Raw genomic sequence first — 50,519 nt, 5'->3', positions numbered from 1 at the left:
ATCGTATTAAAGGATATAAACTACTTCCAATCCTTATTAATAATATTTCAAAGGTGGAAGATTATAGCAAACAATCTGTAGGATGAGAAAAACCACGTAAAACTAAGCTACCGAAATTCTACGGAAGCTAGGACAAGCTCAAAAATTAAAATCTAGAGTGATTTCTTCATTATTGATAAGCAGTATCCTTATAGGTCTTATTCCAGCCAATGTTTTTGCTAATGATAATGTAAATCTAGACAACATAAAGCACCCCCTGCAAAAAGCCATAAAATTATAGGTGAAGATGTAGGTAAGAGAGGTACTAATGTAAAGCATTTCTTAGAAGACGATATGACGTTTACAGCTGCGGTATATCCGTATCCAGTCCACTATAAGAATGGAAACAAGTACGAAGATATTGATAATTCTCTTATATCTGAAAAAGATGTATCTGGTAACCAATACCTTTCAAATAAAGCAAATGACTTCAAAATAAAGATAGCAAAATCATCAAATTCAAATAAACTTGTTAATATCAAAAAAGATAAATATGAGTTGGCTTGGGGAGTGGAAAATATTCAAAAAGCAATTGCCCAAGTAGAATATGATAAAACCGATTCTGATATACTATCAGAAAATGATAAAAAAATGGTTCTGCCAAATTTGTCATATACTGTTTGTTTCGAAAATGTTTTTGATAACACTGATTTGAAATATCAAATAGAGTCAAGTTCAGTAAAAGAGAATATAATACTTAAGGATAAATCAGAAGGTCAATTAGAGTTTAGATTTGATCTAGATGTTAAAAATCTAAAAGCAACTCTTTTACAGGATAATACAATCGAGTTTTATGATGAAAAAGATTCAAGCATAAAGATATTTTCTATAGCAGCTCCATTTATGTACGACAAAAATGGTGAAGAAAGCAAGAATATAAGCGTTTTGCTTGATGAAACCAAAAAAGGATACACATTGACAATAAAACCTGATATTGACTGGCTTAACAGTTCAGAACGTGCTTATCCTGTCACAATTGACCCAGACGTAACTACACAGCTTAGCACTGCATATATAGATGACAGCTATGTAAGTGAAGCTTCGCCAAGCACAAACTACTCAAATAGCAATTTGTATGTAGAAAATTCAGCATCCGGAACAAGGAAATACTCATATTTAAAGTTTGTTTTGCCAAGCTTATCATCAGCCGATATAGTAACAAATGCTACGCTTTCATTGAAGAACATTTCAACAACTGGTGGCCAAATTGATCTGTTAAAAGTTACGAGTGCATGGACAGAAACAGGTCTGGCATGGAGCAATAGGCCGACAGATGATTATATTACTACCGACTATAAATATGTTCAATCTGCGACATCAAATCAGTGGGATATAACAAAACTTGTAAACGGTTGGTATAGTGGTGATATTGAAAATAATGGGGTAGTTTTGAAGTATGCAAAGGATGGGACTAAAAGCGATGCTTCAAGTTTTTATCCCAGCGAAGATCTAAGTATGATTAATAAACCATATATAACATTGAATTATATTAACCATGCAGGACTTGAGGGCTACTGGACATATCATTCAAATGATGTAGGACGAGCTGGTACTGCTTATTTAAATGATGCAAATGGAAATCTGGTTATTGTGCATGATGATTTAAGTTTAAATGGTAACAGAATGCCATTATCCATCAAACATATCTACAATTCAGCCTATAAGAATACCAATAATGGCTTTGGTTATGGATGGAACCTAAACCTGAAACAAACACTTGTAGGTAGTAATATTGGAGGAATTCAGTATTATATTTATACTGATGAAGATGGTACAAAACATTATTTTTCTGATTATGGATCAGGATTTGTTGATGAATCAGGATTAAATCTTTCGCTTACAATTAATGCTAATGGAACTAAAAGAATCAAAGATAAGGTAGATAATTATTTGGATTTTGATTCTGGAGGAAAGCTTACAAAAATTACAGATAGTAATGGTAATTCAATAATAATAGAGTATTCAGGCCCAAATATTACTTATGTAACTGATGCTGCCGATAGAAAGGCAAAATTGAATTATGATGTAAATGGAAACCTTTCAAGTATTGAATATCCTATCGGAACAGTGAAAGAATCATTTGATTATGTATCCAATGAATTAAAGACAATTACTTATCAAGATAGTAAGCAAAGTAATTATACCTATAAAACAGAGATTGCTGGAAATGACCATAGAATTGAGACGATTACAGATCACACTGGCTATAAATATACATATTCATACTATTTTACTACAGATAAGGTTGGAATAATAAAGGAATCCAATTCATCTACAAATGGTCAAGAAGTAGGCATTAGTTATACTGCAGGGCAGACATCTTTTAAACCAGCGTATCCACATCCTAACAAGCAAAGCTCTATTTATCAATTTAATAGTTATGGTAATACAGTTAGCACTATTAATAATTTGATGGATGCTACATATTACCAGTATGAGGATCCAACAGACTTGGTAAAAAGAAATAAGGTAAAAGTTCAATCCAAGCTGCAGGTTCCTGTAATGAATAAGGTGAGTGATTCGGGAAGCTTTGGAACAACTGATGATACATACTGGGGAGTATATAACGAAAATAATGCAACCGGTATAACAAGCAGCGGTTCATCAGTTGAATCAATATATTTTGGAGCCGGTGCATTTAAAGTAACAAAAACATCGGCAGGTACAGGCCGTTTTGGTTTAAAACAAAACTATAATCCATCAAATTGGGCTTATGCTACATCATTGAAAAGAGGTAAAAGATATACTTTATCAGGATTCATTAAGAGTGATGGAGTTTCAAAGCAGAGTTCAACAGGCGGAGCTTGCATATCTGTCCAGTATACAGATAATAGCAATAACCTGGTTACTTTGGATTCACAATACATAAACGGAACAAATGACTGGCAAAGAGTGGATAAGGTATTTGATACTCCTATACAGACAGGATCTAGCGACAGTATTACTGTATATGTAATCATGTCAATACTTAATGAAACAGGAACAGCGTACTTTGATAACTTGCAGATAGAAGATGGTGCTGCCTTAAATAGTTATAACTGTATTGAGAATCCAGATATGACTTATACCGATACTGTCAATAATGTTCCATGGTATATGGAAAGGATCAATTGTGAAACCAGGGATGGCGTTGATAACTATACTACAGGGTCAAATTATCCGCAGAAACTTGACAACAAATGTTTCAAAATTTATGGTGCGACCAATATAGCAAAAGCACTGAGGTCAAAAATAAATACTGGGGCTAACGGTAAATCAGGGGATGTGTTTTCCGTGGGATGCTGGGCTAAAGGTACGTCGGCACCTGGAACAAAGATGGATTGGCCTATTTCAACGACAGACAGAGCATTTGGTCTTGAAGTTAAGTTTATGAATGGTACTGAAGTTGTGAACAGTGATTATTTTCCATGCAACCCTTATACCAGTGATTGGCAGTATGTTTGCGGCAGAGTTCAGGCATTTGGTGATTATACTAGTATTGTTATGACAGCATGTTATTACAATAATTTAAATATTGTATATTTTGACGGATTCCAGCTCTATAAAGAAGAATTTGGATATTCATATACATATGACAATAAAGGTAATGTTTCTACTGTTACTGGTCTAAATCAAGATAAAACCTCTAATACGTATAATGCGACAAATGACTTGACTAATAGTTTAAGTCCAATGGGAAATGAGACTAGGACAGATTATAATAATCATAACCCATCAAATTCAAGCTCAACCGAAAATATGACAAGCGAAACACTTTATGATAACTATTTTAACGTAAGAAGAACAATAACTGGTGATGGAACAAATGTAATAAAAACATTATCAGAATATGATACAACAAATAATTATCTTAAAACTCAGGTTGATCCATTGGGAAGATATACAAATTACAATTATGATACAGTAAATGGAAAACTTGACTCTATAAGTCAGCTTGAAAGTGTTACAGGGGCTGTTTATAGTACGACATCGTATGGGTATGATACTTTAAACAGAATAACTTCAGTTACTAAAGCTGTTAATGATAATGGCACTATGAGAAACGTAGTTAATGAATACTCAACGAAGGATGCAAATCTTAATGAAACAGATAATTTGACTAAAATAACTCATAATGGCTTTAATTATAACTTTAACTATGATTTGTTAAGAAATCTTACTACTGTAAGCGTAGGGGCACAGCCGCTAATTACAAATAGCTATGATCCTAATACAAGCAGGTTAAATAGTTCAACATACGGCAATGGAGATGTTGTGGGATTTGATTATGATGAGTATGACAGAGTGATTGCAAAGAAATATAATGGTGATGCTAGATATAAATATTCATATGACGGAAACGGTAAACTGTCTTACTATGAAAACCGTACAGATTTGGCAGCAAACAGCCCAAGTAGAAAGGATTTCAGATATCAATACGATGTATCAGGTAGACAGACCAAAGTTATAGAATATGCCGGCTCTAATACAAACACAACTAGCTATGAATATGATATTGAAAACAGACTGGGAAGAACAGAGGAAGTGGTCAATAATAGCAGCTACCACACAGGGTACATATATGACAAGTCAGGAACAGAAAAGCAGACATACTTTAACACATACAGCAAAAACGATGGAACTGTTGAATACTTCCCGTTAAATAATAACTTAAACGGTGCATTGGGGACTAAACCTACAAGTCAAAATGCTTCCTTCGCAAATGACGAATACAGCATTCCAATGCTGGCTGCTTTTCAAGGAACAACAAACCTATTAGGGGCAGACACTTCCTTTGAAAATGGCCTGCAGGGATGGAATATTGGAGCAGGAGCAGCTAGAACAGTATATGACGGTGTTGATGGCAGTAAGTGCCTTGAAATGTATAACCAAACACAAAGCACAGCTCCAGTGCAAGCTTCTGTAAATAAAAGTTATACATCATCAAGTGCATTAGCTACAACAAACAATTATGTGGTAAGTATCCAACTGAAAACCTTTAAGACAGTAGGGCATAATGCATGGATTAAGGTAATTGGTCTTAATCAGAGTGGTGTAGAAACAACAACTATTGTAAACGCACCTCTAAACATAAATTATGATGGTCAGTGGATGAGAATAAGCACAGATAGCTTCCAGGCACCAAGCGGCACATATGGATTGAAAGTACTTGTGGGATGTGATGTTAGCGGTAAGCAGCTAGTTAGGGTTGACAACGTCCAATTGGAGCAAAAATCATTTCCTACTACTTATACTTCTTATACAAGTCCGGGCACAAAGGTTACTTACAAGATTCCAACCTTATCAAAGACTTCCGGTACTTTTAGTGCATGGTTTAATCTATTATCCAATACATCTCCTGCTGTTGGTGAAAAGTGGTATGTATTGACTAATGAAGTCAAAAGCGGAAGTACTGTAACTGCAAACTTATCAGTATATATTAATAATAATAAACATTTGATTGTTGAGGCAAAAGATACAGGTGGAACAACTAGAACATTTGATCCAGGTATAACAATAGATTCTTCAAACATTAGATCTCCTTTACCTCCTGCTTTCCAGTGGTATTTTATGGCATTAACCTGGCAAATTCAAGGAACAACTTTAACTGGTAGTCTGAATATTAGGAGTAAATTTGGTACACCAACATACAATCTTCCAATAAGCATACCTAACATTGCAAATTTTGATGGTGCGACTACTGCAATAGGAAGTGACACATCAGGAAATAATCAGTTGAATGGACTTATCGGCTCTGTTGCTTATTCTAAAAATATGCTAAGCACAACAGATATAAATAATATGTATAATGCCGGTAGAACAGCTTCAATAAATAAGGTATATGATGAATTGGGAAGGCCAAAAGAAACAACAATATTTACTGGAACTGCTGGAACAAGCAATGATAATTATTATAGAACCACATACAACAGTTACCAGAATAATATGAACGAGGCAAACACAAACGGTACAACTACTCTGCTCACAGGTATGACATATGGAATTACAAACGGTGGTATGCCTAAGAGTATAGCTTATACATATGATATTAAAGGAAATATTAAATCTATAATAGCAGATAAGACCATCACTTATAAATATAATGAGTTGAATGAACTTATCAGAGAGGATAACCCTTACTTGGGTACAAATGGCTTAACGATTGTTTATGACTATGACCTGGGTGGAAATATTAAAACCAAAAAGGAATATGGTCTATTAAGCCCAAGTGTTGAGCCCTCCGGGACACCTCTAGCAACTCGTACTTATACATATGACAGTGTCTGGAAAGATAAAATGATTGGTTATGATGGAAAGACTTTTGATTATGACAGCATTGGAAACCTGAGACACATATACCAAGGTGCAAATACACTATACACTTATGATTGGGAAGAAGGCAGAAATCTCAAGGCGATAACGGGTTCAGGACTGTCTACGGCATATAAATATAATGATAATGGAATTAGAACTGAAAAAACAGTTGGTAGCACAACAACAGTCTACCACCTTGATGGAGACAGAGTAACATATGAGGACAATGGAACTGATAAAATCTATTACAGATATGATGCAAGCGGAATGCTTGTAAGCATGAACTTAAATGGTGCTGAGTACTTCTATGTTAGGAATGGTCAAGGAGATATAATTGCACTAGTTGACAAATCAGCTATAGAGAATCCTTATAGGTATAGAGGTTATAGGTATGACACTGAGACAGGACTGTATTACTTGCAAAGTAGATACTATAACCCAGAATGGGGGAGGTTTATCAATGCGGATTCATTTATGGGTAATAAAGGTGAAATATTAAGCCATAATCTGTTCGCGTATTGTTTGAATAATCCAGTAAATTATTTAGACCCTGATGGAGAATTTGCATTCGTACTTGCCCCATTAGCAATTATCGCTATTAAAGCAGCTGCTGCAACTGTCCTAACAGCAGGTGCAATAATTCTTACTTACGAAGCGTGGGAAAAGGCAAAAGATATTATTGCCAAACATAAGAAAGGTTCAATTAACCAGAAGTTTCCTAAAGAATATTATGATAAAACGATAGGTGAAATAGAAAAAGACGCTAAAGCAGGAAATAAAAACGCAAAGGCGGCAAAAAAATTACTTAATGACAAAGATTTTGATAAGGGTTCTAATTCTAATAGGTCAAAGAAGGGAAAATAGATTATAGTTGCTAGTGCTTTTGAACATAATTTATTTCTAAGAAATGAATTATGCAAAATGCACTTCATATTTATTAGCTGCTTAACAAAATGAATTTCTAGAAATTTATTTTGTTAAGCGGCACTAGGAGGAGAAAAGTGAAAGAAGTTAATAATTTGATAGAACTAATTTACACGTTCTATCCACAAAATTGCAGATATTCAAGTAATTATTACAAAAAATCAATTGAACATAATAAATATATTGATGTTTTAAAAAATTCAAAACGTCGAAGACTATTAAGTGAAAAATGCTATGAAATCATCAAATCTGTGTTTTTCGAAAACTATATTACTAAATGGACAAACACTGAATACCCTAGTATACATTTTTCTGCATTGTTACATAAAAATCAACCAATACTAGATGATGATTTAGAACTTTTGAACGTGTTAAATGGTAGACGTATTGACTTGGAAATTTACATTAGTTTATTAGGAGATTATTTTTATACGTATATTGTTGAAACAAGGAAAAGTTTATTAAATGATGACTTGCAATTTAATTATTATGATGAAAAAGAATTTTTGGAAAGTTCACAAATAAATAATTTAAATAATAAATTATTCTCTATTGGGTTTACAAAATTAGATAAAAGTATTGTTAGTATAAATGTCCCGAATATTGAAACAGAACTTTTGTATGAGGGAGAAGTAAAAATTTTTAATGCTTTATTTTCAGATGTTAATAGGAATTTTTAAGAAATGGAGGTTTGCGACAAGGGACGGTTCTAACTTGTCGCATTTTTTTTGTATAACAAGTGGACGGGGACGATTCCCTCGTGACTCTTTGTTACGTTAGAGCTGCTGAAAAAGGGTGTATTCCTGCTTTTCAATTTCCTGTGCAACTTCCGACACAACCTCTGCAACGGTATTAACAACTGTCTTCGGCTGTACTTATAGTGTTCCCGGCTTTGTTCTTACGTTTATACATGTTTAAAATTTATTGATAATTCGAACAAATTTCCAGTCTGACGAAAATGCCTGAAATACTTACGTTTTAGTTCTTTAGTTCTAAAAAGATTTCCAAAAACAGGAGATTACCAGATTACCAATCGCAAAAAAATATATTCAAGACAAGTGCTCTTTTTAGCAAAAAGTTCGGCACGCAGAAGTTTTGCCGGAATGAATTTTTCCTCTCTGCATTTGCGGGTTAAAACTGTCAACAGATTTCCCGAAAAGGAATCCCTGATTTTTTAACCTGTGATAATAAAGAAACAAGAAATAATTGATTTAAATTAATGGATGAGTTGGCAAGAAATCGGCTTTTAAGATGGATTGTATGAGAATTGCATGATTGCCGAAGAAAAATTTATATTTTCCGTATTATTTACAAAATAAAGGGGCAATTGGTTCCTTTTTTTGAAATCATTAATTGATTAATACAATTAAACAATTAAGAAACAAAACAAACAGCCGATTGCAAATACAGCACAATTATTAGCCATTACAACTGGTTGTTTTGCCCAACATGAGCAAAAACATGGTGGCTAAAGGTAAATGATGAATGGATGAATGAAAAAGCATAGAGCAAAAAATATAAATATTTTCGTTGAACAACTATAATTGAGTAATATAAATCAAAGAAAGTTATGTGTATAGGTCCTTGATTTTTACATATCGAAACAGGCACTCCTTGAAAAGGAATGCCTGTGAAGTTACTAAACCTAATGGTATGCTTATACACAGAAATCACAAATTTATCACTACATCCTATAAATTATTCAAAAGAGGGAAGAAGTCAGGGAAAGCAAGGTCAACAACCTGTGCTTTTCTTATCATTGTTTCACCCTCTGCGTAAAGGCCTGCAATAGACATTGACATAGCTATTGAAGCGTCATTGTAGCTTTCTATTATGGTTCCGCGTAAAGGCTTGCCGCCTTCAATAACGAGACCGTCATCAGTTTCACGAATGTTGGCACCAACCTTTGAAAGTTCTGTCACTATAGCTTTAACCCTGCCGGATTCTTTGATCTTAAAGCCTTTGAGGTTTTTGATTGTGGTTGTACCCTTAGCTTTAGTTGCAGCAACTGCTATTATGGGGATTTCATCTATAAGGCGGGGAATAATATCACCCTCAATATCACAAGCCTTCAAGTCGGACGAAACAACCCTTATGTCGGCAACCTTTTCATTGCCGGCCATTCTTTCGTTAAATATTTCTATTTTTGCACCCATTTTTTTATATACATCTATAAATCCGGTTCTTGTCGGATTGAAACCAACGTTTTTGATTGTTATATCGGAGTTTTGAGTAAGAAGACCGGCTGTAATAAAATACGCAGCTATTGAAATATCACCAGGAATTTCAACTTTCTGTGCGTAGAGATTTTCTATTCTGCGGCTGGTTGCGGTTAGTCCGTCTACCTTAATATCTGCACCAAAGTAATTTAGCATGAGCTCAGTATGATCCCTGGTCTTTACGGCCTGGACTATAGTGGTTTCACCTTCTGCATAAAGCCCGGCTATTAAAAGAGGGGACTTGATTTCGTTATTGACAAAGGAGAGCTCGTATTTAATTCCCTTTAACTTTGAGGGAGATACCAATAATGGACATAGATTTCCATCCTCCCTGCCGGTTATGTTAGCCCCCATTTGACGAAGCGGCTTAACTACCCTTCCAACTGGCTTTCTCTGGGCGGAGTCATCCCTCACAACAGTTGAATTGTATGGCTGACCGGCCAGTATACCAAGTAAAAGCCTGATTGAAGTACCCGATTTTCCGGTGTTTAATGGAGAATTTGCAGGATGGGGCTTTAAGCCGTAAAGGCCGTTGCCGTGCACTCTTACCTTGTTGCCAGGAAGAATTTCAATTCCAACCTGCATTTTTCTAAAGCAGTCAATGGTACTTAGACAATCCTCTCCCATCAAGAAGCCTTCAATTTCAGTGGTACCCTTTGCAAGTGCACCAAACATGATTGCTCTGTGGGAAATGGATTTATCACCTGGTACAGTAATTTCTCCCCTTAGAGAATCTCTTTGCTCGATCAACATTTTGCATTCCCCCGTTCTTATAGTGAGTTGGCTGTTTGCTACGACGTATGCGGCTTTTAAATACAAGTAGCCTTATAGCCGTTATTAATTAAGACCTCATATGCAGCATCAAGGCTACCTGAATCAGGTAGTGTAACTTTTAAGCAGCCTTGCTGGAATTCTCTGTTATTTAATACATTTATATTTTTTATATTTATTTTATTGCTACCAAGTAGTGTTGCAATTTCACCAATATGTCCAGGTTCGTCTACAACATCAATCAGTATGTCATACTGAGGGGTAATCAAGCCCCTTTTGTGATTTGAAAATGTGTCTCTGTAATCTTTTGCGGATCTGAAAAAATCCATAATAGCATGGGAATCATCTTCTTCCATTGATACTTTAAACTTTTTAAGTAATTCGACGTAAAAGTCTAAAATTCCTCCAATTTGGTCCTTGTTACTTAAAACTATATTTTCCCACATTTCCGGACTTGAGGAGGCAATCCTTGTAATATCTTTAAATCCCCCTGCTGCAAGGAGCTTCATTTTGCCGTCCTCTGAATCCATACATCTTACCATATTTACCAAAGTTGAAGCTATTATATGTGGAACATGGCTTATGCAGCCAGTGGCTTTATCGTGTTCTTCGGCACCTATTCTTACCGGTATTGCTCCGATTTTATTAACAATATCGGTCATAAGTTCCATTGAATAATCTGTAGTTGTTTTGCTTGGCGTTAAAATATAAAACGCATTTTCAAATAAATGGGTAAAGCCTGCATCATAACCGGTACTTTCAGAGCCTGCCATAGGATGCCCGCCAATGAACAAGGGGGGATTATCCATCTTGTTAATATATGATATTATTTCTGACTTTGTGCTACCTACATCGGTTAATATGCATTCTGGCCGGACCTTATCCTTCAATAATTCTATATACTCTATGGCACGCCTGACAGGAGTACAGATAAATATAATATCGGAATCATAAACATGCCGGTTTAATTCGTTAAAACCCCGTGAGATTGTTTTGTCCCTTAAGGCTGAATCTATTGATTCTGAGGTTCTGTTAACAGCGGTTATATCAGTAATACCAACACGTTCCTTAAGTGCTCTTGCAAGTGATCCCCCTATAAGGCCAAGGCCTATAATTGTGACCTTCTTATCCACCATATTTAAATTCTCTCCCTAGTATTTCGGCAATTTTTGAAATATCTTTACACAAATCGTCAAAGGCGGCAGGAGTAAGCTGCTGTGCAGCATCTGACAAGGCACATTTGGGATTTGGGTGGACTTCAACTATAAGACCATCGGCACCTGCAGCTATAGCAGCCTTTGATAGCGGTGCAACGTATTGGGCTTTTCCTCCCGCATGGCTCGGGTCAATAAATACGGGCAAGTGGCTTAAGCTTTTTAAAACCGGGACAGCACTAATATCAAGAGTATTTCTTGTGGCAGTTTCAAATGTGCGTATGCCCCTTTCGCAAAGGATAACATTGTAGTTTCCTTCACTCATGATATACTCGGCGGCATTGAGCCATTCATCAATTGTAGTAGACGGACCGCGTTTGAAAAGAACTGGTTTCATTGAACGCCCGACCTCTTTTAACAGATAAAAGTTCTGTACGTTCCTGGCACCGATTTGGAACATATCTACAAACGATGCTGCCGATTCTACAGCTCTCTCACTGGTAACCTCTGTTATAAGCAGAAGTCCTGTTTCATCCTTTGCTTCCTTAAGATATTTGAGGCCTTCTTCTTCAAGCCCCTGGAAAGCGTAGGGAGATGTTCTGGGCTTGTATGCCCCTCCCCTTAGGATTTGGGCACCTGATTTCTTTACAGCACGGGCTGCTTCTAAAATCTGCTCGCGGCTCTCAACAGCACAGGGACCAGCCATCATTACAATTTTCTTGCCTCCGATTTTGACTCCGCCTACATCTATAATACTGGATTCAGGTCTGAAAGTTTTGCCTGCCAGTTTATATGATTCAGCAATGGGAACAAGTTTTTCCACTCCGGTCATCAATTCCAGCGGAACATCGTTTAATAGCCTTTTATCACCTATTACTCCAATAATGGTTCTTTCCGTTCCCTTGGAGATATGTACCCCCAGGCCTAAGGATTCAAGAACCTTTGATACTTCGTTTATTTCAGATTCCTTAGAACCAGGCTGCATTACTATTACCATAGACATCTATCCTTTCAAAATTATTAAATACTGTGAAAATAAAAATTTCAATGTACATGAATATGAAATGACAATTACTTATATATAACACCAATTATGCTTTTTAAGCACAAATACTTAAAGGAATAGCAATTTATTTGGAAAGTTACTTTTTGATCATGACTAACATGAAAAGTGTATCACCTTTAATACAGCTTGTTCCACTTAAATTGTTAGTTTTAATTTACAATATAAAAAGCGGGGTTGTCAAGCAATTATTTAGGTACGCAATAATATAAAAATTGGAAACTCAATTGACTTTGTTAAATAATATTATATAATTATTTATATAGGATCTTTTATTATAATATATGATTTTCTATAAAATTTTACATACTATCAAAACATACAATAAGAAGCTTGAAAGATGCTAGTATTTTTTGTATGAATCTTACATATTTATTGTCAAGTGATATTATTTTTTATTTGTTTTATATATAACTTAGGTTTAAATAATAACACGGCAGTATCCATATTTTCCACAGGGTAAAATTACTAAATTTAAAAGTGTTAATAATCTTACATTTGACAGAGCAAATAACGAACGGTTTAACGTGATTTGCGATAGACAAATGTAATAGATTAATCATTTTTAAATATTTTAAAAGTAAAAACGGATTCCTTAAAGCCCGGTACTTATATATAAATATATAGGTTGGTTTTGGCTACATTTTAGTCTCCGTATGGGATACAAAAGACGCACTGCGTTTTTGGATTATAAAATCTAAGGGGGTATTTAAAATGAAAGAGTATACAAGTGATAAGATAAGGAACGTTTGTCTCATGGGTCATGGCGGCTCAGGAAAAACTACTCTTGCCGAAGCTATTATGTACAATACCGGAGTATTGGACCGGTTTGGAAAAATTGCAGACGGTACTACTGTTTGCGACTATGACCCCGAAGAAATAAAGAGAAAAATATCAATAAGCACTGCAATAGCACCCTGTGAATGGAAGGACATCAAGATCAATCTTATAGACACTCCAGGGTATTTTGATTTTGTGGGGGAGGTTAAACAGGGAATAAGGGTAGCCGATTGTGGACTGATTCTTGCTCCGGCAAAAGGCGGTGTTGCTGTCGGTACGGAAAAGGCCTGGGATTATGCCAGAGAGCAGGGAATACCCATAATGCTTGTAGTCAGTAAAATAGATGAAGAAAATGCAGATTTCTTTGGTGTTGTGGATCAAATGAAGGATATTTTCGGAAAGAGCATTATTCCTATACAGATTCCCATAATGGAAAACGGAAAATTTACAGGTTACTTGGATATGATAGATATAAAGGCTAAGAAGTTTGAAAAAGATAAGCTTGTTGATATTCCTGTACCTGAGAGCCTTTCAGACAGGATCAGGGAGATAAGAGACATGATGGCAGAGGCAGTAGCAGAGACAGATGAGGACCTTATGAATAAGTTTTTTGCCGGTGAGGAATTTACCCATGATGAGATGTTAAAAGGCCTAAAGAAAGGGATTTTAGACTTGTCGGTTACTCCGGTTCTGTGCAATTCAGCTATAAGCAATTCAGGTGTACAGTATCTTATGGATACGATTGTTGAATACATGCCTTCTCCTGTGGATAAAGAAATAGTAAACGCAAGGAAGGGCGATGACAACACTGTAGAAATAAAGGTTGATCCTGCATCTCCCTTGTCGGTCCTTGTGTTCAAAACCATTGCAGACCCGTTTGTTGGCAAGATGTCCATGTTGAGGGTGTATTCCGGAACTTTAAAATCAGATTCAACAGTGTTTAATGCAGGAACAGAAAAAGCTGAGAAGATTGGTCAGCTTTTTGTTATTAGAGGCAAAAAGCATGTTCCCGTTGACAGGCTTATTGCAGGCGAAATTGGTGGCGTTGCAAAGCTTCAGCATACAAATACAAATAATACATTGTGTGATGCCGGAAACAGTATAATGCTAGATATGATAGAATTCCCTGAGCCTGCCATTTCACTGGCAGTTGAGCCTAAAACCAAGGGGGATGAAGAAAAAATAAGTGCAGGACTGCAAAAGCTTCAGGATGAGGACCCGACCTTTAAGGTATCCCTTAATACCGAAACCCACCAGACTATTATTTCAGGTGTTGGGGAACAGCATCTCGATGTAATAGTAAGCAAGTTGAAAGCTAAATTCAATGTATCTGTAAACCTTGCCAATCCAAGGATACCATTTAGAGAAACAATAAAGAAAAAGGTCAAGGTTGAGGGAAAACATAAGAAACAATCGGGAGGGCACGGGCAGTATGGCCATGTCTGGATAGAGTTTGAACATGGTGATAAGGAAGACCTGGTGTTTGAAGAAAAAATATTTGGCGGTGCTGTACCCAGGCAATATTTCCCGGCCGTGGAAAAAGGGTTGAGGGAGAGTATATTAAAAGGTGTTCTCGCAGGATATCCTGTGGTTAACCTGAAAGCCACATTAGTTGATGGATCATACCATACAGTAGACTCATCGGAAATGGCGTTTAAAATTGCGGCACACATTGCATATAAAAAAGGCCTTGAGCAGGCAAGTCCCACTCTTTTAGAACCTATTTGCCGCATTGAGGTATATGTGCCCGATAGCTACATGGGAGATATAATAGGTGATTTGAACAAGCGAAGAGGCAGAATACTAGGTATGAATCCTCAGGATAAAGGCATGCAGCAGGTTGTGGCAGAAGTGCCTCAGGCTGAAATGTTCAAATATGCAACAGATCTCAGATCCATGACCCATGGCAGGGGATACTTCAAGATGTGGTTTGAACGTTATGAAGAAGCACCGCCTCCTGTGAGTGCAAAGGTTATTGAAGAAGCCAAAAAGCATATATCCGAAACTGAAGGATTGGAATAATAGAGTAATGTTAAAAAAGAAAAGCTGCATTTTTGCAGTTTTTCTTTTTTAATAAAAATGATAGATAAGCACAAACATTTATGATTAAAATGTTAGTATTTGGGGATATAATTTATATTAGGAAGAGAACTATAGTTTTTAATGTCAAGGTTGCAAAATCACATCGTGATTTTGTTTATAAAAGCCTTGAATATATTAAGTAAATTAGTTATAATATTAATAGTCAAAGAAAGTCAAAATCAATGAGGTGGTTTAGATGGCAAGAATGAGTGATTTGATTGAGGAATTTTTAAAGCAGCTGATGACCGAGATGAATGGTGTAATTGAGATACAGAGAAATGAACTGGCAAATCATTTTAATTGCGTGCCGTCCCAGATAAACTATGTTATTGATACCAGATTTACAACTGAAAGAGGTTACTATGTTGAAAGCCGAAGGGGCGGCGGAGGTCACATCCGGATTAAGCGTATCAATATGACTAATCAGGGAGCGTATCTCATGCATATAATATCATCGATGGGAAATAGTATATCACAGCAAAATGCGGAGATATTCATAAACAATTTTGTAGGCTACGACATGGTTACCCAGAAAGAAGGGCTCATTATTAAAGCTGCAATAAGCGATAAGACGCTTTGCAGTGTAAATCCTAAGGACAGAGATTATTTGCGTGCTGTAATTTTGAAAAACATGTTAATGAGTCTTATAACAGGATCACCAGGAAATGACTAGTATCTTTTTATTTGACTTTAAACTATATAAGAGGTGGTGTTAACAATGATGTGTGAAAACTGTCAGGAGAGAATTGCTAGTGTACACTTTACCCAAGTTGTCAATAATAAAAAAGTGGAAATGCACTTATGCAAGCAGTGTGCAAAGGAAAAAGGGCATCTTAGTTTTGGTTCGACTATAGATATAGATGATTTTTTGAAGGGGATTTTCGGAATAGGTAACAATTCATCTTATTACAATCCGGGTCCTGCAAGGCTTACATGCGATAAATGCGGGATGACCTATGAAGAGTTTCAAAAAGTCGGTAAATTCGGATGTGCAAAGTGCTATGAAATGTATGGAGATGGGATTAAGCCTTTACTAAGAAGGCTTCACGGAAGTATTGAGCATCATGGTAAGGCACCTAAACTGACAGGTGAGAGCCACAGCATATCCAAAGAAATTGATAAGCTTAAGGCACTTTTACAGCAGGCAATAGAAAAAGAAGAATATGAGAAGGCAGCTGAGATACGGGATAAAATTAAAGGTCTGGAATAGTTGTACTTTAGTTTATGATATATAATGCCGATAATATTGAGGTGATTGGATAATTAAGGCAATACTCGGCTGATCAATTGGAGGTACATAATACTACCGGATAATCTTATTCACTGCCTTGTATTTTAATATATTATACTTGAATAATAGATATGGAAATGGGAGGGGAGTTTATGTTCGGAAGTGAAGCTAAAAATATACCTGAGTCTGATATTGTAATGACCAGTAGAGTGAGGATGGCCAGAAATATTAATGAATACCCTTTTCCGGTCAGAATGGACTTTGATCAAAGCATCTTTATTATAAATAAGATTAAAGAAATAGTGTTTAATAATAAAAGCGATTTGGCAAAAGATTTTCTGTATTTTGAGCTCCAGAAATTAAACAATATAGAAAAACTTGTTTTGGTGGAGAAACATCTAATCAGCAAGGAATTGATGGACAATAGAAAATTAAGTGCTGCGATTATAAGCAAGGATGAGAAAATCAGCATTATGATAAATGAAGAGGATCATTTAAGGATACAAACGATGTTACCGGGTATGCAGCTTGATGAGGCTCTGAATTTATGCAACAAAACCGATGATATAATAAGTGAAAAGGTTGAGTATGCATATGATGAAAAGATTGGGTACCTTACAAGCTGTCCGACCAATATAGGTACAGGGATAAGAGCGTCTGTGATGCTGCATCTTCCGGCAATAACAATGTCAGGCTACTTGAAAGGCATATTGGAAGCCTGCGGCAAGATTGGCGTTACAGTCAGGGGATTGTACGGAGAGAACACAGAGGCTTTGGGAAATATGTTCCAGGTTTCAAACCAGGTTACATTAGGCCAGTCGGAAGAAGAAATAGTTTATAACATTAAAAATATAACAAAGCAGATAATTAATCAGGAAAGAGCATTGAGGGATGACCTTTATAAGCAGAATACATTTATGTTTGAGGACAAAATTTTTAGGTCCCTTGGTATCCTAAAGAATGCTAGGGTGTTGACATCCGAAGAAAGCCATAAGCTTTTATCCGATGTTAGACTTGGAATAGATATGGGAATTATTAAGGACGTAGACACTAAGACAATAAATGAGCTCATGGGAGTTATACAGCCAGGGAGTTTGCAGGTATTATTGCCCAATTCATCGGGCCAGATGGAAAGAGATGTTGGAAGAGCTGAAATTATCCGCAAAAAATTAAACAAGACAAAGGAGTGATTTGAATGTACGGTAGATTTACAGAGAAAGCAGAAAAAGCTATAACCCATTCACAGGAAAGTGCTATGCAGCTTGGACATAATTACGTAGGAACAGAACACCTTTTACTCGGTTTGGTCAGGGAAGGTACCGGAATTGCTTCAAGGGTACTGCAAAGCCAGGGCGTAACCGAAGAAAAAGTTTTAAAGGAAATTGAAGAGCTCATAGGAAAAGGTGAACAGACAGGGGAGCAGCCTTTAGGATTTACACCAAGGACGAAAAGAGTTCTGGAGCTAAGCTTTAAGGAAGCAAGAAGAATGGGTCAAAACTATATAGGTACTGAGCATTTGATACTTGGAATTATGAAAGAAGGGGAGAGTGTAGCGGTAAGGATACTTATCGATTTGGGGGTTGATCCGCAGAAGCTGATAAACGAGATCAGTAAAATGCTTACTGAAGAGGCACCAGGTTCTGCAGGAGAGCCTAAGAATCATAGTGCAAATTCAAACACTCCTACACTTAACCAGTTTGGCAGGGATTTGACAGAAATGGCAAGAGAAGATAAATTTGACCCTGTTATTGGCCGTGATAATGAAATTGAAAGGGTTATCCAGATCCTTAGCAGAAGAACAAAAAACAATCCTTGCCTAATAGGTGAACCAGGAGTTGGAAAAACTGCTATTGCCGAGGGTCTGGCACAAAAGATAGTTGAAGGAAATATTCCTGAAATCCTTAAGGACAAAAGAGTGGTGACCTTGGATTTATCTTCAATGGTAGCAGGTGCAAAGTACAGGGGCGAATTTGAGGAACGTCTTAAAAAGGCCCTTGATGAAATAAGAAAAGCCGGGAACGTTATTTTATTCATAGATGAAATGCACACAATTATAGGTGCAGGTGCGGCTGAAGGAGCTATCGATGCCTCCAATATTTTAAAGCCATCCCTTGCAAGGGGAGAGATTCAGGTTATAGGTGCTACTACTCTTGATGAATACAGGAAACATGTTGAAAAGGATGCTGCACTTGAAAGAAGATTCCAGCCTATTACTGTTGGAGAGCCTTCGGTAGAAGAGGCAATAGGAATATTAAAAGGTGTAAGGGATAAGTATGAGGCTCATCACAGGGTAAAAATAACAGATGAAGCCATTGAGGCGGCAGTTAAGTTTTCCGACAGATATATTACGGACAGATTCCTTCCCGATAAGGCTATTGACTTGATTGATGAAGCAGGCTCAAAGGTAAGGCTTAAATCCTTTACGGCACCGCCTGACCTTAAAAAGCTGGAAGAGCAGTTTGAAAAACTCAGAAAAGAAAAGGAAGATTCTATAAGGTCCCAGGAGTTTGAAAAGGCGGCAAGGATCAGGGACGAAGAGCAAAGGTTAAAGAGCGAGCTGGAGAAAGCTAAAAATGATTGGTACCAAAAGAGCCAGGTAAAGACCGACACAGTTACTGAGGACCATATAGCGGAAGTGGTTGCAAGCTGGACCGGTATACCGGTTAAGAAGCTGGCAGAGGAAGAGACTGAAAGACTTATGAAGATGGAGGATGTCCTTCACCTTAGGGTTATCGGTCAGGAAGAGGCAGTTAAGGCAGTATCAAAGGCAATAAGAAGAGGTAGAGTAGGTCTTAAGGATCCTAAGAGACCTGTGGGATCATTTATTTTCCTCGGCCCTACGGGGGTTGGTAAGACAGAGTTGTGCAAGGCTTTAGCGGAAGCTCTATTTGGAGAAGAAAATGCAATGATCAGGATAGATATGTCTGAATACATGGAAAAGCACAGCGTATCCAGACTTGTAGGATCACCGCCGGGGTATGTGGGTTATGATGAAGGCGGTCAGCTCACAGAGAAGGTAAGAAGAAAGCCATACTCAGTAGTGTTGTTTGATGAAGTTGAAAAGGCACATCCCGATGTGTTCAACATTTTGCTCCAGATACTTGAGGATGGACGTTTGACAGATTCACAAGGCAGAACTGTAGATTTCAGGAATACAGTTATTATAATGACATCAAACGTCGGAGCAAGAATGATTACAGAGCCTAAAAGACTTGGATTTGCATCACCCAATGAAGAAAAGTCCAAAAACTATCAAACAATGAAGAATAACGTTATGGGTGAACTGAAGAATACATTTAAACCGGAATTCCTTAACAGGGTTGATGAGATAATTGTATTCCATCCATTGGAAGAGTTGCATATAAAAGAAATAGTTAAGCTTATGATAGACGGACTGGCTAAGAGACTCAAGGCAAACGACATTAAGCTTGATGTATCGGATAAGGCACTCGATATTCTAGCAAACAAAGGTTATGACATGGTATATGGTGCGAGGCCTTTAAGAAGGGCAATTCAAAGTCAGGTTGAAGACAGGTTGGCTGAGGAAATCCTAGAAGGAAGGATTAAATCAGGAGATAATGTGCTTGTTGATTCCGATGGAGAAAATCTCACATTCACCAATAAAGTAACAGAAAAAAGTCCTGTAATTTAATAAAAGCAGCATAGATTGAGGAAGCTCCAATGATTTGAAGGGGCTTCCTTTTTGTGTTGTGAGAAATTATGGTGTACTTGACACTTATATTGAAGGAACCTTCAAAAGATGATAAACTGTATAATACAGCACTTTAAATTTGCATTACATTTCTTTAATTAAGGAGAGAGTTACATGTCTAGGAACTCTAAAAGCATCAAGATTGGATTGTCGCTGATTTCAATAATTGTTTCAATGGTTTGCTCGTTTTTTATAATCAATACATATGCTTTAGCGGATAACGCTACAAAAATCATAAAGGTTTTTGTGGACGGCAGAGAGCTTGACCTTGATGTGCCGCCTGCTATTATTTCAGGAAGGACTCTTGTGCCTCTAAGAGCCATATTCGAGTCTTTAGGGGCCGATGTGAAATGGGATGCCGGAACTAAAACTGTTACAGGCATAAAAAATGACACAACAATAGAATTGACAATTAATAAAAAAAATGCCTTCATAAACGGCAGAGTCACGCCTATTGATGTGCCGGCTTTGATAGTCAAAGGTAGAACTCTTGTACCGGCAAGGTTTGTAGCGGAGAGCCTCGGTACTGATGTGGAGTGGAAAAGTCAAGACCGGGTTGTAGAAATTGTTATGCCTAAGGCAATCCGTTTTACTGATACAAACTTGGAAGCGGTTGTAAGAACCCAAATAAAAAAGCCGGTTGGAGACATTCTGACCAGCGATGTAAAAAATATAGTTGAATTGGATGCTGCAGAGAAGGGCATAGTTAGCCTGGAAGGAATAGAGTATTTTACCTCCATAAGGGAACTTGATCTCGAAAGCAATAAGATTAGGGATATAAATAAGCTTTCAGCACTCAAAAACCTTAATTATCTCTATCTCTCAGATAACTGTATATCGGATATCAGCGGCTTAAAGGGATTATCAAATTTAAAAATGCTGGCACTACAAGTAAATCAGGTTTCTGATATCTCATCATTAAGCGATCTGGCTGATTTACACGGACTTGACCTGGCCCAAAATCAAATCAGTGATATCTCGCCCATTAAAAGTCTTACAAATCTTGAAATGCTAAATCTTTGGAGCAACCCTATTTTGGATATAAGCGTACTTAAGGAGCATAAATCCATAAGAAAGCTATATCTCCTTGCATCAAAAGGAGATATAGTGGATGATGCACTCTTCCAGAAGTATGAGCAAATGGGGGCAAAGGTTCGGGAAATAATAGGATCGCTAATAAAACCCGAAATGACTGAATATGAAAAGGAATTGATACTCCATGACTACCTGGTTACCCGAGTTAAATATGACAAGCAAAATTTAATTAACGACACGCTGCCGGATGAGACTCATACTGCTTATGGAGCATTGATTAACGGAATTGCTGTTTGCGACGGTTATGCCAGGAGTTTTCAAATTTTAATGAATGCAGTAGGGATTGAATGCAGTATGATTGTCGGAGATTTTGACTCTCTTAACGGCACATTATCACCGTCTAGGATAACAAGATCTAATGGCGAAAAGTGGAAACATGCATGGAATATAGTCAAGATAAACAATAATTACTATCAGGTGGATGTTACAGCTGATGATCCGGTATCGAATGATGATACGGAGATATTGAGCCACCAGTATTTTAATATATCCGATAAACAAATGGGAACAGATCACAGGTGGGATAGAAGTGCATATACCCCATGCGTTGAGGATAGTGAACTTTTTAATTTGATAGCTAAAGAAAGAAAAAACCTTATAATAACAAATGACAAGTATTACTACATCAGTCCTGAGAGTGGCATAACAAGCATAAACTTTGATGGCAGCAGTGAGATGAAAATTGTACAGGATAAAGTTTATGAGATTGTGTTGATGGGAGATTATATATACTATATTAACAACAGTGACAAAAACACACTGTACAGGGTAAAAACCGATGGAACATCCAAAACCAAGCTTGGAAATACAAAGGTTGTAGAAATAGATAAAGGCAGTGACAACAGCATTTATTTTATTGCTGACTATAAAATCAACAAGGTAGGTCCTGAGGGGGAAAATCAGTCACAGCTAAACCATGATGATGTAGTTTCGTGGGTACTTGTCGAGGGCAATGAGATTTTCTATAAGGTCTTCAATTTTGATTACGGAGCGAGGCTTAAAAAGGCAGACCTAAATGGCGGTAACAGTATAGAAATTGTTAGGGATGAGCCAACAGGATATATTCTGTCCAGCAACGGAAGAAATGTGGACTTTTGGTATACCCATTATGAGCATGTATTAAACGGATGGATATACTATGTTAATAAAAGTGACTCTAAAAGCATTTACAGAGTAAAACTTGATGGATCTGAAAGGTCCAAAGTTTGCAGTGACTCAGTTGATGATGGAAATGATATAGAGATTTTAGGAAACTATATTTATTACAGAAATTCTAATGACGGCAATAAATACTATAGAGTAAATCTGGATGGCAGTAACAGGCAGGCAGTCTAATGCTTTACTGAACCATCGGCTTTCAACATCTGGAGGAGGGAGAAGCTTAGGCTTCCTCCAGATCGCTGATGGTTATTTCACGGGTGTGGGTAGTGTGGTCCCACTCCTTATTATTTTTGCTTAAAAATCCTTCTATGGTAATTGGTACCCATGTGAGGCAATAAAAAGGATAGAGGAGAAAGCCAAGTATTGTTTTGTTGTTAAACTTCTTTTCTGAAATGACCACAAGGGGTCCGTAAAAAAATTGGAGTACTACAAAAACATTCCACACTTCTACGGGAAAGACGTATTTAAGGCTAAAAAACGGCGATGTCGGGTAAATAAGTTGAATCCACATCATAATGGTAATGAGCCCGATAAATATGAATCTGATGGGCTGGAAAAGGTACAAGGCACAATCAAAAGCCACTAAGTTTTGCTCCTTGAAGGCTTTTTTAAACAAGGCACCTAAAAATCTTGATGCACAGTCTGCGTGTCCCTGCATCCATCTCTTTCGTTGATTCCAGGATTGCCTTAGTGTAAGAGGTTTTTCGTCATAAACAATTGCATTATGTGCCCATGCTACCTTCATTCCGTTTAATGCAAGCTTCATGGTAAACTCCAGATCTTCTGTGAGGCATGTTGCTCCCCAGCCTATCTGTTTTAAAACCTTTGTTTCAACACAAAAGCCGGTGCCGCAAAGTCCGCAGCTTAAGCCCAAATAATACCTGGGCAGCTGGAATATTCTGTTGGAAAGCCAAAATGCTATTGAATAGGAGCAAGTAATCCATGAATCAAAAGGGTTTTTGCTGTCTATGTAACCCTGAACTACCTTATGACCCTTGCACAGCTGCTTGTTCATTTCCATTAAATAATTTGATGAAACAAGATTGTCAGCATCAAAAATGCTTATGGCATCATAATTTTTTTCCATATCAAATATCTTCTCAAACATCCACTCAAGGGCAAAGCCCTTTCCCTTTAATTCGTTATTTGAGCGGTTATAGACAATTGCACCATGCTCTGATGCTATTTTTGCCGTATTGTCGGTGCAATTATCTGCGACTACAAATATATCATAAAGCTCCTTTGGATAATTCTGTTTCTTAAGGCTGTCTATGATATGTGCAATAACCAGTTCTTCGTTGTGAGCGGCTATAACCAATGCAAACTTTTTTGATGGTCCATAGTCTTTATAAGAATCTTCTTTTCTTTTTATCCAGCCGAAAACTGATATACCGAAGTAGTAGCAGCCTGCCATAAAAATCAGAATTTGGATAATCTGGGTTGATAGATATACAAAGCTGTTAAATATGGACAACATTCATTTCCTCCAGTATAAATATTTAATTTCATTTCATATAACCCTATTATTTTGTACTTAATAATAGAAAATATTTAATAAAATTATATAAAAATTTGTGGTATAATAAATTAACCTATATATTCTTTTGCCTGATTGCCGATAATTATACAGAGGAATGACTAAAATTTTACTTTTATATTAGTCATTACAAAGGAATTTTTAAGTGAAGGAGTTTTAGATGGCAAAAAACAAATCATTATACATTTGTCAAGAATGCGGCTATGAGTCTTCCGGCTGGCTGGGTAAATGCCCTGCCTGCAGTCAATGGAACACATTTGTTGAAGAAGTTTCAAAGAGTGGATCAAAAAATAACAATATAGATATTAAGAACATTAAACCCGTAAGTATAAATGATGTCAGTTCCCATGCAGAAGAACGATACTGTACAGGATTTAAGGAAATTGACAGGGTTTTAGGAGGCGGGCTTGTTAAGGGATCCCTTATATTGGTCGGAGGAGACCCGGGGATTGGTAAGTCTACATTAATTCTTCAGATATGCAACAGCATGGTTTTAAATTCCAATATATTATATTTTTCCGGTGAGGAGTCCATAGGGCAAATTAAAATAAGAGCAGACAGGCTTTCGGTAAAGAACAGCAAGCTCCTAATGGTATCGGAGACAAGCTTTAATACAATTGAGGCTGTCATATTAAAAGAAAAGCCTGGGCTTGTTATAATAGACTCCATACAAACAATGTTCAGCGAGGACATAACCTCAGCACCTGGAAGCGTAAGTCAAGTTCGTGAAGTAACCGGAAAACTTATGAGGATTGCTAAGGACAATGGTATATCCATTATAATTGTCGGGCATGTTACTAAAGAGGGTGCAATAGCAGGCCCCAGGGTCTTAGAGCACATGGTTGATACTGTCCTGTATTTTGAGGGGGACAGGCATATGAGTTACAGGGTGCTTAGGTCGGTTAAGAACAGGTTTGGATCTACAAATGAGATAGGAATATTTGAAATGAGGGATACAGGACTTGCTGAAATAGATAATCCATCAGCCATTATGTTGTCAGGGAGACCTGTAAATGTACCGGGATCAGTTGTTGTAGCAAGCGTGGAGGGGACTCGTCCCATGCTTATTGAGGTACAAGCTCTGGTAAGTCCGACAAACTTTGGTATGCCAAGGAGAATGGCTACCGGCATTGACTACAACAGAATAACTTTGTTAATGGCGGTTTTAGAGAAAAGGGTAGGGATGCAACTAGGCAATTTTGATGCTTATGTAAACGTAGTTGGTGGTATAAAGATTGATGAACCTGCCTGTGATTTAGGGTTGATTATTGCAATAGCATCAAGCTTCAGAAATCAGATAGTTGATCCTGATTGTGTGCTGATCGGAGAAGTAGGCCTTACAGGAGAGGTAAGGGCTGTAAGCCATATTGATAAGAGGGTAATGGAAGCTAAAAGGATAGGTTTTAAAACATGCATTATACCTTCCGGAAATAAAAAAATAATTAAGCAGATTAAAGATATAAGCGGTATAGAAATAAAAGCAGTTGAAAATGTAAAAGAGGCTTTGGATTTGTTGGTTTGATGCAATGAGAACCGGATAATAAAATTATAAATTATTTAAATTTCGATATTTCGGTATCTATTAGGTGCTGGAGGATAGGATTATGAGAGAAGACAGATTAAAGGATTATGAGCTTTTGGAAATTTTAAAGATAATGGCACCTGGGACTCCGCTGAGGGAAGGCCTGGAAAATATTTTGAAGGCTCGGACGGGGGCACTTATTGTTATTGGCGACTCCAGCGAGGTTATGAGCCTTGTAGATGGGGGATTCTTTATAAATAAGGAGTATTCGCCTGCCCAGCTTTATGAGCTGGCTAAAATGGATGGTGCTATAATTATCAGCAAGGATTTGAGGAAAATCCTGTATGCCAATGCTCTTCTTATACCTAACCCTTCAATACAGACGGAAGAGACGGGCACAAGGCATAAGAGTGCCGAAAGAGCGGCAAAACAGTCGGGAGAAATTGTTCTGTGCATATCCCAAAGAAGAAATATAATCACTCTATACAAGGGAGATTGCAAGTATATACTTAAGGATACGTCCATGCTTCTTGTAAGGGCCAATCAGGCCCTTCAGACGCTGGAGAAATATAACTCAGTACTTATAACTGCATTAGGGAACCTGAGTGTACTGGAGTTTGAAGACAATGTTACCCTTGATGATGTAGCCTATGTTATTCAGAGAACCGAAATGGTAATGAGGATAGTGGCTGAGGTGGACAGGTATATTTGCGAGCTGGGAAATGAAGGCCGTCTTATAAGGATGCAGTTGGAAGAGCTCCTTGTAAATGTAGAGGAAGACGTTCGGATGGTTATTGAAGATTACATGGTCCGGAATGATTTAAAGACATCCGAGGATATCCTCACAATGATAAAGAATTTTGACGATGATCAGCTTTTAGATCTCACAAACATATGCAGTGCACTTGGGTATAGTCAAAGAGAGAGCACAATTGTTATGAACGTAACGCCTAAAGGATTCAGGATTATGAGCATGATTCCAAGGGTACCCATGACTGTCGTGAAGAATCTTTTGGAAAAGTTTGTGAATCTCCATGGAATATTAAAGGCTACTCCCGATGAGCTTGATACTGTTGAAGGAATAGGGGAGATAAGAGCCAGAGCTATTAAGGAAGGGCTTAAAAGGGTTCGCGACCAGTTGATGCTGGACACCAGAAGGTTTTAATTTGAGGATATTTTATTCATTCACTAGGAAAAATACTGGAATTTGCATGGTTTAAGTGATAAAATATAGAGAAATATAAAGAAATAAAAATCTATCTTTGATTTTAATAAATACATATGATTTCGGGAGGACTTAATAAACTATGGATGTTAACGAGCAGTTAAGGATTATAAAAAAAGGTGTTTTCGAATTAATCAGTGAAAACGAGCTTTTGGAAAAACTAAAAAAATCACAAAAGGAAAATAAACCTCTTAAAATAAAGCTTGGTCTTGACCCCACAGCACCGGATATACATTTAGGTCACACCGTTGTATTAAGGAAACTGAAAGCATTTCAGGATCTTGGACATCAGGTAATAATAATAATCGGTGACTATACCGGAATGATCGGGGACCCTACAGGCAAGTCTGAAACCAGAAAGCAGCTTACAAGGGAAGAAGTTCTTAAAAATGCAGAGACATATAAAACTCAGATATTCAAGATATTGGATAGGGAGAAAACTATTGTAAGATTTAACAGCGAATGGCTTGCACCATTAAACTTTGCGGATGTCATAAAGCTTGCTGCCAAATATACTGTTGCGAGGATGTTGGAGAGGGAAGACTTCAAAAAAAGGTTTACCACCAATCTTCCGATATCAATTCATGAGTTTTTCTATCCTTTGATGCAGGGCTATGATTCTGTTGAGCTTGGAGCAGATGTTGAGCTTGGGGGAACAGACCAGAAGTTTAACATTCTTATGGGCAGAACGCTTCAGAAGGAATATGGCAAGACTGACGTTCAAATAGGCTTGTTTATGCCAATACTTGAAGGTACAGATGGCATCAAGAAAATGAGTAAAAGCCTTGGAAACTATATAGGTATTAATGAAGAGCCTAATGACATATACGGCAAAACAATGTCAATACCCGACGAGCTTATTATAAGATACTATGAACTTGTTACAGATGTTCACCCGGATGAGATAGAGTCTATGAAGCAGCAGATGAAGGACAATGCTGTTAATCCAAGAGATCTTAAGATGAAGCTTGCCAGAGAAGTAGTAGAGCTGTACCATGGAAAGGAAGCTTCTCTAAAAGCTGAAGAGCATTTCAAATCTGTATTCCAAAAAGGTGCAGTGCCTGAGGATATCGAAGAAGTTACGGTAAATTCTTCAGAGCTTACAGACGGGAAGATATGGGCACCAAAGCTTCTTACCATAACAGGACTTGCTCCTTCAAACAGTGAAGCGAGAAGGCTCATTACACAGGGCTCCCTTAAGATAAATGAAGTAAAATTCGATCAGGCAAACGCAGATATAGAAATAAAAGATGGTGATGTAATCCAGGTTGGAAAGAGGAAATTTGCAAAACTTAAAATCGATAAATAGAATCAAGCTTTATTAACATATAGATACCGAACTGTAAAACTAGTTATATACAGTGAGCGGAATCGCCGAATAAGGGCTATTCCAAGCGAACTGATATATAACTTTACAGTTCGGTATCTATAGAAGCAGCTGTATACTTCGACATTATTATGGGTGTGGGAGGGCTTAAGTTTATGGAAATAAAAGTTGGAGAGATAATCAGGTTAAAAAGGGAAGAAAAAAGTTACGGGCTCACTGATTTTGCAAAACTGGTGGGAATATCGCCAGGTTATCTGTCCCAGCTGGAAAATGGCCATAAAGTTAATCCAAAACTGGAAACCATACTTAGAATAATCAAAGAGTTGGACATTGATATTGATATGCTCCTTGGCCTTGAAAGGGAAGGAGAAAATGTAAATATCAGGATTCCATCCCTTCTGAAGCTGGTATTAGCAAAGGACAGGAACTATAAGGTGATGGAGGACAAGGATATCTTAAAGAAATTATGCAGTATTATAGATAAGGCATTAGAAAGTAAATATCTGGTTGAAGATCAAGATCTATATTCCTTATTTCTTGAGGATATTTACATACAGATCGAGACTATACTCAAAAGGTATATGGCCCTACAGATAATTAAATACAATGTGGAGTAGCATTGTAAGTATAACTCAATAGAACATAAAAGACATTTCCTAAGGGAGTGTCTTTTTTAATGTCTAAGAAATTATGATGTATGCTACACCATAATTTCTCACCACAACCATCAAAGTTGACAAAATCATTTCATGATTTTGTTTATGTTTAAGAAATTACTGTGTATTTTTGAAGGTTATTCTTGCCAAATCTAAGTATGTTTTATATAATTAAAGTATGCGGTGTAAATCATTGTTGACGCCGCAATAAATAACTCAAGGGAGAAAAAATGGAGGGATTCGTATGATTAAGAAGATATCATTGATAGGGGTGGCTTTATCCGTTTTAGTAGGAGCAAGTGTGCCCGGTAATGCTCGTGAACTGCTTGAAACCACAAACTTTAATAGTGGGATAAGCCTTCCCTGGAATCTGATTGAAAGTGATGACAGCTACGCGAACTCATCTGTTGAAGACGGTAAATATGTAATACATATGAATGAGAAGGGAGTAAATCAATGGGACGTTCGAATCTCTCATAAAGGATTTTCAATTAAAGAGGGATACAGGTATAGAGTTAAATTTTCAATAAATTCAACGAAAGATACTAAAATTTATGCTAAGGTTGGTGATCGTGGTGAGCCTTATGGTGAGGTATGGAATAATAATTGGAATCCATTTACCATTAGGGCAAATCAAGCACTTACTGTGGAACAACAGTTTACTGCCTATAGAACTTGTAACGATGCCGAGTTTGCCTTTCATCTAGGAGGTGTTCTGGCAGGATCTGTTCCGCTTGATATACAACTTATTTCTGTGTCGCTGGATGATGGTACTCATATTGAGCCAACCCCAACACTCCCTATACCAACGCCAACACAGCCTATACCATCACCAACCCTTTTACCGGGAATTTGTGTGGCAACTATAAACCCCAGCTTTTCGTTTACTAATAAAGATGTGCTAAAAGGCTTCCGTATTTCAGGGCGTGATGGATTATATAACAATGGAATTGATGATAATGGTGTTATACGTGTTCCTAATACATCAAACGGTCTATCACGTTTTACCATATCAAAGCCCGGTTATTTAAGCCGTACAGTAGATCTGCTTATAGGTACTGCCCAAAATCCTATTGATATGTGGGCGGGAGATATAAATGGAGATAATCGGATAAATATGGCAGATGTAATAAGTATGGTTGAAGGTTTTAATAGTATAAAAGGCAATGCTGAATATAGCAGCATTTGTGATTTTAACCAGGACCAGTGTATTAACATGGCAGATGTCATGATTCTGGTCGCTAATTTCGGTAAAACAGTAAATGACTATCCGGTATATAAGGCCTATTAACTCTTTTGTATTTTCTTCTCAAGGAGTTTTCTTACAGGTATGGTGGTCCATGTATATATTGCATAGCATAAATAAATTATTGCAACAATTATAAGGGCTGTGTCAAGTTTGAGGAACCTTAATGTGAAGAGTATTATGATGAATGCCAGCCAAAGGACCTTGGGACCACCTATCTTTTCTACCATTTGAATAGGCTTGAAGTAAGGATTGGAATCCACAATCAATTCCTGAAGCAATTCCAGAAGATCCTTATTTGTAGGATCCATTAAGTAAGCCTGCCTGATTGCTTCACGGGCATCCTTGGAGTTGCCTGAGATTAATTGGGATATGCCCAATTTTGCCAATTTTGCAAGGTCATTATCTGAGGATGACATATAACGCTGCAGTGCATCTGCATGGGCTGTTTTATTATTTGTGGACAGGTTATACTTGATATAAAATGTAAGGGCAGCACCGTTATACGGGTCTAATCTTAAGGCTTCATTTACAAGTTTAAATGCTTTATCCTGATGACCCGTTTTAAACATCAATTCACCGTAATCGGCAAGTACATCCGGGTTGTGAGGATTTGCCGCAAGTGATTCAAGATAATGCTCCTCCGAGTTTATATAATCATTCTTATCATACAGGATTTTTGCCAAGAGATGATGGCAGCGGCTTTTTTCAAATCCATGCCCTAATGCATCTTTACACAAGTACAGGGCCTCATCATTTGAGTTCTTTTGGTGGAGACATACAGCTTTTAAAAACAATAGCTCGCCATTATTTGGAGCCGATGCAAGAAGGCTGTTTATTTTACCTATTGCTGAATCTATCCTGTTTATTTCAAGTAGATGGTATGCCTCTTCCAGGCTTAATAAAAATTCATTGTTGAAGGGCATAGGCAACAAATACACCTCCGATCAATAGCATTATTTCGATTGCAACACCTATAGCTATCCATTTAAGGGCATCTTTAAGAAGAGGAGTGACTATACCTCCATTTAATATGTGCTGATAGAACTTTGGTTTCATGGTAAAATACATAAATAAATAAAACACGACGTCGGCTATGCGGATCCCTAGTCTCATATCCCTGGAACTTATATGAATCGTCTTGGATAAAATTAAAGCAGCAAATATAGCCTTTGAAACAAGTATAAAGATGCCTATGATATAGAACAGGTTTATTTTTTGACTTTTAACACCAAGCCATCGTGCATTTCTTGAGCCTAAGACTGTTATAGGTATAACTCCGCCGAAAAAAGCTACATAAAACAGCTTGCTTATATCATACGACTTTGTCTCACTAACTCCATTTGTCTTAAGCGTTGGATTAAAAAGGCTTTTATCCATACCTTGTTACCTCCATATGTGGGGGATTACTATTTGCTATTAGTCTTTGCATCTTTCATTGTACATTTACCGTTAAAAACTCCCCCTTCATCAGCTATAAAGCTTTGAACAGTTATGTCGCCGTTGATTTTGGATGTAGATAAGAGTCTTAAGATACCGTTGGCTTCGATGTTCCCGTCAACTGTTCCTGCATTATGTATGTTGTTGGCGTTTATGTTTCCTTTCACGCTGGCTTCTGAGCCTATGTATATATCGCCATTTACAGCAAGATCCCCAATAACTTTTCCATCAATCCTTATTGTACCGTCGGACTTAATGTTTCCTTCAAAAACCGAGCTTGCACCTATTAGGGTATCAAACTTGTCAATTCCGTCAAACTCCTTTTTACCAAACATTTTGGGCCTCCTTTAAAACATGGATTATTATTGCAAAATCACTCTGTGATCTTGTTAGTGCCTAGGAAAATATGGTGGTTTTATTAATCAAGGTATTTTAATGGGTCAACAGGTGTGCCGTTGATTCTTACTTCAAAATGCAAATGGGGTCCTGTGCTTCTTCCTGTGCTTCCAACTCTGGCAACTAACTGCCCCTTTTTTATTTTCTGGCCTTCTTTGGCTACTGCTGCAGAAATATGCCCGTATAGTGTGGTTAAACCGTGACCATGTGAAACAACTACCGCTTTGCCGTAACCAGGCATAGTGCCTGCAGTTATTACAGTGCCTTCTGCAGCTGCCAGGATATCGGAGCCCCAGTCAGCAGCAATATCAATGCCGGCATGGAAACGCTCGGAGTAATTGAAAGGATCCTCCCGCTCTCCAAATCGGGAACTGAGCCTGCCTTTTGCTGGCCATAGCGTTGGGATGGTTGCAGTATACTTTTTAAGCTTATCCTCTATTTCGGCCAACCCGGTTATATCCTTTGTTTGATTACTATTCTCGTTTATTAATTCATCTAAATTGTCCTTTAATACTCTTATGTCATCAACAAAGGTCCTTTCAGTTCTGTCCCCCGACCTGTTGGTTTTGCTGCCCGGTTCATCAGATAAGTATTTTTCTGCCATATCCTTGTATCTTTCGGTAAATTGGTTTATTTTGTAATTAATTATTTTTTCTCGTTCCTCTAGACTTTTAATAGCATTTGCTTTCTCGCTAATCATGTTTTTCTGATCTATATTAAGCTTAGAAAGATTTTCGATGTTGGATTCCAGTGATTTTTTGTGATTGGATAAATTGATGTTTATTACGATAAGACCTGAAATAAAAATTATTAGTACAGCAACTAGCAAAGAAACTTTCAGATAGAAGGACGAAATCTTTATAACCCTCACTCTATCCTGGGAATGAGGTATAAGCATGATTGATAAATACTCTTTATGCTTTTTTGTTTTGGCCTTTCTCATTTCCGACTTCATACTAAACTCCAATATTCAAGCTTTTAATAATTTTAAATTTCAAAATTTGACTTTAGCTTTTTTTATTATACACTAAAACTTGATAAAATTATACTTTATTTGCAACATTCCCTTCAATATAAAGAATATTCTAAGCAAAACCCTCAATTTTGCTTCTAAATATAAAATAAGTGAATTACATTTTTAAAATTGGTAATACTCCCAAAAGGGGAAATAAATCTTCAGGAATGGAATAAAAAATAATTAAGGCGTATAATTAGTATTGGATGTATAAACTGGTAAAAATTCTGGTATAATTTTACTATGGCTAACTGATTCTATTATTTTTAATTGTCTGATTTTTAAATAATGTCCCTGGTGGGACTTTTCTTTTTTATGGGGATGATGCCTCCATATTAAATGGTATATCAAAATCCAATATGATTTTGCAATTTTGATAATTTCCTAAGCAAGAGCAATAAAAAGCCAGCTGGGATATTCCGCAGCTGGCTGTACACGTAATTATATCGTTCTAATTTCTTGTAACCTTTATTGTATAATTTCCTGTAATATAGGGTGATGAATGTTTTACCTTAACATAGTAGGTTCTTAGTGAATTGTCATTAGTGAAATTGATTTTAAAGTTACCGTTTGCACCACTGCTGTTGTCCTGGCCTATAAGGTTGAATTCACTGTACCACACTTCACTTCTATTTGCTATATATGGATCCTGAATAGGTATTGAACCCTTGTAAACTTCCCCATATGTATCTGTCATACCAAAGGTTTCAACAGTGTAGTTGCCGGGATATGCTCCTATCTTGTACCAATCAACGTCACCTTCATTGTCTATTGAAGCAACTTTTTCAACATTTATATCAATAATATCAGCAGAAAAAACTGTATCATTAACTTCTTTTTCACCATTTGCTGCAGGAGTTGGAATATAGCAAACACTCTCGTAGAAAAGGAATTCGTTAAAGTTAATTGCATGTTCCTGACCATCCCATGGGTCATTATAGATCACAAATGGGCCTGTTACCCCATCTTTCTGATACATATAACCTTTACCCACTATACAATGATTATCTATAAGAAAGGCTATGGGTGAATTCATATCAATAGCTTTCACAATATCATCGAAAGGATATGCTCCAAAAACACTTGAGAACTTTTTTGGAGTTATATGTCTTGCTGAATAACCTGTTATGTATCTTTCTATGCCTTCTGATAGGGTAGACATAGTATTTGGTTGGTTAAACTGGTAGGAATAAGAATTTGGATAAATATATTTAGCAATTTCAACAGTACGGTTTATATTGGTGTTATTGATATAGGAACTCACCATGGATGCACTTGTTGCCCAGCATAATAAACTGTAAGGCTGCTGGGTCTGGTATACAAGTGGCAGAGTTTTTCCCCTGGTTACACTGATTGTATAATTTCCTGTTGAACCATTGCTATCGGTTACTTTTATATAATAAGCTATGTTTTTCTGAAGCTGCATTTCCAGTACACAGTTTTCTACTGCATCTGTATCACTGGCCAAAAGCTGTCCACTGCCGCTATAAACCTGTCCTGTTGTATTATTGAAGCCCTTGGTTTCAATCCTGTAGTAGGCTGTTTGAGAAGCAGTAAATCTGAAATAGTCTACATCAGAGGATGAGTTTATTTGTGCAGTATATGGAGTTCCGGCACTTAGCACATAGGCTGAATTGATTGAATTTCCCTCATTATCATAAGAAATGGTTTCCTGAGGAATGGAAACAACAAGATTATAATCACCGCTGTTAGCACTTGAATCCCAATGTGTAACCTTTATATAATAAGTGGTAGATGCCGACAGATCATATGTGATACTAAAGTTTCCGCTGCCGTAATCATCATTAGTGGTAAGATATTGCTTGCTTGCGGGACGCATTATACCTGTACCGATTCCGTTATTATCATAAAGATACCCTACTGTATCGGTGGAACCAGTGGTTTTTATAGTGTATGTTCCGCTTATCCGTGGAGTAAACATGTAATAGTCTTCGTCAGCAGGCTGGTTAATTGCTCCGGAAATGGAGACTGTCTTTGTATTGTTTGGTAGAATATTGGCAGACAGGAATGAGCTGTTATATTCTACTTCAGTTATGGTTATTCTATTTGGCTTTAACGGGATAATGCTGATTGTATAGCCGGCCTTTGACATATCATATGTGCTATTGCATTTGAGTTTTATATAATAGTTGTGGTTTCCTGTTAATTCAGCACGTAGAGTACTATTTGGGGTCTCATCAATTATTTCTCTGGATGGGTTGTATAAAGTTTTTGTTGCAGAATTACCTGACTCTATAGTGATCTCATAAGGTCCTGTGTACATTGGTGTAAAGATAAAATAATCCTCATCTATCACACTGTCTAAGTTACCGATAATTTTTTCGTTGTAGTTACCATATTTGTCAAGAGGTGTTGCTGACTCAAATGTGTCATTTAGCTCACATTCATACATAGCTGCATAGCCTGATATGCTGAAAATGGCAATTACAAATAAAACTACTACGTATGTAGTTAAAAATTTACTTCTTTTGTTCATACTAATCCCCCATTCTTTTGTTTGTCTGATTATTAGCCCTACAATTGCATCGATGCATTTTATTTAATACCTTTGCTATATTAAAAGTGTTAATAATCTTACATTTGGCGGAGCAAATAACGAACGGGTTAACGGGATTTGCGACAGACAAATGTAATAGATTAATCACTTTTAATGTAGATAAAGGGATTAACATAATATTAACACAAAAAGTTTACTTTAAAAAGCATAAAAGTAAAAAATTATCATTATGTTATAAATTTGTTGTGTGATAAAAAAGCAATAAAATTCCCCCTACCTTGCATAAACAAGATAAGGGGAGCCTTTGTCGATGTAAATATTAAATCTTAAACTTCTTTACTTCAAGTGTGAGTTCATCGGCCATCTTGGATAATCCTGCTGCAGCTTGTGCCACAATCTCAATTGATGCCAGCTGTTCCTGACCGGAAGCAGATATTTCCTCCGAGCTTGCTGCCGATTGCTGTGCTACTGAGGCCATATCCTGAGTCTGGGTTGCGATTTCTTTTGATCTGGAGTCAATGTTTTGAAGCATCTCTGCGGAGTGTTGTGAACGTTTTACTATATCTTCTACAGCCATCTTAATTTTATCAAAAGCATCTTTTGTATTATTTACGGCTTCAGCCTGGGAATTGACAGTTACTTTTGATAAAGCCATGTTTTCAGAGGTCTGTTTGCTTTTTTCTGTAGTTTCTCTTATGATTGTTGTTATTTCTTTTGCAGCGGATGCTGACCCCTCAGCCAGCTTTCTGATTTCTTCCGAAACGACGGCAAAACCTTTTCCTGCTTCTCCTGCTCTAGCAGCTTCTATTGCTGCATTGAGAGCCAAAAGATTAGTCTGTTCCGTTATAGATGTTATTACATCAACAATGCCCTCAACTTTTGCAACCATTTCACCTAACTCATTGATGGAATTGCCAACCTCGTGTGTAATATTAAAATTCTCACGCATTCTTTCCATAACCAGATCAACCGCACTCTGACCTAGTCTGACCATCTCCAGTGATTTAACAGCGTTTTCAGCATTTTCCGAAGTAGCTTGATTAACTCCATCTATAGTATTTACAACATCTGAAATTGTTTGGCTCGTGCTATTGACGATTTCTGCCTGGTGGTTATTGCCTTCTGCGATTTCATTTATTGTTAGTACGATTTGGTTTATGGTTTTTGTATTTTCATCTGCGGATTCGCTTAATTCCTTTGAATGTAGTGATAGATTGTTTGAGATATGTGTTACTCTTTTTATAAGGTCACTCATTGATTTTCTGGTTTCCCATAAAGCCTTTGCCATGGCTCCGCACTCATCTTTGCTATTTAATGTTTTTTTAAAATCATTGTTTTCGGACAAGTCTAGCTGAGCCATTCTCTTGGCAGCTTCAGTTAATTTGACTATTGGTTTTGATATATAAATTCCAATTAAGTATGATAAACAGGCACCGATTAACATTGAAGTCAGCGTACCGATTAATACAGAAAAAGGAATAGCACTTCTGTCAGAAGCAGATCCCTGGCTTCCCATTATAGATGTTACAATGGATATTGTTAATGCAATAATCAGCGAATTAATTAAAGACAAGATAACAATTTTTGTGGATATCTTTTTCATAGATTATCTCCTCTGTACTTATTGTTATAAATATAGTCTGAACTACTTACCATGCTAAATCTATCGGTATTTTAGATAATATCCATAATAAGAAATTGATAATTATCCTTAGGTTTATTGGCTACACTTTTTAACATAGTAAATATAAAAATAAATCCTATGTATTAAACAATGCATTGACATATTACTTGAATATGTAGTAACATTATAGTGGTAGTAAATAATACTACCATAATAGGGCGATGATATTGCTATAATTGGGTGGTGATAGATATAAATCTAATTCAAAGCCTTATGGTAACAGGACTTACGAGACATGAATCCGAATTGTATGTTGCACTTTCAAGGGAGGGTGAGCTTACTGGGTATGAAGCAGCAAAGGTGACAGGCATTCCAAGAGCCAATGTATATCAAGCACTGGCTGCACTTGTTGAAAAAGGCGGTGCGTATCTGGTTGAAGGAAGTGTTCCCAGATACACTGCGGTGCAGGTTGAGGAATATTGCAAAAATGTGGTAGACCACATAAAAGAAGTAACAGAAATAATTAAAATGGAATGCCCCAAAGGCCGTAAGCCATATGAGCCATATATAACAATAAGTGGCATTAAGCACATACTGGATAAAATGAAAAACATTATTGGAGAGGCAAAGGAAAGAGTATATATTTCAATGACTGACAAAGAATTTGATTATATATCAGATGAGTTGGAAAAGGCAATAAAAAGGGGTGTAAAGGTTGTAGCTATAGCATCAGGAAAGCTTGATATAAATGGGGCTATAGTCCATTATACTACCAAGGCTTCAGGACAGATAAGGCTTATTGCTGATTCAACCGAGGTGCTTACAGGCTGCATAACAGGAGGTGACCAGGACATCTGCCTATATTCAAAAAATAAGCCGTTGGTTGAGCTGGTTAAGGATTCTTTGAAAAACGAAATACAGATTTCAGAGCTAAAAGGGGATAAATAATATGAATAATGACAATATGGAATTTGATTACAATTTTTATAACAACATTGATTTGAAGAGAATTTTGGATAAATACGGAAGTCCCTTATATCTGTATGACGAAAAGACCCTTAGAAAAAACTGCAGAGAAATGAAAAATCTTATAAGATATCCGTGGTTTGTGGCTAACTACTCAATAAAAGCAAACTCAAATATTGAGCTTTTGAAGATTGTCAGGGATGAAGGGTTGAATGCAGATGCAATGTCTCCAGGTGAGATTTATGTGCTTTTGAAAGCGGGCTTTAAACCTTCTCAAATCTTCTACGTCGGAAACAATGTATCAGCGGATGAAATGAAATACGCTGCAGCAAATGGGGTTCTTGTCAGTGTGGATTCATTGTCTCAGCTTGAAACTTATGGTCAGATCGGTAGAGGTGGCCGGGTTTCCATAAGGTTTAACCCGGGAGTAGGAGCAGGTCACCATGAAAAGGTGGTTACGGCAGGTAGCAATACAAAGTTCGGAATTGACAGCACTCTTGTTAATGAGGTAAAAGAAATAGCTGAAAAATATTCTTTAAAAGTTGTCGGAGTAAATCAGCACATAGGCTCATTGTTTTTAGAGGGAAAGCCTTATATTGAGGGGGTTAAGTCACTTCTTCACATTGCTTCAGCATTTGATGGCTTGGAGTTTGTTGATCTTGGGGGAGGTTTTGGAATACCTTATAAAAAACAGGATAGCCAAAACAGGCTTGATCTTTCTTATTTATCACACGGGCTTGAAAAGGTAATCCTGGAGTGGATGAAGGCCTACGGCAGAGAGGTTCAGATAAAAACAGAACCTGGAAGGTATGTTGTGGCTGAAAGCGGAGTTTTACTTGGAACGGTATATAGTTTAAAAGTAAACTACGGAAGAAGGTATATAGGGACAGATATAGGCTTCAATGTACTTATGAGGCCTGTCATGTATGACTCATATCATGAAATTGTATTCTTCAGGAATGGTAAGCTGTTGACCGGTGAAAAAAGAAGTATTGCCACAGTTGTGGGAAATATTTGCGAAACAGGTGATGTATTGGCAAAAGACAGGTTGCTTCCTGATGATATACAGGAAGGCGACATTGTTGCTGTTTTGGATGCAGGGGCATATGGATACTCAATGTGCTCAAACTACAATTTAAGGCTAAGACCGTCTGAAGTACTCATATGTGAAGACGGATCAGACAGGCTTATAAGAAAAAGGGACACTTTGGAGGACCTTATAGCAGGCTATGATATAAAGTGATGACTTATACCCAATCCTTCCATATTTCCGGCTTGTATCCAACAGTGGCTTGTTTTCCATTCCTTACTATAGGCGATTTATAGAGCTTGGGATTTTTAAAGAGCACTTCTTCAGCTACTTTTCCAGTCCCAAGCCTCTGCATGTTTAATGCAGTATATTCCTTGCACTTGTCATTTATTAGATCTGTCAGCCCGACAGCTTTCTTTACACTTTCAAATTCCCCTTTGCTAAGTCCGTATTTGGCCAGGTCTACAAGCTGATAGCTGATGTTCCTCTCCTTGAAATAGCGTTCAGCCTTTTGAGTATCGAAGCATTTTTTTAAAGCATATATCTGTATGTTCATATACTTACCTTTCTTAATTTATACAAAAAGTATAAAAATTCAGTTGTTTTTCTAACTTAGCTTTAATCCCTTATTATATTATGATTATACCAGCTGTATTAAAGGTGTTGTCAAGGTTTATATTTCCACGCATGTTGGACATATATTAAAGCATATGTTATAATTTTGAAATGCAAGAAATGTATTCATAATGTAGCTTTTTATAGTTATTTGTGTATTAATTATCGTAAAAATAAATGAGCTTAATTTTACCAGGGGGATTAAATTGGGTACAGAACAAAATGACCGATTGAATAGTAAAGTATCAATAAAAACCTTAATTATTCAGTATTTATTTACCGTTGCAGGATCAATCCTTTTTGCTGTGGTTTTACATACGGTACTAATAAAATATTTGGATATTTATCATTCGGCATTGGAACTAAGCTGTGTTTTTATCTCAATATCCACTTTCTTTGCAGCATGGTTTACCTATAATAACGGTACTACGGGAATATATATTTTAGGATTTGGTTATCTTGCAGTTGCACTCTTTGATGCTCTGCATACTTTGTTTTACTTCAAATTAAATCTAAATTCACATTCATTCTTTGATCTATCGACCTGGTACTGGGTACTGGGAAGATTTGCTGAGGCAGTAATACTATTGTTGTCGGTGCAGTCATTCAGGATTAGGCTTAATAAGTGGCTGGCACTATGTATTACATTAATAATAGCTTCAGGTGTATCGGTTTTTTGTATAGTATATCATGATTATTTGCCCATACTTCTAACTGAACAAGGAATTACTCAGGTAAAATTAATAATGGAAATTGTTATAATGTCCATACTTATGTTAGCAGTGTATTTTACAAAAAATAAAGTTTCCGGCACAGGAATAGTTACATATAAATATATTTTCGTATCACTGATTCTCACAATATCAGCAGAGTTTTGTTTTGTTTTATATATTACAGTGGAGTCTACAATATGGACCATAGGACATGTTTTAAAGATTGCGTCTTATTTCTATCTCTTTAAAGGAATATACATTTCCACCGTTACTTATCCGTATGAAAATCTTGAAGATGAACACATAAAGCTGGATAATGCATATAAGAAGCTGGATGAGGCACATATACAAATAAAAACTATCACAGAAAACCTCAACAGCACTCTTGATGCACTTCCTATAGCAGTGCTTAAGTGTGGGTTTGACAGAAGAATTATATATGTAAACAGGATGTTTGAAGATGTTTTGGCGTGTGATAGAAATAAATTATATGGTTATTTTCTGGAAGATGTACTAAAGGAATTTGGGGGAGAAAGGCAAGACGAAAAATTTCTTTTAGATGAATTAATAAATAATAAAGTTGAAGGTAACCAGATTATGTGGATCTGTCAAACAGGAAGAGGCGATATTGTCAAGCTTTCTGTGACAGCTCAGAGAATCGGCAGCGGTATTTTGGTTCTTATAAAGGATGCGAAAAGGGAGCAGGAACTCGAGAATGTTCATCTTCAAACACAGACTATATTAAACGCAATAAGCAACAGCGTGCTTATGATAGATAAGCATAGGAAGATTATATTGCACAATAAAGCCCTCGAAGAGGTATTTGAGATAGAAGATAAAAGGATCAAAGGTATGGATCTGGATGAATTAAATAAACTAGTAGATTTCGACTGCGATAATTTCTTCGATATGGCACTGAGAGGAATTGAAGATAAACAATACCATGAGATTGCTGTGAAGTCTATGAAAGGTAATAGGAAAGAGCTTCTCATGTATTTTACACCGATTAAAAATATTGAGGGAGAAATAATCGGAGGGATAAGTGTAGGCACAGATATAACTGAGATTAGAAAAGAGCAGCAAAAAATGATACAACAGGAAAAACTTGCGTTATTGGGCCAAATGGGTGCTGGAATAGTGCATGAAACCAGAAATTACTTAACAACAATAAAAGGCCGCTGCCAGTTAATCGATATGCTTTCCCATGATAAAACGATTAAAGGCCATACTGCAAAAATAAAAAGTAATATTGAAGAGGTGAACAAAATAATAAGTGAATTTTTATTTTTGTCAAAGCCTAGAGAAGCTCAAATGGAAGAGGTTTCCTTATGTGATGTATTCAAATCAATTAAAGCCATGATTGAGGCATCCTCCCTTGTTAAAGGAGTAGATATTGATTTCAATTTGTCTAATGAAGAAAGGTATTTATATTGTGATGAGTCACAGCTAAAGCAAGTTATGCTAAATATTTGTAAAAATGCTATTGATGCAATGGCAGAAGTAGAATCAGCAAAACTTAAGATAGATACAGGGTATAATGAACAGACAAATGAGATGGTTATACAAATTTCAGACAATGGAAAAGGCATATCAAAGGAAGACTTAAAGAAAATAGGCACCCCCTTCTTTACAACTAAAAAGAGCGGTACAGGGCTGGGATTGAATGTATGCCACCAAATAATCAAACAACATAGCGGAAATATTGACGTTCAAAGTGAATTAGGCAAGGGTACAACCTTTACAATAACTTTACCCTGTATAGAGGATGATGAAGAATTTGAGGCTGTATGATACTAAAAGGGGCTTTAATCAAGCCCCTTTTAGTCAGTATTTATAATCACTATTAATATAAATCGTTTTATTTGTTATAAAACATATTTGTTGATCTTGTATTGCCAAACTGTGCATATATCCTGCAGTTATCAAATTGTGCAGAGTTTGGAATTATTAAGGCACCGAAAGCACTTGTAGTTCCATTTACTGAATTCCATTTAGGAGTGGAGCTTGTATCGCTAATTGAAGAGTAATAAACTGTAACTGGTGCATTTGCAAATGCGGATGTAACAATAAGATCCTTATTTGCGTTAAATGTTAATTTGCTGGTATCTGCATATTGTGTTGGCAAAATATTTGATAATGTATTGTTTACTTTAGCCTGAAGTTGATAGTTTACATAATCGTTAGCGTATATATTGACCTTTGCAAAACCGAAGACATCTGTTGAGCCGGCTGAATGGGTATTTATGACTCTGCGTTCCAGCGGGCCGACAACGATTTCGCCGCCTATACCTTCATAATATGATATCGTAATTGGGGCACCCGGAATGTCTGTAAATAAAAACAGTTCAAAGTTATTATTTGGGTTCTTAATGATCTCAATTGAGCTGTGTGACATCAAAACCGGGTTTGATTTAACCTTACCTATTGCTGATTCAATAGATACGTTTTTAGAATATTTAAGTGTGGTAACCTCAAGAGTTCCATTGGCATCGGTATAACCGGCAAGGCTTTGCTCAATAATTTCAGGGCTGCTGGGGCCCGGAACAATCCTGCTGATATTTCCGCCATAGTAGGTCAAATAAACAGCTTGATTTGGTAGGTTGGAAGTTATTGTTAGAGCAGCGGAGCCGTCTTTTTTAGTTGTTTTAACGTATAGTGCTGTAGTTGGAGTAGGTGTAACAGTGGGTGTTATAGCAGATGTTGAAGTAGGTGTATATGTGCCTGGGTATGTTGGTGTTGCAGTGGTAGTTACCTCCCCCTTGACATCAGGATAGTCCTTGGTTGAGGTATTAAAATGCTTTGCAATAATTACAATATCATTCATATTAACAACATTATCCATATTCAAATCACATTTCTCATCAAAACCATTATAACCAATGCTTAGATTAAATGATTTTGCCAGATTTATTATATCGGACATGTTAATAACACCGTCCTGAACTCCGTTTTGCATCATATCTCCGGCCCAAAGAACCAAAGGTTCATCCTTGCTTCCGAGCTGTACCGATGACTCTACATTGTTAAGGTTAATCTGCCTTGTAAGGTAGTTGTCTTTGGAAATTTCTATTGTAAAGGCAGACTGGCTTTGCGTTACAATATTTAGTTCGAAATATCCGTTTATGTCTGTTATGCATAGAGTACTGTTGTCTGCCGGTTTAACTTTGTAACCTGATTTACTTGCCTGATTTGGAGTATAAAAATCTGTACCTACATAGCCGGATATTTTGTAAATCCTTTCCTTTTCTAGTACTGCATTTGCAATAATCGGCAGTGATGTTGAAATAAATACTAATATGACTGTTGCTAGAAATTTGTTTCTAAAGTTTGTGTTAATAATAAACGCCTCCTCTGGTAAATATATTTTTCACGACAACAAAATAGGTTCTAAGTTGTTGTATTGACAATTATAATACGTTGTATAGTTTAATTGTTATGTAGGGAATTTGTATAAACTATGTAAAGTTGGCTTATATTTATTTACACGGCTTAGACGGGACTGATAAAATATATATATATTAAAAGCAATAAAAGGGGGCCAAATAATGGCAAGAGAGCTTCAATTTAAACTTGGAGATCAGTTGTATTCCTTTTCCCCGGAAAAGGTGGACAGAAAAAAGATATACGGGTGGACGGAAACATTGGCTTTAGATGATGATGGAAATGAATGCAAGCTGGTTAGTGTTGATGAATCAGGAACAGCTATAATTCCCAAGGGATGTATCGGCTTAGGTATTTTAAGCCAGTCCAATGAATGGGTTGACAGATCTTCACTTGTTGCAGTAGATGATGACGGCAATCCTGCAAGTCTTTTACCTTCAAGCTTTTCCGGAGAGATAGAATTGAAAGAAACAGTGACTATAGAGGAATTTCTGGACTATCAGATAACAACAGTCTATGAGCTTTACGGATCAGATGAAAGACCGGATTTTATCGAGCAAATATCAGATGAAATATATACCTTTACATTCAACTACCGTGACGGATATGAGGGCAATCAGGCATTTATACTTCAAAATGAAGGGAAAGCCTTTGTTTTGGTTGGGGCACCCTGTGAATTTGCCTTTATTGGTCTTGAACAAGCGGGATACCTGGAGGAAGTGGAAGAGGATGAAGAATTCTCAGATGAACTAGGTATCGACTTTAGCATGATGTAAGGAGGATATCAAATTATGAGGTCATTAAATATATCCAATGATAAAAAGAGAGATGCTGTGGTGGGAATGGACAGTACACTGCGAAAGAGCAAAATAAATTATGTGTTAAGTGACGGCACACAGAAGAAAACCGTGAAAATGTTAAAAGGCCTTCTGGAAATCAGTGAAGAAAATCTGACAGGCCGTTATGGAGACCTTGTTAAGCTGGGTGAAGAGATCATAAAGGGTGACCCTGAAATAGACATGGAAAGGACAGGAAGGTTTGTAAGCAAGACAAAAAAACTATACATAGGTAAGGATAATAAAATTGTTTACAGGGTTAATCTGGTTGAAGTGGTAAAAAACCCTGACGGTACCGAGAAAATGAGAAGGGACCTCTTAAAAACAGAAGCCAACATATTAGGAGAGATACCACTCCAATGGACAGGAAAAAGGTTCCCTAAAGACCAGGCTGTTAAAAAATTTGTTTTTACAAAAAAATATCAGATTAAACACGTTAACGGACTTACATATGATTATCTATATGATATGGCAAAGAGCCTTCATGAGTCCAATTCCCTCATGTTTGTCGGAGGGGGTAAAAAGGGTGTAGATCCTGTAGTGTTGACACGCGGAGGAGTACCGTACCGAGGCTTTTTGGAAGGCCGAATTGATGGAGACAAATACTGCCTTATACTCCATCTAACAAATCTGGAATTGAGGGGGGTATAGGTATGGTGTTGGATAAATCAAAGCTGAAAAAAAGCAAGGGCTATTTTGAGGGATCAATTAATGCAGTAGACGAGATAACAGCTAAAGTAGCTGCAGATTATAAGAAAAATGTATGTAAAAACTTTATAGCTATAAATCCTGAACAGATAGATTCCAGGGTAGCAGGTGAGGAATTTTATATTACAAGAAAATATGACGGTGAAATGAGTGTTATATTTTACACAGGCCAAGACACTTTCATTGTAAATACCGGAGGGACTCTGAGATTTGGGCTGCCTTGCACCGAGGAAGCGGGAAGGATTTTGAAAAACGCAGGCATCAGCTCTGCAATAATTCCCGCCGAGCTGTATCTTTGCGAGGACAACGGAAGAACTAGGATTTTTGATGTGCTTTCTGCACTTTCCAAGGAAACGGAAATAGGGAAGCTGAAGCTGGCACCCTTTGATATCATCGAAATTAATGGTGCTTATCCAAAAGTGAAGAATTACAGCGAGATACATGGGAGGCTCTCGGAGATTTTCATTGAGGGTGCCAACGTAAAACCTGTAACATATAAAAAGGCTGCTTCCAAGACGGAGCTTAAAGACGTATATAAAAAGTGGGTTGATGAGGATTGTTCCGAAGGCCTGATTTTGCGGACAGATCTTCCTATTGTTTATAAAATAAAGCCCAAGCATAACATTGATACCGTAATTGTGGGATACACCGAAGGGACTGGGGATTGCAAGGGCCAGATAAGGACACTGCTTCTTGCACTGATGACTGGAGACAATGAGTATCAGATTGTAGGCAAGACAGGAAACGGCTTTAATGATGAGCAAAAGAAGGATTTGCTTAGTAAGCTGTCTGGGCAGGTAATTGATTCGGATTATATTGAGACCGACTCCAATCATGTTGCATTCAGGATGGTAAAACCTGAAACGGTTATTGAAATAAGCTATAATGATGTTTTGTTTGAATCGGGAAACTTAAATATTACCAATCCATTGCTTGAAATAGGCAATGGAAAATATAAGCTTAAGTCATTCAATAAAGGTATTAGTTTTATTTATCCAATATTCGTGAGATTAAGGCCCGATAAGACCGCGGATGAGCATAATTTAAGGCTTTCCCAGCTGTCTGAAGTTACCTATATACCGGAGCTCGGACAGGAGGACGGCGGAGCAGAGCTTCCTAAAAGCGAGCTCCTCTTTAGGGAAGTGTACAAAAAGGAGAGCAAGGGCAAGCTGATGGTACAGAAGTTCATTGTCTGGAAAACCAACAAGGAAGAGATAGATGACAGGTATCCGGCATATGTTATGCATTATACCAATTTCAGCTCGGAAAGAAAGGACCCTCTCCAAAGGGATATGAGAGTTTCCAACAGCAAGGAGCAGATATTCGAGATGCTTGATAGCTATATGACAGATAACATTAAAAAGGGCTGGGTTAAGGAATGATTAAAGAATTACTTCCCCTTGCGAGCGTGTGTTCACGGGCTAAGTGGACACGAAAGCGAGCATAGGGGATGTTATTTCTTTAACATTACTAAGGCAGAATAGAAAATTAAATATTTATATAAAAAAGAGGGCTGCCAAACTAATTTTAGTTTGCAGCCCTCTAACCCTATATCCCGCCGCCTACTCTTTAGTTGCACCGGTTTCTTCAAGAGACTTAAAAATATTTGACTCAGTAACTTTTCCGGTTTTTGCCTGTAAGTCTTTCAAAGAATCTTTTTTCAATAGATCCATAACATTCATCCCTGTTAAAGCCTCAACGGTTTCCGGAAGCTGTGCCATTATGTCGGTTATATATCCGGTAACCTTGGATGCACCTTTTCCGCTGCCATCGCCGCTGCCGCTGTCAACAATTACAATCTTTTCGGTCTTTGCCAAAGGACTTGCAATTGCTTGAGCGATTTCAGGCAATTTTTCAATTATCATCTGAGTGACAGCTGCATCATTGTACATTTTAAATGCTTCTGCTTTTTTGGCCATAGCCAAAGCTTCTGCTTCACCCTTAGCTTTAATAATTTCAACTTCAGCCATACCTTCAGCCCTTTTTGCTTTAGCTTTTGCTTCACCTTCTATTTCGATTGCACGTGCCCTTGCTTCTGCTTCTGCAACTTCCCTATACCTATTTGCATCGGCATTTTTTGTAGCTCTGTAGTTTTCTGCATCGGCCTGCTTTTTAACGGTAGCTTCAAGTTCTTTTTCCTTCCTCATAGCTTCTTGTTCGGCAAGCTCTATTTCTTTTTGTTTTCTGACAATTTCAACTTGCATTTCTGTTTCGGCTACATCTTTTTTTACTACGTTTGCTTTTATATCGTAAGCCAAGTCTGCTTCCGCTTTAGCGGTTTGTTGGTCCTTATTATAGGATTGCACCTTCAGTTCTTTATCCCTGTTAGCCTCTGCGATTTGGGTTTCAGCTTGGATTCTTGCAGCCTCGCCCTCTCTATTTGCTTCCGCTGTCTTGATTTTGGTTTCCTTAGTTGCATTAGCCTCTGCAATTTGAGCATCTCTTTTAACTTCTGCGATTCTAGGCTTACCAAGGGCTTCCAGATAACCGTTTTTATCAGCGATATCTTTGATAGTCAAAACTTTTAATTCCAGTCCTAGATTTTGCAGCTCAGTTGCAGCAACTCCCTGTACATGGGAGGCAAAAGTTTCTCTGTCCTTATAAATCTCCTCAACAGTCATTTTTGAGACAATTTCTCGAAGTTTACCCTCAAGAACCTGTTGAGTTGTTTTGGATATAACAGCCAACATATGATCCATACCTTTTGAAGTGTTGAACTGCTCAGCCGCTGACAGTATTGATTCCTTATCTGACTTGATTTTTACTACAGCAACACCATCAGCGATAATACCAACACCTTGGGATGTTAATGCACCATCAATACGAATATCAATCTGCATGTTTTCCAGGGACATAATATCTGTTCTTTCCAATAAAGGTACAACAATTCCACCGCCGCCGGTGATTACTCTTCTGCCCCTAAATCCTGTGACTACCAATGCTTTGTCCTGAGGCACTTTTCTATACATTGAAAAGAGACTGAATATTAAAATGAAGACTACAGCTACTATTAAAATGGGTACTATTGAAACTAATGAAAAATCTGGCATTTGATCCTCTCCTCTACATAAATTATTTTTTTAATTGAACTGCTGAATTAGATCTCTTCAATTTCTGAAACATAAAAAACACTGTTATCCAATTTGCAAATAACTACTCGTTTTCCCTGTTCTACTGATTTGCCGTCAATGTGCTTAGCCGGTGCTGTATGCCTTATATCGTTTACTACGTATCTTATTTTACCAAAACCGTTTTCTAGTATCGGAGAAATAACTTCGGCAGGCATACTTATCAGAGCTTCTCTTGATACGTCACTTGTGTTCTCGGATTTGTATAAGGGTAGAGCTATATATTTATAGAGTAAAAATGCAACAATTGCTGCTGAAGCTAATGCAATGAAGAATATTAGTACAGCTGCCCAGTTGAAATATTCAGTACCCAATATACCAATTCCACCAAACACAGTTAAAAACGACACGGCAACGAGTGGATTAATTAATATGGAAAACCATGAGAGAAAAGAATGTTGTATACTTGAATGGTGCCCGGAGTGTGCATGGCCATTAACATCGCCTGAATGCCCAGTGTCTCCTGCAACATGTCCTCCCAAATCTCCGTCTAGAGGTCCTGCATGATGTCCAAGGTGTAATGCACCGGATATGCCGTTTATTATAACCGATACAAAAGTGTAAAGTAATCCTACGATAAAAACTATTTTATAGACTATATCCATCGTAAACATTTTCCTCCCCTCATATTAAACATTTTCCTGACTATGCATAGATACCGATTGATAGAGGAATACCACCCTAATTATATCAATAATAATATATTAAGCATATTAATTTTTTATTAATATATCGGTATTTTTATGGAATATATTACAAACAATCAAATAAGTAAGTATGACATTGTTTAAAGAAGTGCCTCTAGATAGCACTAGCACTTTGCGCCGAAGTGTTTAAACAGTGTTAAATCTTTAACATTATTATATTCCTAATTTTAGTAGAAGTTAAGCTTGAATTTCGCTCAAAAGTATATTTTGGGAGCGATTGGGGAACGATTGCTGAAATCTAAATATTCCGGTCGTAACGGGGCTATTATTATCTTCAATTAGCATATGCTTTTGATAACAGTAGAATAGTAGGTTAATTGAATAATTTTTTCATAGGTTATATAATGATTATGTCAATTTACACTTCAATATGCTTTGCCAAATAGAAATATTAGAGATGACTGATATAATCAGGATTGAAGAAATAATTGAGTAAAGCCAGATAAATAACAGATTTTATTGTCGTTACCATAGTTTTGTTAAGGATGCTGTTTAGATGAGGAAGTGATTAGTTTTGGATTTGATTACACTGATTATATGTGTATTCATAAATAAATATATTACTGAAGAATTATTTGAAGAATGGGTTTATGAAAATGATAGTTTAGAGGAATTTTTAGGCAAGAAGGCTTATTTGGAAGTGATTGGAACGAGATTTAATGATATGATAGAAATAGCGAGTTTACGTTTATTTCTAAAGAATTATTTATTTACTGAAAAGCAATTTGACTGTAGTAATATCCATGATGCATTTTGTGAGAAGTGGGCAAACGAAAGGAACTGCGAAGCGTTCGGTAATGGATATCTTTGTTCAGAGAAGAAAATTATTGATATTCTATTCAAGGAATTTAGATACCCAGAAGTGACTGATTATACTACAATAGATTTAAGAGAAGTAAAAACTGAAGAACAACTATTAGAGAGTTTGAGTAAAGGACTTGGATTCTATCGATTTCCTATGCATTGGAACTGGTTTGATGAGTATCTTGTATATTCCAATACCCCAAAAATAGTTACAATAAAGGGAATTGATAATATTAGGACTAATTTTTATGAGTGCTATCATTTTATTATAGATACTTTTGAGAGATTAAAGATAAAAAAGGATAATTTATTAATTTATTTTGAATGAACTAAGTATAAAAATTCCAATAAAACATAAGCTTTATTAACTCATAGTGGGCATATAAAATGAACAATATGCTAGAAAGGAGGATTTTATTGGACTATGTACTTGTAGTACACCTTCTTCTATAAAGTTTATTTTTCTTGAAATTTCTCTTGTTTTCTTAGTTTTTCATAATCTAAACAAAAAGCCTCACACCTACATAACCCATATAAACATAAAAATGACATTTGGTGGTTGTAACAATAAAAGATGTGTCTTTTTACAACTTTAATGGC

General features: G+C 36.8%; 34 protein-coding genes. 20 read left to right on the top strand and 14 right to left on the bottom strand.

Going from position 1 to position 50,519, the window contains the following annotated elements; all coding sequences use genetic code 11:
* Nucleotides 1–333: 333 nt before the first annotated feature.
* Together VIO64_RS16220 and VIO64_RS16215 are read left to right on the top strand one after the other, a co-directional pair.
* The gene (locus VIO64_RS16220) at nt 334–7,197 is read left to right on the top strand and encodes a DNRLRE domain-containing protein (RefSeq protein WP_331920120.1); all 6,864 of its coding nucleotides are present in this window, start codon (nt 334–336) and stop codon (nt 7,195–7,197) included.
* Nucleotides 7,198–7,334: 137 nt separating this feature from the next.
* On the top strand, nt 7,335–7,937 hold the full coding sequence (locus VIO64_RS16215; RefSeq protein WP_331920118.1) for a hypothetical protein: 603 nt from the start codon (nt 7,335–7,337) through the stop codon (nt 7,935–7,937).
* A 1,011-nt stretch (nt 7,938–8,948) separates the two neighbouring features.
* On the opposite strand, the gene aroA is transcribed toward VIO64_RS16215, so the two are convergent.
* Genes aroA through aroF form a run of 3 tightly spaced genes read right to left on the bottom strand, consistent with a single transcriptional unit; the run spans nt 8,949 to nt 12,398 of the window.
* Nucleotides 8,949–10,229, bottom strand: a complete 1,281-nt coding sequence (gene aroA / locus VIO64_RS16210; RefSeq protein WP_331920116.1) for a 3-phosphoshikimate 1-carboxyvinyltransferase — start codon at nt 10,227–10,229, stop codon at nt 8,949–8,951.
* 56 nt (nt 10,230–10,285) lie between these two features.
* A complete protein-coding gene (locus VIO64_RS16205) occupies nt 10,286–11,383 on the bottom strand; it encodes a prephenate dehydrogenase (RefSeq protein ID WP_331920114.1) in 1,098 nt (365 codons plus the stop codon).
* Nucleotides 11,373–12,398: a 3-deoxy-7-phosphoheptulonate synthase gene (aroF, locus tag VIO64_RS16200; protein ID WP_331920112.1), complete on the bottom strand. Its 1,026-nt coding sequence runs from the start codon at nt 12,396–12,398 to the stop codon at nt 11,373–11,375. Before aroF ends, VIO64_RS16205 begins: the two co-directional genes overlap by 11 nt.
* Nucleotides 12,399–13,178: 780 nt before the next feature.
* Between aroF and fusA the strand changes: the two genes are divergently transcribed.
* From fusA to VIO64_RS16170, 6 genes are all read left to right on the top strand, one after another.
* Nucleotides 13,179–15,266, top strand: coding sequence for an elongation factor G (fusA, locus tag VIO64_RS16195; RefSeq protein ID WP_331920110.1), 2,088 nt, complete (start codon nt 13,179–13,181; stop codon nt 15,264–15,266).
* Between the two features lie 256 nt (nt 15,267–15,522).
* Complete coding sequence (locus tag VIO64_RS16190; RefSeq protein WP_331920108.1) at nt 15,523–15,999, top strand: CtsR family transcriptional regulator; 477 nt, start codon at nt 15,523–15,525, stop codon at nt 15,997–15,999.
* Between the two features lie 45 nt (nt 16,000–16,044).
* A complete protein-coding gene (locus VIO64_RS16185; RefSeq protein WP_331920106.1) occupies nt 16,045–16,536 on the top strand; it encodes a UvrB/UvrC motif-containing protein in 492 nt (163 codons plus the stop codon).
* A gap of 173 nt (nt 16,537–16,709) precedes the next feature.
* Nucleotides 16,710–17,747: a protein arginine kinase gene (locus VIO64_RS16180; protein WP_331920104.1), complete on the top strand. Its 1,038-nt coding sequence runs from the start codon at nt 16,710–16,712 to the stop codon at nt 17,745–17,747.
* Between the two features lie 5 nt (nt 17,748–17,752).
* Nucleotides 17,753–20,209, top strand: coding sequence for an ATP-dependent Clp protease ATP-binding subunit (locus VIO64_RS16175; protein ID WP_331920102.1), 2,457 nt, complete (start codon nt 17,753–17,755; stop codon nt 20,207–20,209).
* Between the two features lie 174 nt (nt 20,210–20,383).
* Nucleotides 20,384–22,699 carry a leucine-rich repeat protein gene (locus tag VIO64_RS16170; RefSeq protein WP_331920100.1) on the top strand — a complete coding sequence of 772 codons (2,316 nt, stop codon included), beginning with the start codon at nt 20,384–20,386 and terminating at the stop codon, nt 22,697–22,699.
* A gap of 46 nt (nt 22,700–22,745) precedes the next feature.
* Here the strand turns inward: VIO64_RS16170 and VIO64_RS16165 are convergent, their stop codons facing one another.
* Nucleotides 22,746–24,002, bottom strand: coding sequence for a glycosyltransferase family 2 protein (locus VIO64_RS16165; RefSeq protein WP_331920098.1), 1,257 nt, complete (start codon nt 24,000–24,002; stop codon nt 22,746–22,748).
* 220 nt (nt 24,003–24,222) lie between these two features.
* Between VIO64_RS16165 and radA the strand changes: the two genes are divergently transcribed.
* The 5 genes from radA (at nt 24,223) to VIO64_RS16140 (ending at nt 30,083) form a co-directional block, all read left to right on the top strand.
* Entirely contained in the window at nt 24,223–25,584 is a 1,362-nt protein-coding gene (gene radA / locus VIO64_RS16160) for a DNA repair protein RadA (RefSeq protein ID WP_331920096.1), read from the top strand.
* Between the two features lie 82 nt (nt 25,585–25,666).
* On the top strand, nt 25,667–26,749 hold the full coding sequence (disA, locus tag VIO64_RS16155; RefSeq protein WP_331920094.1) for a DNA integrity scanning diadenylate cyclase DisA: 1,083 nt from the start codon (nt 25,667–25,669) through the stop codon (nt 26,747–26,749).
* A gap of 142 nt (nt 26,750–26,891) precedes the next feature.
* Nucleotides 26,892–28,118 (top strand): tyrosine--tRNA ligase, encoded by a 1,227-nt coding sequence (gene tyrS, locus VIO64_RS16150; protein WP_331920092.1) that lies wholly within the window; start codon nt 26,892–26,894, stop codon nt 28,116–28,118.
* A gap of 173 nt (nt 28,119–28,291) precedes the next feature.
* On the top strand, nt 28,292–28,753 hold the full coding sequence (locus VIO64_RS16145; protein WP_331920090.1) for a helix-turn-helix transcriptional regulator: 462 nt from the start codon (nt 28,292–28,294) through the stop codon (nt 28,751–28,753).
* 283 nt (nt 28,754–29,036) lie between these two features.
* Entirely contained in the window at nt 29,037–30,083 is a 1,047-nt protein-coding gene (locus tag VIO64_RS16140; protein ID WP_331920088.1) for a carbohydrate binding domain-containing protein, read from the top strand.
* Here the strand turns inward: VIO64_RS16140 and VIO64_RS16135 are convergent.
* The 6 genes from VIO64_RS16135 to VIO64_RS16110 all read right to left on the bottom strand — a co-directional run bounded on the left by VIO64_RS16135 (nt 30,080) and on the right by VIO64_RS16110 (nt 37,010).
* The gene (locus VIO64_RS16135) at nt 30,080–30,964 is read right to left on the bottom strand and encodes a tetratricopeptide repeat protein (RefSeq protein ID WP_331920086.1); all 885 of its coding nucleotides are present in this window, start codon (nt 30,962–30,964) and stop codon (nt 30,080–30,082) included. The genes VIO64_RS16140 and VIO64_RS16135 overlap by 4 nt on opposite strands.
* Nucleotides 30,948–31,418, bottom strand: coding sequence for a hypothetical protein (locus tag VIO64_RS16130; protein ID WP_331920084.1), 471 nt, complete (start codon nt 31,416–31,418; stop codon nt 30,948–30,950). Before VIO64_RS16130 ends, VIO64_RS16135 begins: the two co-directional genes overlap by 17 nt.
* 29 nt (nt 31,419–31,447) lie before the next feature.
* A complete protein-coding gene (locus tag VIO64_RS16125; protein WP_331920082.1) occupies nt 31,448–31,813 on the bottom strand; it encodes a polymer-forming cytoskeletal protein in 366 nt (121 codons plus the stop codon).
* A gap of 83 nt (nt 31,814–31,896) precedes the next feature.
* Nucleotides 31,897–32,829 (bottom strand): M23 family metallopeptidase, encoded by a 933-nt coding sequence (locus VIO64_RS16120; RefSeq protein WP_331920080.1) that lies wholly within the window; start codon nt 32,827–32,829, stop codon nt 31,897–31,899.
* A 511-nt stretch (nt 32,830–33,340) separates the two neighbouring features.
* On the bottom strand, nt 33,341–35,386 hold the full coding sequence (locus VIO64_RS16115) for a papain-like cysteine protease family protein (protein ID WP_331920078.1): 2,046 nt from the start codon (nt 35,384–35,386) through the stop codon (nt 33,341–33,343).
* Between the two features lie 340 nt (nt 35,387–35,726).
* Entirely contained in the window at nt 35,727–37,010 is a 1,284-nt protein-coding gene (locus tag VIO64_RS16110; protein ID WP_331920076.1) for a HAMP domain-containing methyl-accepting chemotaxis protein, read from the bottom strand.
* A gap of 264 nt (nt 37,011–37,274) precedes the next feature.
* Here VIO64_RS16110 and VIO64_RS16105 point away from each other — a divergent pair, with 264 nt between their 5' ends.
* The gene (locus tag VIO64_RS16105) at nt 37,275–37,979 is read left to right on the top strand and encodes a TrmB family transcriptional regulator (protein WP_331920074.1); all 705 of its coding nucleotides are present in this window, start codon (nt 37,275–37,277) and stop codon (nt 37,977–37,979) included.
* 1 nt (nt 37,980) lies between these two features.
* Nucleotides 37,981–39,240, top strand: coding sequence for a diaminopimelate decarboxylase (gene lysA, locus VIO64_RS16100; protein WP_331920072.1), 1,260 nt, complete (start codon nt 37,981–37,983; stop codon nt 39,238–39,240).
* Between the two features lie 4 nt (nt 39,241–39,244).
* Here lysA and VIO64_RS16095 read toward each other — a convergent pair whose 3' ends face one another.
* A complete protein-coding gene (locus VIO64_RS16095) occupies nt 39,245–39,583 on the bottom strand; it encodes an arsenate reductase family protein (protein ID WP_331920070.1) in 339 nt (112 codons plus the stop codon).
* Between the two features lie 265 nt (nt 39,584–39,848).
* Between VIO64_RS16095 and VIO64_RS16090 the strand changes: the two genes are divergently transcribed.
* Nucleotides 39,849–42,146 carry an MASE3 domain-containing protein gene (locus tag VIO64_RS16090; RefSeq protein WP_331920068.1) on the top strand — a complete coding sequence of 766 codons (2,298 nt, stop codon included), beginning with the start codon at nt 39,849–39,851 and terminating at the stop codon, nt 42,144–42,146.
* A gap of 67 nt (nt 42,147–42,213) precedes the next feature.
* Here the strand turns inward: VIO64_RS16090 and VIO64_RS16085 are convergent, their stop codons facing one another.
* On the bottom strand, nt 42,214–43,335 hold the full coding sequence (locus VIO64_RS16085) for a hypothetical protein (RefSeq protein ID WP_331920066.1): 1,122 nt from the start codon (nt 43,333–43,335) through the stop codon (nt 42,214–42,216).
* Between the two features lie 565 nt (nt 43,336–43,900).
* Between VIO64_RS16085 and VIO64_RS16080 the strand changes: the two genes are divergently transcribed.
* The 3 genes from VIO64_RS16080 to VIO64_RS16070 are packed head-to-tail and all read left to right on the top strand — an operon-like array spanning nt 43,901 to nt 46,662.
* On the top strand, nt 43,901–44,512 hold the full coding sequence (locus VIO64_RS16080; RefSeq protein ID WP_331920064.1) for a hypothetical protein: 612 nt from the start codon (nt 43,901–43,903) through the stop codon (nt 44,510–44,512).
* Between the two features lie 15 nt (nt 44,513–44,527).
* Entirely contained in the window at nt 44,528–45,223 is a 696-nt protein-coding gene (locus tag VIO64_RS16075; protein WP_331920062.1) for a hypothetical protein, read from the top strand.
* A gap of 2 nt (nt 45,224–45,225) precedes the next feature.
* Entirely contained in the window at nt 45,226–46,662 is a 1,437-nt protein-coding gene (locus VIO64_RS16070; protein ID WP_331920060.1) for a hypothetical protein, read from the top strand.
* A gap of 180 nt (nt 46,663–46,842) precedes the next feature.
* Here VIO64_RS16070 and VIO64_RS16065 read toward each other — a convergent pair whose 3' ends face one another.
* Together VIO64_RS16065 and VIO64_RS16060 are read right to left on the bottom strand one after the other, a co-directional pair.
* Entirely contained in the window at nt 46,843–48,330 is a 1,488-nt protein-coding gene (locus tag VIO64_RS16065; RefSeq protein WP_331920058.1) for a flotillin family protein, read from the bottom strand.
* A 47-nt stretch (nt 48,331–48,377) separates the two neighbouring features.
* Complete coding sequence (locus VIO64_RS16060; protein WP_331920056.1) at nt 48,378–49,022, bottom strand: serine protease; 645 nt, start codon at nt 49,020–49,022, stop codon at nt 48,378–48,380.
* Nucleotides 49,023–49,629: 607 nt separating this feature from the next.
* Between VIO64_RS16060 and VIO64_RS16055 the strand changes: the two genes are divergently transcribed.
* A complete protein-coding gene (locus VIO64_RS16055) occupies nt 49,630–50,247 on the top strand; it encodes a hypothetical protein (protein ID WP_331920054.1) in 618 nt (205 codons plus the stop codon).
* Nucleotides 50,248–50,519: the final 272 nt, after the last annotated feature.

This window comes from Pseudobacteroides sp. (assembly GCF_036567765.1).
Taxonomy (GTDB): Bacteria; Bacillota; Clostridia; order Acetivibrionales; family DSM-2933; genus Pseudobacteroides.
The sequence above is the reverse complement of the archived record's forward strand: the minus strand, read 5'-3'. Positions and strand labels throughout refer to the sequence as shown.

What these genes read in the sequence shown, in the direction of transcription:
- radA (WP_331920096.1), top strand. Translation starts at nt 24,223, where the DNA reads ATGGCAAAAAACAAATCATTATACATTTGTCAAGAATGCGGCTATGAG.
- disA (WP_331920094.1), top strand. Translation starts at nt 25,667, where the DNA reads ATGAGAGAAGACAGATTAAAGGATTATGAGCTTTTGGAAATTTTAAAG.
- lysA (WP_331920072.1), top strand. Translation starts at nt 37,981, where the DNA reads ATGAATAATGACAATATGGAATTTGATTACAATTTTTATAACAACATT.
- VIO64_RS16145 (WP_331920090.1), top strand. Translation starts at nt 28,292, where the DNA reads ATGGAAATAAAAGTTGGAGAGATAATCAGGTTAAAAAGGGAAGAAAAA.
- VIO64_RS16170 (WP_331920100.1), top strand. Translation starts at nt 20,384, where the DNA reads ATGTCTAGGAACTCTAAAAGCATCAAGATTGGATTGTCGCTGATTTCA.
- aroF (WP_331920112.1), bottom strand. Translation starts at nt 12,398, where the DNA reads ATGGTAATAGTAATGCAGCCTGGTTCTAAGGAATCTGAAATAAACGAA.
- VIO64_RS16065 (WP_331920058.1), bottom strand. Translation starts at nt 48,330, where the DNA reads ATGCCAGATTTTTCATTAGTTTCAATAGTACCCATTTTAATAGTAGCT.
- VIO64_RS16125 (WP_331920082.1), bottom strand. Translation starts at nt 31,813, where the DNA reads ATGTTTGGTAAAAAGGAGTTTGACGGAATTGACAAGTTTGATACCCTA.
- VIO64_RS16175 (WP_331920102.1), top strand. Translation starts at nt 17,753, where the DNA reads ATGTACGGTAGATTTACAGAGAAAGCAGAAAAAGCTATAACCCATTCA.
- VIO64_RS16095 (WP_331920070.1), bottom strand. Translation starts at nt 39,583, where the DNA reads ATGAACATACAGATATATGCTTTAAAAAAATGCTTCGATACTCAAAAG.
- VIO64_RS16140 (WP_331920088.1), top strand. Translation starts at nt 29,037, where the DNA reads ATGATTAAGAAGATATCATTGATAGGGGTGGCTTTATCCGTTTTAGTA.
- VIO64_RS16080 (WP_331920064.1), top strand. Translation starts at nt 43,901, where the DNA reads ATGGCAAGAGAGCTTCAATTTAAACTTGGAGATCAGTTGTATTCCTTT.
- VIO64_RS16220 (WP_331920120.1), top strand. Translation starts at nt 334, where the DNA reads ATGACGTTTACAGCTGCGGTATATCCGTATCCAGTCCACTATAAGAAT.
- VIO64_RS16075 (WP_331920062.1), top strand. Translation starts at nt 44,528, where the DNA reads ATGAGGTCATTAAATATATCCAATGATAAAAAGAGAGATGCTGTGGTG.
- VIO64_RS16205 (WP_331920114.1), bottom strand. Translation starts at nt 11,383, where the DNA reads ATGGTGGATAAGAAGGTCACAATTATAGGCCTTGGCCTTATAGGGGGA.
- VIO64_RS16165 (WP_331920098.1), bottom strand. Translation starts at nt 24,002, where the DNA reads ATGTTGTCCATATTTAACAGCTTTGTATATCTATCAACCCAGATTATC.
- VIO64_RS16115 (WP_331920078.1), bottom strand. Translation starts at nt 35,386, where the DNA reads ATGAACAAAAGAAGTAAATTTTTAACTACATACGTAGTAGTTTTATTT.
- aroA (WP_331920116.1), bottom strand. Translation starts at nt 10,229, where the DNA reads ATGTTGATCGAGCAAAGAGATTCTCTAAGGGGAGAAATTACTGTACCA.
- tyrS (WP_331920092.1), top strand. Translation starts at nt 26,892, where the DNA reads ATGGATGTTAACGAGCAGTTAAGGATTATAAAAAAAGGTGTTTTCGAA.
- VIO64_RS16070 (WP_331920060.1), top strand. Translation starts at nt 45,226, where the DNA reads ATGGTGTTGGATAAATCAAAGCTGAAAAAAAGCAAGGGCTATTTTGAG.
- VIO64_RS16120 (WP_331920080.1), bottom strand. Translation starts at nt 32,829, where the DNA reads ATGAAGTCGGAAATGAGAAAGGCCAAAACAAAAAAGCATAAAGAGTAT.
- VIO64_RS16130 (WP_331920084.1), bottom strand. Translation starts at nt 31,418, where the DNA reads ATGGATAAAAGCCTTTTTAATCCAACGCTTAAGACAAATGGAGTTAGT.
- VIO64_RS16060 (WP_331920056.1), bottom strand. Translation starts at nt 49,022, where the DNA reads ATGTTTACGATGGATATAGTCTATAAAATAGTTTTTATCGTAGGATTA.
- VIO64_RS16185 (WP_331920106.1), top strand. Translation starts at nt 16,045, where the DNA reads ATGATGTGTGAAAACTGTCAGGAGAGAATTGCTAGTGTACACTTTACC.
- VIO64_RS16110 (WP_331920076.1), bottom strand. Translation starts at nt 37,010, where the DNA reads ATGAAAAAGATATCCACAAAAATTGTTATCTTGTCTTTAATTAATTCG.
- fusA (WP_331920110.1), top strand. Translation starts at nt 13,179, where the DNA reads ATGAAAGAGTATACAAGTGATAAGATAAGGAACGTTTGTCTCATGGGT.
- VIO64_RS16190 (WP_331920108.1), top strand. Translation starts at nt 15,523, where the DNA reads ATGGCAAGAATGAGTGATTTGATTGAGGAATTTTTAAAGCAGCTGATG.
- VIO64_RS16180 (WP_331920104.1), top strand. Translation starts at nt 16,710, where the DNA reads ATGTTCGGAAGTGAAGCTAAAAATATACCTGAGTCTGATATTGTAATG.
- VIO64_RS16135 (WP_331920086.1), bottom strand. Translation starts at nt 30,964, where the DNA reads ATGCCCTTCAACAATGAATTTTTATTAAGCCTGGAAGAGGCATACCAT.